Here is a 45,155-nt window from a genome sequence, read left to right as displayed (position 1 = left end):
GCACTTCCCCGGCGAGCGCCTGGTACTGCCCGCGGGAGCGCTCAAAGTGCGCAACAACGACTGCGACTACCGCTTCCGGCCTCACAGTGCCTTCGCCCACCTGGCAGGGACCGGTGCGGACTTCGAGCCCGACGCTGTCCTCGTCCTGGAGCCCCTGACCTCGCCCGGCCGGAACACGAACACTGCGCAGACGCCAGGCGCCCCGGATGATCCGGCCCATGCCGCCCCGACTCACGAGGCGGTCCTCTACTTCCGTCCCCGGGCCTCGCGTTCCAGCCGGGAGTTCTACGGCGATCCCCGCTACGGCGAGCTGTGGGTGGGGGTGCGCCCCTCCCTGGAGGAGGTCGAGGCGGCCACCGGTGTGCGCTGCGCCCACATCGACTCCCTGCCCGATGCCCTGGCCAAGGACGCCGGTCCCGGCGCGGTCCAGCTGCGCGTCGTCGCCGAGGCCGATGAGGCCATCACCGATCTGGTAACCACCACCCGTCAGAAGGCCGGGCTGGAGACCGGCCAGGTCGCTGCCGAGGTCGACGCCGGGCTGGCCGAAGCCGCCAGCGAGCTACGCCTGGTCAAGGACCCCTGGGAGATCGACCAGCTGCGCGCCGCCGTGGCCGCCACCAAGGCCGGCTTCGACGACCTCATCCGCTCCATCCCGAGGGCCCGCGGCCACTGGCGGGGCGAACGGGTCCTGGAGGGGGCCTTCGGGGCCAAGGCCCGCGAAGAGGGCAACGGCCTGGGCTACGACACGATCGCCGCAGCCGGCAACCACGCCAACACCCTGCACTGGATCAACAACGACGGCGCAGTCGAGCCCGGCCAGCTGGTCCTGGTGGACGCCGGGGTCGAAGTCGACTCCCTCTACACCGCCGACGTCACCCGCACGATCCCGGTCGACGGCCGCTTCACCGAGACCCAGCGCAAGATCTACCAGGCGGTCCTCGACGCAGCCGACGCCGCCTTCGCCCGTGCGGGCACTCCGGGCTGCCGTTTCAAGGATGTCCACGCCGCCGCCATGGAGGTGATCGCCGCCCGCCTGGAGGAGTGGGGGATGCTGCCCGAGGGGGTGAGCGCCGCCGACTCGCTGGCGCCCGAGGGCCAGTATCACCGGCGCTGGATGGTCCACGGGACCAGCCATCACCTGGGCCTGGACGTCCACGACTGCGCCCAGGCGCGCCGCGAGATGTATATGGACGCCGAACTCGAGCCAGGCATGTGCTTCACCATCGAACCGGGTCTGTACTTCCGCGACGATGACCTGCTGGTGCCCGCCGAGATGCGCGGCATCGGTGTGCGCATCGAGGACGACGTCGTCGTACGCGAGGACGTCGGCGTGGAACGTCTCACCCAGGATATTCCCCGCACCGTGGATGAGGTCGAGGCCTGGGTGAGCGGGCTCATCGCCTGACAGCTTTCTTCCACCCCTTCTATCACTTCCCTCTACCACGGGACGAGAACGGACCGGGCCCATCGTCACCGGGGCGATCGGCCCGGTCCGCAACGTACGGAGCATCGGCGGCAGAGCATCTTGCACATCATCGCCTAACGCGGATACCATCGTTACATGACGATGAAACATGGGTTGCTTCCCGAGGACCGATCCCAGGACCACGGCGCAGTGCACAAGGCCTCCACCGTGGCCTCCCTGCTCGACGTCCTGGGGGACGCCACCCGCCTGGCGATCCTGCGCCACCTCCACGGCGGCGAGCACCGGGTGGTGGAGCTGACCGAGCACCTGGGCCTGGCCCAGTCGACCGTCTCCCAGCACCTGGCAATCCTGCGCAGCGCGGGTCTCATCTCCAGCCACTCCCACGGGCGGGCCAATGTCAGCCGGATCGAGCACCCCGAGGACATCGAGAAGGTGCTGGCCGCAGCCGAGTCCCTGGCCGCCATCATCTCCGCAGCCCCTTCGGGCCAGGACCAGGAACCACTGTGAGCACTCCGGGCAGTCACGAGGACCACGACCACTCCCCCGCCGCCACTGAGCACGCCCACGGGCACTCCCACAACCACGGCGCGGGGGCCTCGCGCGGCCGGCTCCTGATCGCCCTGTGCCTGTCGGTCACCGTCCTGGTGGCTGAGATCATCACGGCGCTGCTGACCGGCTCACTGGCCCTCCTGGCCGACGCCGGGCACATGCTCACCGACGTCGTCGGCCTGGTCATGGCCCTGGTCGCCGCGCACCTGTCCACGCGGCCGGCGACGGACCGCTCCACCTGGGGCATGCGCCGGGCCGAGGTCATCGGGGCCGCGCTCCAGGCGGGCATGCTTGCCGTCGTCGGCGTCTTCGTGGCCTTCAAGGCGATTCACAACCTGCTGGTGGCACCGCAGGTCGAGGCCTCCGGGATGCTCGTCATGGGCGTCATCGGCCTGGTCGCCAACATCATCGCACTGGTGGTCCTCTCCGGCGGGCGCGGCGGCGACGGACACGGCGAGAACCTCAATATGAGGGCCGCCTTCCTGGAAGTCCTCAACGACGCCCTGGGATCAGTGGGAGTCATCATCGCCGCGGCAATCGTCGCCCGCACCGGCTGGACTCGGGCCGACGCCGTGGTCTCCCTCATCATCGCAGCCCTCATCCTGCCCCGGGCCGTGACGCTGCTGCGCTCGGCTCTGGCCGTCCTCATGGACTTCACGCCCAAGGAGCTGGACCTGGCACAGGTGCGCACCCATATGCTCGAGGTCGACCACGTCGAGGAGGTCCACGACCTGCACGCCTGGACGGTCGCCTCGGGAATGCCGGTACTGACCGCCCACGTCGTCGTCCGCGACGAGTGCCTGCGCGACGGTCATACCGAGGAGATCCTCGACCGGCTCCAGAGCTGTATGGCCGAGCACTTCCCGGTCAGGATCCAGCACGCGACCCTCCAGCTCGAGCCCGTCTCGCATCTGGAGCACGAGGCCGCCCACTGTTAGCGCAGGTAGCCAGTTCCAGTTGGCCCTGTTAACGCGCAGTTGGCGCAGCTGGCGCAGAGCTCAGCCGCGACGGTAACGCTTGCGGGTCGGCTCGGGGATGTGCGCGGGCTCTCCGCCCTCCAGGTGCTCCCGGGCGAAGGCGAGCGCGCTGGCCAGCCCCTCGAGGCGCTGGGCGGCCGTCATGGACCTGGTGGTCACTTCGACGACCACCTGTCCCCCGCCGGCCTCGAAGCCGGTGGCCATCAGGTGCCTGAGGACCCCGGCGCAGTCCTGGTTGCCCTGCCCGGGCAGCAGGTGGTCGTCCAAGGGGCCCGGCACGCCGTCGGTCAGGTGGAGATGACGCAGCGTGGGGCCGAGGGAGCGGGCCATGGCCAAGGCGTCGGAGCCGGAGGTGGCCGCATGGGAGATGTCCAGCGTCACCGACTTGTAGCCCTGCCCCACCGGGTCCCAGGTGGGCGAGTAGGCCTGGAAGTCGCGCGTGGAGTGGGCGTGGCGGGGCCTCCAGGTGAACATGTTCTCCACCGCCAGATGGATGCCCGTGGTGGACTCCCGCTGCGCGACCCCGGCGATGAAGGAGCGCGCGTAGCGGGTCTGCCAGAAGAAGGGCGGGTGAAGCACCACGGTGGGCGCCTCGAGATAGTGGGCCAGCTCGATGGAGCGGTCCACCTTGTCCCACGGATCCACCCCGAAGACCCCGCGGGTCACCAGCAGCGTGGGAGCGTGGATCGCCAGCACGGGCTGGTCGTGCTTCTCCGCCAGGGCCGCCAGACGGGTGGCGTCCTGGGATGCCTTCTCACTCCAGACCATGACCTCGACGCCGTCGTAGCCCAGTTCCTGAGCCATCGCGAAGGTGTCGGGAACGCTGCCGGGAACCACGCAGGCGGTCGACAGTCCCACCGGAATACTCATCGCTGAAATCCCTTGTCCCTCTCAGTCCTCATCACTGGAGTTGGCGCCGCCACCACCCTGCGACCTCCTCGAGTCGCCCCGGTCCCCCTCATCCTGCCGGCGCGAAGGCCGCCGGAACGGGTCGTAGTCCTCGGGGACAGCGGGCGTGCCGGGCTCAGGTCCCGAGACCGCGCCGGGAGTCATGTCGGGGGCGCTGCCGGCCTGCGGCAGACGCACCCCGAAGCGGGGCTGCTCATCAGGGCGGGAGCCGAAGGCCGTCGGACCGGGGGACTCCTCCCGAGCCCGACGACGCTCCTGGGTCCGGCGCAGTGCCTCTCCCCCGCGCGAGAGATTGCCCGGGACGTCGGCCAGGGCCTGAGTCGCCTCGTGGACTTCGCGGGCCGCGATGATCGAGTAGCGGGAGGCCACGACCTGACTGATCGAGGTGAAGTCTCGGCGCCCGCGCGTCAAGGCATAGCTAAAGAGCTGGAAGACGATGCCCCACAACACCCCCAGCAGGACGCAGGCCCAGAAGCTGAGCCGAGGACCGCTGCTGCCGGCGACCGACATGATGAGGCCGAAGAACACCCCGATCCACAGGCCGCTCATCGCGCCCGACATCGCCGCACGCCCCCAGCTCATGCGCCCGGTGATACGCTCCACCTGACGCAGGTCGGTGCCGATGATCGCCAGGTGCTGGACCGGGAAGCCCTGATCCGACAGGGCATCGACTGCCCTCTGCGCCTCGGGGTAGGTCGCGAAGGAGGCCACCTCCTCCCCCTTGGGCATGACACCACCACCGGGTGAGGTCAGGGAGGACAGCGGGCTCGGATTGGCACTCATAGGGGCTATCGTCGCATGCGCGGGCACGCGGCACAGACCCATCGACGGGCATTCACGCCCCAGACGCATAGGCTTGGCTTGTGGAGAACACCAGGACGCGCACGACCAGCAGGGTATTTGTGGCCCGCCTCATCGGTACCTCCGTCTTCGACCCCCTGGGCGACGCGGTGGGCAAGGTTCATGACGTCGTCGTCCTGCTGCAGATGCGCGGAGAGCCGCGGGCGGTCGGCTTCGTCATCGAGGTCTCCAGCCGGCGCCGTGTCTTCCTGCCGCTATCCCGAATCACCGCGATCGAGCCCGGCGCCGTCATCACCACGGGCCTGATGAACATCCGCCGCTTCACCCAGCGGCACGTGGAGACCCTCGTCGTCGGCGAGCTGCTGGACCGGGTGGTCACGATGCGCGACGGCTCTGGGACCGTCACCGTACGGGACGTGGCCATCGAGCGCGACCGCGGCATGGACTGGAAGGTAACCCGCCTATTCGTCCAGCGGGCCTCCACCGGGCCACTGGGCCTGCGCCGCGGAGAGACCTTCACGGTGCGTCCCGAGGAGGTCACGGGTCTGGCCGCCAGCGCGGACCAGCAAGGCGCCACCGCGCTACTGGCCACCCTGGAGGACCTCAAGGCCGCCGATCTGGCCGACGTCATGCGAGACCTGCCTCAGGACAGCCAGATGCGTGTGGCCGCCGAGCTCACCGACGAGCGCCTGGCCGACGTCCTCGAGGAGCTCGGCAATGAGGACGCCGTCGCTCTCCTGTCCCGCCTGGAGGCCGGGCGCGCCGCCGACGTCCTGGACGCCATGCAGCCCGACGACGCCGCCGACCTGGTCGCCGACCTCCCCCAGCTCAAGGCCACCGAGCTCCTGGGCCTCATGGAGCCCGAGGAGGCCGAGGACGTGCGTCGCCTCATGGCCTACGACGACTACACCGCTGGTGGCCTCATGACCACCGAGCCGATCATTCTGCCCCCCGAGGCGACGGTGGCGACCTTCCTGGCCCAGTCCCGCAAGGTCGAGATCCCCCCGGCCCTGGCCGCCATCGGCTTCGTGTGCCGACCTCCCCTGGAGTCGCCCACCGGCAAGTTCCTGGGCGTGGTCCACTTCCAGCGGACCCTGCGCGAGCGCCCCCAGCGACTGGTCGGATCGATCGTGGACACCGACGTCGACTCCGTGCGAGCCGAGGACTCCATCGGTACCGTCACGCGCCTGCTGGCCACCTACAACCTGACGGCCCTGCCGGTCCTCGACGACGCCGGGCGCCTGCTGGGCGCCGTCAGCGTCGACGACGTCCTGGACCACCTCATGCCCGATGACTGGCGCGTGGCCGATGAGGCCGTCACCGATGAGACGATCGAGAGGGGAGCTAATGCCTGACCAGCTCGACCAGCCGCTGCCCGACAGCCGCCTGCGGTGGTTGCGCAGGACCCACCCCGCCCGGGCCTCCCGCTCCGACGGATTCGGCCGCTTCGCCGAGGCGACCGCCCGCTTCATGGGCTCGCCCCAGTTCGTGCTCTACATGTCGATCTTCGTCATCGCCTGGATCGTGGCGAACCTCGTCCTGGCCAAGGTGCAGCAGGCATGGGATCCCTACCCGTTCATCCTGCTCAACCTGGCCTTCTCCACCCAGGCCTCCTACTCGGCCCCCCTCATCATGCTGGCCCAGAACCGGCAGGACGACCGCGACCGCGTCACCGCCGAGCAGGACCGCCAGCGCGCTCAGCGCAACCTGGAGGACACCGAGTTTCTCACCCGGGAGATCGCCGCCCTGCGCCTGGCCATGAACGACGTCGCCACCCGCGACTTCGTGCGCAGCGAACTTCGCGACATGCTCGGCGAGATCCTCGCCGAGGAGCGCCTCACCCGTGAGGAGATCACCGAGATCGCGGAGTTCCAAGAGGGGGTCGACGACGAGACCGACAGCCATCCCGGTCACCACCCCTCCCATTGAGGACGGCCGCCCCTTCTCACGTGGGACGCGCCACCTGTCGAGGCGCCGAGCACCGCCCCTAGGATGGGGCCATGCCACTACCGACTCATGACGCCGTCATGGAGGCGCTGAACCGGGTGATCGACCCCGAGCTGCGCCGCCCCATCACCGACCTGGGAATGGTCTCCTCCGTCGACATCGCCGAGGACGGCGTGGTCAGCGTCGAGGTGCTCCTGACCGTGGCCGGGTGCCCCCTGAAGGACACCATCACCGCCGACACCCAGCGCGAAGTCGGCTCCATCGAGGGCGTCACAGATGTGCGGGTGAGCCTGGGCGTCATGAACGACGAGCAGAAGGCCGAGCTGCGCCGTCGCCTGCGCGGGGGCGCGGCCGAGCCGGTGGTGCCCTTCACCCAGCCGGGCAACCTCACCCGAGTCTACGCCGTCACCTCCGGCAAGGGCGGGGTCGGCAAGTCCTCGGTGACCGCGAACTTGGCCGCCGCCATGGCCGCCCAGGGCCTGAGCGTGGGGGTCGTCGACGCCGACATCTACGGCTTCTCCATCCCTCGCATGCTGGGCGTGGACCGGGCTCCCACCCAGCTGGACGGCATGATCGTGCCGCCCGTGGCCCACGGGGTGAAGGTCATCTCGATCGGCATGTTCGTCGAGGACAAGCAGCCGGTCGTCTGGCGCGGCCCCATGCTGCACCGCGCCGTCCAGCAGTTCCTCTCCGACGTTTTCTGGGGAGATCTGGATGTCCTTCTGCTAGACCTGCCGCCCGGGACCGGGGACGTGACCATCTCGGTGGCCCAGCTGCTGCCGGGCGCCGAGATCCTCGTGGTCACCACCCCACAGACGGCCGCCGCCGAGGTGGCCGAGCGAACGGGCCTCATCGCCGCCCAGACGCACCAGAAGGTGGTGGGCGTCATCGAGAACATGTCCTACATGCCCCAGGCCGACGGCTCGCGCGTGGAGATCTTCGGCTCCGGAGGGGGCGCGATCGTCAGCGCCTCCCTGAGTGAGACCCTCGGCTACGAGGTCCCGCTCCTGGCCCAGCTGCCGTTGGACATCCGTCTGCGGGAGGGTTCCGACACCGGTCGTCCGGCCGCTGTGGCCGACAACGGCAATCCCGCCGCCGACGCTCCCGCCGCCCTGGAGCTGTCCGCCGTCGCCCAGCGCCTGACCCACCGCGCCCGAGGCCTGGCCGGCAAGAGCTTGGGGGTCACTCCGGCCTGAGCCGGCCTCGCCCAGGTCCCAGTTCTCACCGAGTCTCATCGAGACCGACACGTTTCGCGTAGCCCGACGGTTTTTCTGTCCGGCTACGCGAAATCGGCCCGGCTCGGTGAGGTCAGAAGTCGACGGCGACGCGCGCGGCCTCGGCGCGGGTGCGGGCGGCGGCGTTGGCGGCGCGCACGATGTCGCGCGGAGACAGAGGGCGCACCCGCTTGGCATGATCGCCGGATGCGCCGGAGGCATCTTTCGAGTGCTCGTCAGAGGAACGGGGGCCCGCTTCGACCAGGCTGGCCGGGACCTCCACAGGGACGGACTCGACGGGCTGCTCATCGGATTCCGGCTGCTCGGTCTGCTCGATCGGTTCCGACTCGGCCTCGGTCTCAGCGCTGTCCGCCTCCTGGAGTACGCCCTGCGGTGGGGCGGCGGACTCGGGGGTCCCAGAGGTCTCGGCGTTCTCCACCGCCTCGATCGCGTCGTCGGCCCGAGCGCCCTCCGCCACGTTCTGAGACTCGGCAGGGGCGTTGTCCCCGCTTGTCTCCGCCCGCACGGTATCCGTCTCGACGCTCTTCTCAGCGTCGTCGGCTGCGCTGTTCGTGGCATTCTTGTCGGCCAGCTGCTCGGCCCGCTTGGCCTCGATCTGCTTGCTCAGCGAGTTGGCCCGGTCCTTCCTGACGACGTCGTTGACGGCCTTGGCAGCGTCGTCGGAGATCTCCTTGGCGGCCGAGCCGACGGACCGGAAGGGGTGAGTGAGGTCTTCGCGAATGGCGTCGATATCCTCCCCCAGGGCGTCACGCACGATTTTGCGGGGGTCGTACTGGCGCGGATCGAGGCTGGACAGGTCCAGGTCGGCCATCTCGGGGCCGACCTCCTCGGCGATCTGGCTGCGCGCGTTATCCAGGAACACCCTGAGCTGACGCACCATCTGGGTGAGCTTACGGGTGTACTCGGGCAAGCGCTGCGGCCCCACGACGACCACCGCCACCAGGATGATGACGAGGAACTCAGAACCAGAGATGCCGAACACGCCGCTCAGTATAGGGACTCTTCCCAGACAGGTTCCGCATCGGTTCGCCTACCGGCGGACTCACCCGGGCTCGCTCCCTTCCCCCTATCTGGCCGAACACCTGGAACAATGAGGCTCGAGGGGCAGCGCCTGGCGCCCCGCAGCAGAAGAAAGGCTCACAGTGAGTGCGGACAAGACGCTGAGCTGGTCCTACACGGAGGACTTCACCGCGGAGGACGAGGCCACCGCGCAGGCCCGCATGCGCGGGCTCGAGCTCGGCATCACCCCGGTCTCCTCTGGAACCGGTGCGGCGCTGCAGATGTTGGCCGCCTCGGTGGGCGCCAAGTCCGTGGCCGAGGTGGGCACCGGCACCGGCGTCTCGGGTCTGTGGCTGCTGGGCGGCATGGGCTCGGACGGGGTCCTCACCACGATCGATGTCGAGCCCGAGCTCCAGCGCGAGGCACGCCGCGCCTTCGACGGCGCAGGCTATCCCTCCTCGCGCACCCGCATCATCCAGGGGCGGGCCTCCGACGTCATGCCCCGGATGGCGGCTCGCTCCTACGACATGGTGGTGCTCGACGTCGCACCGGAAGAGGCGATTCTGCTGGCCTCCAACGCGCTGCGGATGCTGCGCCGAGGCGGGGTCCTGGCGGTCACCCGGGCCCTGTGGAACGACCACGTGGCCGATCCCGCCCGCCGCGACGTCACCACGGTGGCCGCTCGCGAACTCGGCAAGGCGCTGCGCGCCTCCAGGGCACTGCTGACGACGCTGCTGCCCGTCGGAGACGGACTGCTCGTCTCGGTGCGCCAGACCTGATAGCGCACCTGTCGCGCCGCCGGGAAGGATGAGACAGAGAGGAGGGAGGGTTGGACCCGTATCGGATCCGTCCCTCCCTCCGTAGGCTGGATGGCCCGGCCTCCGGTTCCTCGACGCCGAGGACCGAGCGGGACCGGTCTGCGCCCAGACCGCCCGGTTCGATCAGATCTTGGCGTTGGCCAGGGCCTCTCCAAGCTCCTTGACCTCGTCGGCCGTGATCTCGAGGACCAGTCGGCCGCCGCCTTCAAGCGGAACCCGCATGATGATGGCGCGGCCTTCCTTGACGACTTCGAGAGGGCCGTCTCCGGTCCGGGGCTTCATGGCAGCCATGTGCTCACCTTTCGTCAGTGCTGCGCGGGTACATCGCCGCGCGACCTGTCATATTCTACGACATTCAAGGTGCGACGTTCGAGGATGCGCCTGCCATGACACGACTCACGCCCCGCCCTGCCCGTTGCGCAGTCTGCGAGCGGCGCCCACCACGTAGTCCACGGCTTCCTCGGCCCCGTCGACGACGTGGAGCAGGTCGGGGTCGGTCGAGGAGATCGTGCCCCGGTCGATCATGGTGGTGCGCACCCACTCCAGCAGACCGCCCCAGTAGCCGCTGTCCACCAGGGCAATGGGGAAGGAGGAGATCTTCTGGGTCTGGACCAGGGTGAGGGCCTCGAAGAGCTCGTCGAGGGTCCCCATGCCGCCGGGCATGACGACGAAGCCGTCGGAGTACTTGACGAACATGGTCTTGCGGGCGAAGAAGTAACGGAAATTGACCCCGAGGTCGACGTAGTCGTTCATGCCCTGCTCGTGGGGCAGCTCGATACCGAGCCCCACTGAGGTGCCGCCCGCCTCGTGACACCCTCGGTTGGCGGCCTCCATCATGCCCGGGCCACCGCCGGTGATGACGGCGTAACCGGCTCGAGCCAGCCCGGCCCCGACCTCCACCGCCGCCCGGTAGGCGGGATCCTCGGACTTGGTGCGGGCCGAGCCGAAAACGCTGACAGCCGGTCCCAGCTCCGCTAGGGCGCCGAAGCCCTCGATGAACTCGGCCTGGATCCGCATGACCCGCCACGGGTCGGAGTGCAGCCAGTCGGCGTCGGCGGCGCTGCTCAGCAGGCGTGCGTCGGTGGTCTGGGTGGGGATCTGGGTGCCACGCAGCACCACTGACCCCTTGCGGTAGGACTCGCGTGTACTCATGTGGTCATGATTCCTCAATCCGGCCGGGGCGGCGACGCTTCTGCCGCTCCATAAAGTGGCGGACAGCGAATGCGGGTGAGCGACCGCCGATTCAGGCCAGCCAGTCGTGCAGGATGGAGGTGACCTCGTCAACCTGCTCGGCCGGGCAGTGCTCGTCCTCTTTCACTCTCCTTTCACATTAACCTCTTGCTTCCCAAAATCATCAGACACCCCACACTCTCAGAATAGTATCGAATCGTATCCTTTTTTTAATTCAGAACAACTTATTTCACGCGAGATCTGACGCAGTCGTGACTGGATTCTCCTTGTGTTTGGGAACACCCGTGAGGAGAGTCATTGTGAGCGCTTCCAGTACTTTTGTCGCGGTACCGTCGCCGATATGACCCGAGCCCCTGTAGACGTGTACGACGACGCTGCCGTGAACGCCTGGATCCAGGACGATCCGGATCCCGTTACTCGCGCCGAGCTCACTGAGCTTCTGGCGACTGCCGCCAGTTCTCATGGCAAGCAGGCCGAGGAAGCGCGCGCAGCCATCAGCGACGCCTTCAGCAACACGCTCACCTTCGGTACCGCCGGTTTGCGCGGTCGCCTGGGCGGTGGTCCCAACCGGATGAATCGGGTCGTCGTCATTCGGGCCGCTGCGGGCCTTTCGGCTTATCTCAAGGACCGTCTTGGTGAGGGTTTCAGCGTCGTCATCGGCTACGACGCCCGTCATAACTCCGAGCAGTTCGCGCGCGACACAGCGGCGGTGGTCACGGGCGCGGGCGGGAGGGCCATTCTCTTCGAGTCGCATTGCCCCACCCCGGTGCTCGCCTTCGCGCTGCGGCGTCTGGAGGCCGACGCCGGCGTTATGGTGACCGCCTCGCACAACCCACCTCAGGACAACGGATACAAGGTCTACCTGGGTGGACGGGCCGTGACCGACTCGGGCCAGGGAGCCCAGATCGTTCCCCCCTATGACACACAGATCGCCGCGGCGATCGACGCCGTCGGACCGGTCGCCTCGGTGCCGCGCCCACAGTCGGGCTGGGAGACGATCGACCCGGCTATCCGCGAGGAGTACATCGAGCGGGCCGCTCAGGCAGCGCGGATGAAGTCCCCGGCCCCTGTGAGGATCGTGCTGACGGCGATGCACGGCGTGGGCGGGGCCATCTGCCGTGAGGTGCTTGCCCGGGTCGGTTTCACCGACGTCGTCGAGGTGGCTGAGCAGTTCGAGCCCGACCCGGACTTCCCGACAGTCGCCTTCCCCAACCCGGAGGAGCCCGGGGCCCTGGACCTGGCACTGGATAAGGCGAGAGAGGTCGAGGCGGACCTGGTGATCGCCAACGACCCCGATGCCGACCGCTGTTCCGCCGCAATCCCGGACGCGGATGCCCCCGGCGGCTGGCGTCAGCTGACCGGTGATGAGGTCGGTGCGCTTCTGGGCGAGCAGGCGGCCGAGCTGGCGGCTTTCGCCGGCAACGGGGTTCTGGCCTGCTCGGTGGTCTCCTCCCGGCTGCTGCGTCGGATCGCCCAGTCCCACGGGCTGGGGTTCCGTCGCACCTTGACGGGCTTCAAGTGGATCAGCCGGGAACCGGGTCTGGTCTTCGGCTATGAGGAGGCACTGGGGTACTGCGTGGATCCCGCTGCGGTGCGGGACAAGGACGGTATCTCGGCCTCGGTGAGGCTGGCGGTGCTGACCTCCGTGCTCAAGCAGCAGGGGCGGACGCTGCAGGATCTGCTCGACCGGCTGGCCCGTGAGCACGGCTTGCACGCCACGAGCCCGTTGAGCATGAGGGTCGAGGACCTCGGCATCATTACCGCGACCATGGAGCGCCTGCGCTCGGGCGGGGCTCCGGCCAAGCTCGCCGGCTCCCCGGTCTCCACGACGGTGGATCTGCTCGACGGCGTCTCCGACGGTAACGGCGGCACGCTGCCCCCCACGAACGGCCTGGTGTGGGTGACGGCCTCCGATGACCGTGTGGTCGTGCGCCCCTCCGGGACCGAGCCCAAGCTCAAGTGCTACTGCGAGGTGATCCTGCCAGTGGGCGATTCTCCGGCGACTGAGGTGCGCGAGGCGGCGGCTGAACGTCTGGAGGCCATCAAGGAGGACCTGCGCGGTATCTTGGGAATCGTCGCCTGAGCTGCTTCCCCGGAGGCTCTCTTCGACGTCCCGGTTCTCCAAGGGTGGGGTTTAATCGACGAGAGGGGCTTGTGGCGGGGCCGGACCGGCACCGATCACCACCCTGCCCCAGAAGAGCCCAACCTGACAGAGCAGAGCCGGCGATCCGGTGCCGAGGCGAGCCGATGACACACCAGCGCCCCCTACGGCGTTCTCACCACGGCCTTGCCGCCATGATCGTCGAAACTCCGTGCGCGAAGGGCTCAGCGCCGGAACGGGATCCGTGCTCGGACTCTGCTCATGGCGATCCAGTGGGCGATGGCGGATATGAGGTACACCAATCCTGAGGCCACGGCGATGACGCCGCCTGCGGACAGGCTCAGCCGCACCGCGGCCAGCAACCCCACCAGGGCAGTGGCGGCGCCGAGGATCGGGGCTGACACGAGCAGCCGGCGCATGGTGGAGGTCCACGGTGCCAGTGCTGCCGCCGGCGCGGCGATGAGCGCGATGGGCAGAATCGTTCCCACGGCGGGCACCAGCATGACGATGGTCAGGGTGATCATGACCATGACGGTGGCTTCAGCCCACGCGGGACGCAGGCCACTGGCCCGGTAGCCCAACGGATCGAAGCTGTAGAAGGTGAGGAACCGCCCGGCCACGAAAAGCACGAGCACCGTCAGCGCCAGGACGACGCCGACGGCGATGACGTCCACGCGACTGACGTTGAGTACGGATCCGGCTAGGAAGGAGTCCACCTTGAGGGGTAGCGGGGCGAACCACTTGGAGAGGAAGTAGCCCAGGGCGAAGCCGAAGGTGAGGACCACGCCTGCCGCCGACTGCGATGTCACTCCCGGCACTTGGGAGAGTCGGCGCATCAACCAGATCATCGGCAGGCACATGAGCCCGGCTCCCACGAGCACAAGGGCGGACAGGAGGGTGAAGTCGGCGCGCCGTCCGAGGAGCGCCTGTGAGAGCCAGGCGGCCACAACCACTCCGACGATCGCGCCGGGGAAGGTCGCGTGGGTGAGTGACTCGGTGAAGAAGATTCTGCGGTGGACGAGTGCGATCGCTCCCACGAGCCCGGCCAGCAGCCCCATGAGGACCACCTCGACGATGGGCAGGAGGAGGATGTCGAGGCCGATGCTCATGCCCGGCTCCCTTCGGCCATCGGGACCGCTGCGCCCTCCGTACTCGCGGACTCGTCCGGGGAGGCGGCGCACGAGTCGGCGCTGCGCGCCGTCGTCGTCGAAACCTGTGCGGACTGCGCCGAGCGAGCACGCCGAGCCGGTCTGCGGAGCCTCTCGCGCGCAGCGGTGACACCGACGGCGAGGAGGAGGATGGCGGTCATCACCAGGGCAACGGAGGCTTGCGGGGAGATGGGTTTGTCGAGGGTTGCGGGCAGGGCCATGAGCAGCATGCCGAGGTAGCCGCCGCCCACGCCGACTCCGATCGCAACGAGGACCATGGTGCGCACCCGGGAGACGAGGATGCGCGCCGTCGCTCCGGGGATGACGAGGTAGCCGATGACGAGGAGGGTTCCCACCGCCGTCGAGGCCGAGACGACAGCGGCCGCGATGGCGGTGTTGAGGGCCAGATCGAGCGCGAGGAGCCGCAGTCCGGAGGCACGGGCGCCGGTACGGTCGAAAGCGTAGGCGATCTGCTCCTTCCAGGTTGTCATGATGAGCACGAGCGCAACGGCGCACACGATGAGCGCCTGGGCCAGGCGTTCATCGGTGACCTCCAACAGCCGGCCGAACATGAGGGCCTCAAGCTGACCCGACATGTCGCCCTTGGCCAGGGACAGGATGAGCCCGATGGAGAAGAAGCTGGTCAGGACGACGGCGGTGCCCGCTTCGGAGGCCTCGCCCCGACGCGAGCGATGGGAGACGAGGGTCAGGACCAGGGCCGCGGCGACGGCGACGACGGAGGCGGCCGGGATGATCGCGTTGATCCCCCAGTAGACGGCGCCGGCGACGATCCCGGGGAAGATGGCGTGGACCATGGCCTCGGCGCTGAACTCGGCGCTGCGCAGGTTGATGATGACGCCGATGACGCCGGCGACGACGCCCAAGAGCACCACCATGACCAGGGGCCGGAAGAGGAAGGGGGCGTCGGCCAGGGGCGCGAGGCCCGGCACGTTGACGGCCGCCAGGCGCAGCTGCTCGATGGCCTGGCTGAAGAGCGTTATGAAGTCGTTCACTGCGATTCACCCGCCTCGGCCGCGGAGCGCAGGCCCAGTAGCCGGGTGGTGCCGTGGCCGCCGTAGGCCTCGTCAATGTAGCGGGCGACGAGGACCTCGTCGCGAGGCCCGAAGGCGATCTGGCGTCCGGCCAGGAGCGCGACCTGCTCGCAGGTCTCCTGGGCCAAGACCAGATCGTGGGTGGAGATGATCAGCGAGATGCCCTGCTCCTTGAGGTCGGTGATGATGGACAGCAGGGCCTCGCGGTTGGGCTGGTCCAGGCCGTTGAAGGGCTCGTCGAGGAGGATGAGGCGGGGCCGGGCAGCCACGCAGCGCGCCACGAGGACGCGCTGCTGCTGACCGCCGGACAGGGTGCCGAAACGGCGTTCGGCGCGATCGGCCAGGCCGACGCTCTCCAGGGCCTCCAGGGCCCGACGACGGGTCTGGGCTCCGGGGCGCCGCAGGATGCCGAGTTGGGAGTACATGCCCATCTGGACCACCTCCCGCACGGTAACGGGAAAGGTGGGATCAAGGTCGCTGACCTGGGGCACGTATCCGACAGACCCGCGCGGCGCGCGCCCCGGCGCCGCCCCGTTGACCCGCACCCTCCCGGCACTGATGGTCACCATGCCGAGCAGGGCCCGCATAAGCGTCGTCTTGCCCGAACCGTTGGGGCCGACGAGAGCGAGGGCCTGCCCGGCCGGGACCCGGCCGTTGACACCGGTGAGTACCGTCGAAGCGCCGTAGGAGAAGGAGGCGTCCTCCAGGGTGACGACCGGCTCGGCCGCGGCGAGTGCGGAATCGTGGGGGTCTGTCATGTGGTTCCTCACTTGACGTCGGATGCCTTGGGGGTCCACTGGACGAGGTCGGCGGGGATCTCGGCTACTGTGCCGCCCCAGGCCTTGGTGAGGTTGGAGACGTTGTGGAGGATGGAGCCGATGTAGGTTTCGCCGTCAGAGCCGGGGGTGCCCAGGGAATCGCCGTAGAGCGCTTCGTCACCGATGACGGCCTTGACCCCGGCGACCTCAGCGACCTTCTGGACGGACTTGGGGTTGTTGGAGTTCTCGGCGAAGATGGCCACGGCTCCGGAGGCCTTGACCTTGTTTGCGGTCTCCTGGATCTTGTCGGCGGTGGCGTCCTGCTGGGCGTTGAAGTCGGACAAAGCCGCGCCCTCGAACTTCACGCCGAACTCGGCGCTGAAGTAGCCGAAGGCGTCGTGGCTGGTGAACAGGACCCGTTGTTCCTGAGGCACCGAGTTCAGAGAGTCTGCGGCCCACCCGTCGAGGGTCTTGAGCTTGGCGACGTAGGCGTCCACGTGGCTGCGGAAGACACCGGCCTGGTCGGGGGCGGCCTTCTCCAGGGCGGCGCCGATGTTGGAGACCTGGACGATGGCGTTCTTCGGCGAGGTCCACACGTGCGGGTCGAAGCGGAACTCGGGCTGGCTCTCACCCTCCTCAGGCGGGAAGGGCCACTTGGCGACCTCGATCTTGGCGCTGCCCCGGTCGACCTTGTAGGGCTTGGCCTCCTCCTTCTTCTTCTGAGCGGCCAGGTCATCGATGTCGGCGGCCCCGGCGACGCCGGAGGTCACCACCATGGTGCCCTTGAAGCCGGTGGAGTCGACGGCGGAGTCCAGGAAGTGCTCCAGATCGACGCCGGAGATGAAGAAGAGATCCGCCTCGGACAGGGCCTTGGACTGCGCCGTGGTCATGTCGTGCTGGTGCGCCGAGGCGTTGGGGGCCAGCAGGCAGGTGAGCTTGAGGCGGGACTTGGCCTTGGCGGCGTCGGCGCCGAAGTGCTGGGTCTTGCCGTCGGCTCCGGTGCGGTCGAAGGAGAGCTCGCTGGAGGCGTCGCCGGTGGCGAGCTGGGTGATGTAGTCGCAGATCTGGGTGGTGGAGGCGACCGCTTTGACCGTGCCCGACGCGTCGGCGGAGGTGGAACTGCGACCGCAGGCCGCCAGGGTCGGAAAGGACAGGGCGAGACAGGCGAGGGCCGCAGCGCTGCGGCGGCTCATACTGGGGATGGTTCTCATAGTGCCGAGTATAGTTTCGGGTACCCGAAACTTTGCAAGTTGAGACGAGCCTTCCTAACGCGGCCTTGTGTGCACGATGACGGACCCGGCGATGATGCCAGGTCGTCGGTGGTACTCAGCCGGGCATGGGCGCCTCAGTCGTCCAGTCCCTCGAGGACGGCGGCGGAGGCGGACAGCCCCAGGCGGTTGGCTCCGGCTTCGACCATGGCGAGGGCGTCGGCGGCGGTGCGGATGCCGCCGGAGGCCTTAACGCCGAGGCGGTCTCCGACGGTGGTGCGCATGAGGGCGACGGCATGGGTGGAGGCTCCTCCGGCGGGATGGAAGCCGGTGGAGGTCTTGACGAAGTCGGCTCCGGCGGCCTCGGCGGCGCGGCAGGTGGAGACGATCTCCTCATCGGTGAGGGCCGCGGACTCGATGATGACCTTGAGGACGGCACCCCGGCAGGCCTCGCGCACACCGCGGATGTCGGCTTCGACGGCGTCGATGTCGCCCTCCTTGACGAGGCGGAGGTTGACGACCATGTCGATCTCCTCGGCGCCCTTGGCGATGGCGTCGGCGGCCTCAGCGGCCTTGACGGCAGTGGCGTGGGCGCCGGAGGGGAAGCCGCAGACGGTGGCCAGGTGCAGTCCGTCGGGCAGGTTCAGCGGGAGGAGGCTCGGGGAGACGCACACGCTGTAGGCGCCCAGGGCGGCGGCCTCGGCGATGAGCGCGTCGACCTGGGCGGCAGTGGCCTCAGGTTTGAGGAGGGTGTGGTCGATGAGGCGGGCGATCCGGGCGCGTGTGGTCATGGGGGTCCTTCCTGGCGGAGCGGGTCACGTCATCATGGCCCGATCAGTCTCATCCGGGCAAAGTCGACTCGGCCCGGCGGAGGACGCGAAGCCCCCACCCCTGCAGGGTGAGCGGGATGAGTAGAACTGCCGGGATCCATAATCCGCGCAGACCGTACAGGCCGATGGCGAAGGGGACCGACAGGATCGTCACCGCCCCGAGTACTCCGACGGCGAAGATCATGATCGCCAGGGCTCGCTGAGTACCCCGGAGATCCGCATCATGGCCGACAGGCGACATCAGGCGTCCCCCTCACCGGAACGTAGATCGGCGTATCTGGTTCTCAACCTCCCGGCCACGAGCGCCACCGCGACCACCGAACCCAGGATGGGAAGGGAGAAGGCACACAACAGCACCACAGCGCTACGAACCCCTCTTGCGCTGACAAAGATGTACAACGCTGAGACCATGCCTGCAACGTACAGCAGGATGAACGCCGCTTCCGGTGCCGACAAGGAGAACACGCGCCCGCCTTTCAGGATGACAGAACCTTTTCCCACCCCTTGAGTCAGGATAATACTCTTGGTGGTCAGTTTTCGGGCGCGATGATGGCGAGGATGCGGGGCCAGCCGCCGAGCTCGCGGGGGCCGGGGCGGTGCGGATCACGCACAGCGGTCAGGTCGAGGGGTCGCACGGATCCGCTGGAGGGCTCGTAGATGTGCGCGCTTCCCTCGCCGGGGTCCTCCTGCCCGATGGTCTGCCAAGGCAGGGCCAGGACGTAGTGGCGGGGCACGGCCGGGGTTCGCGCCAGGGATGTGCGCAGCCGCGACCCGACAGTGGGCTCGCCCTCGGCGACGTCATCGAGGACGAGAGGGCCGCCGGTGACCAGGATGACCGGGAGCCCGCCTGCCAGCACCTCACGGATCGAGGCGACTTCACGCCCCCAAGCGGGACCGTGGTCGCTCACCCACCTCACTGCGTAACGGCGGCGCGAGTCACCAAGAGCGCAGGCGCTCACGATCCCGGTCATCTGCCGGGCCACGGACCAGGGCGTGGACCCAAGCGCCTTCGGCCAGGGCAGGACCCCCAGACCGTGGACATTCATGGCCCGTTGGAGCCGCAGTTGCTGGCGGGACAGGACGGATAACAGCTGCTTGCCCTCCCGGCCGGGCTCCGACGCGGCCATCTCCTGGACGAGCTCCCCCGTCATGGCAGCGCGATCGCCGGGCGCCAGGAGCAGGCGGGCGGCCAGGAGGCAGGTGGGCCCGCAGGTGGTGCCGTCGGTCTGGGTGAGGGTGATGGCCTGGCCCGCCTGGGTGAGGCGCCCCACCCGTAGCCGGGAATTGACGGCCCGGACGACGATGGCTGGCTCTACCTGCCGGGGCGTGGTCATCCGATGCGCTCCAGGACGACGCCGCGCTCACGGCGGGCGACGGCGTCGGCCGCCTGCGGGGAACCGGCCTGGGAGATGACGATGCCGCCAGCGAGCGCCTCCCGGGCGCGGGTGAAGCGCTCGGGCGTGGCGGTGTGCAGGGTGAGCAGCTCCTGTCCGGCGCGCACCTCGTCGCCCGGCTTGGCGTGCATGGTGACGCCGGCGACGGCCTGGACCGGGTCCTCTTTGCGGGCGCGCCCGGCCCCGAGGCGCCAGGCGGCCACCCCGACGGCGAGGGCGTCCAAGGTGGTCAGAACGCCGTCGGCCGGGGCGGTAACGGTCTCGGTCTCGGGCGCCTGGGGCAGGGGCGCGTCCGGGTCCCCTCCCTGGCGGGCGACCATGTCGCGCCAGACGTCCATAGCACGCCCGTCGGCCAGCGCGGCGCGGGCCTGGTCCTTCTCCACGGGTCTGCCGGCGGCGGCGCACATCTCCAGGGCCAAGGCCACGGTGAGATCGACGACGTCGGCCGGTCCCCCGCCGGCGAGCACCTCGAGGGACTCGGCAACCTCGAGGGCGTTGCCGGCGGTGAGTCCGAGCGGGGTGGACATGTCGGTCAGCAGGGCTCGGGTGGTCACGCCGGCGTCGGTGCCCAGGGCCACCATGGTGGAGGCGAGCTCGCGGGCCTGGTCGAGCTCCTTCATGAAGGCCCCCGAGCCGACCTTGACGTCCAGGACGAGGGCGCCGGTTCCCTCGGCGATCTTCTTGGACATGATCGAGGAGGCGATGAGCGGGACGCAGGAGACGGTGGCGGTGGTGTCGCGCAGAGCGTAGAGGCGCTTGTCGGCGGGGGCCAGGCTCGCCCCGGCGGCGCAGATGACGGCGCCGGGGCCGCTGGGCCCGAGCATCGCCAGGATCTCCTCGCCAGTGAGATCGGCCCGCCAGCCGGGGATGGACTCCATCTTGTCCAGGGTCCCGCCGGTGTGCCCGAGCCCGCGTCCGGATAGCTGGGGGACGCTCACGCCGAAGACGGCCACGAGCGGCGCCAGCGGCAGGGTGATCTTGTCCCCCACTCCCCCGGTGGAGTGCTTGTCCGCCGTGGGCCGCCCGAGGCCGGAGAAGTCCATTCGCTCCCCAGAGGCGATCATGGCGCCGGTCCAGCGGGTGATCTCGGCCCGGCTCATGCCGCGCAGGTAGATGGCCATGGCCAGGGCGCTCATCTGCTCCTCGGCGACGGCGCCGCGGGTGTAGGCCTCCACGACCCAGTCGATCTGGGTGTCGGTCAGGGTGGCGCCGTCGCGCTTGGCGGCGATGACGTCGACGGCGTCGAAGGGCTCGACGACCGGCGGGGCGGCGGGGACGGTCACGGGGTTTCTCCTCCATCTGTGGCTGCTGGTCAGCCGGCCCTCAGCTCTGCTGGCCGACGACGCGCTCGACGTCATCAGCGGTGAAGCGGTCGGGCAGGACCTCGTCGATGCTCATCATCCCCGAGGGCATGGCCAGCACCATATCGTCGGCGGCGTGCTCGCTCAGGAGCTGGCGGCAGCGCCCGCACGGGGCGCAGGCGCGGCCGAGAGCGTCCACGCAGGCGAAGGCGACCAGGCGGCCGCCCCCGGTGCGGATGAGCTCGGAGACGAGCCCGCACTCGGCACACAGGGTGACGCCGTAGCCGGCGTTCTCGACATTGCACCCCGAGACGAGTCGGCCGTCGTCGACCAAGGCGGCGGCGCCGACCTTGAAGCGGGAATAGGGGGCGTAGGCGTGGGTCATGGCCTCCACGGCGAGCTCGTGCAGGTCCCGCCAGTGGGCGTCGGTCAGATCGGTGGGCGCGATGCTGCTCACGGGTAGGGCACCCCCTCGGCGGCGGGGGCGCGCACCTTGCCCACGAATCCGGCCACCGCCAGGATCGTGACGATGTAGGGGATCATGGAGATGATGTCAGGTGAGACAGAGCTGCCGATGATCGGCAGGGTCTGGGCCACCGAGGTGGCGAAACCGAAGAGCAGGGCCGCCCCCAGGGAGCCCAGGGGTCGCCAGGCACCCAGGATCATGGCGGCCAGGGCGATGTAGCCGTTGCCGGCGGTCATGTCGTTATCGAAGGACAGGCCCGAGCCGACGGTGAAGAACGCCCCGCCCAGTCCGGCCAGCGCCCCGGCCAGGGCGAGGTTGGCCACGCGGGTGCGCATCACCTTGATGCCGACGGTGTCGGCGGCCTTGGGGTGTTCGCCGCAGGCCCGCAGCCTCAGTCCCCAGCGGGAGCGGAAGAGCATGGCGGACAGGACCGCCACGGCGACGTACATGAGGTAGACGAGGATCGTCTGGCGGAAGAGGACCGGCCCGATGATCGGGATCCGGGACAGGATCGGCACCGCCAGGGTGGGCAGGCGCAGGGCACGGTTGAGGCTGGGGCTGGATGACAAGAAGGTGGAGAACAGGAAGCCGGTCAGCCCCGAGACCAGGACGTTGAGGACGACGCCGACGACGATCTGGTTGACCCGGTAGCGCAGTCCGAACAGGGCCAGCAGGAGCGCCACGAGGACTCCGGCCACGGGCGCGGCGAAGAGCCCCGCCCACGGGCTGGAGCAGGCCGAGGCGACGACGGCGCCCAGGAAGGCCCCGCCCAAAAGCTGGCCCTCGATGGCGATGTTGATGGTGCCCGAGCGCTCCCCGATAATCCCGGCCAGCGACCCGTAGACGAGCGGGACGCTCAGCCCCAGCGCAGAGGACAGGATGGTCACCAGGGGGATGACGCCGTTGCGTCCGGCGCCGGCCCAGGCCAGGAATGCGACAACGAATCCGACGCCCATGAGGACGCTCACCCAGGCAGTGTCCTCGCGGCGATGCATGGCCCGTACGAGGGCGACGGCGGTGACTGCGGCGACGATCCCCGCGGCGATGAGAATAATCAGCCGTGCGTTGAGTGTGGAGTCCTCGAACTGGAAGAAGTCGGAGGGGACGGTGAACCGGAAGGTGGTCGAACCGCGGGCGCTCAGCGCCATGAGTCCCTGCAGGAGGAACACGACGACGCCGGTGATCGGGATCTTGAGGTTCATGGGCTCCACGGCCGTGGAGGCGGAGGCGACTGAAGCGGTTGACCCGGTTGAGGTGGATGACGCCGTCATGGCTCAGGCCTCCTTCGCGGTGGGAGTGGCCGTAGCCGCGGCCGGCACTGAGGCGGGGGACGGATCGGCGCCGCCCGTGAGCGCCCGGCGCTCCGGCAGCCGGAAGATGGCTCGGACCAGAGGCGGAGCGGCGATGAACAGCACGATCGTGGACTGCAGGACCAGGACGATCTTGATGTGGGTGCCGGGCGCGGCCTGCATGGCGGTTCCGCCGGCGCGCAGGGCGCCGAAGAGCAGGCCTGCCAGGACGGTTCCCACGGGCCGGGAGCGGCCCAGCAGCGCCACGGTGATGGCGTCGAAGCCGATGGTTCCCGCAACGGACTCGTCCATGCTCTTCTGGGTTCCCAGGACCGGAGCACTGGCGGCGATCCCGCACAGGGCGCCGGATATCATCATGACCAGGCTCGTCACCCGGGGCACGCTCATGCCGGCGGTGCGGGCGGCGTCGGGGTTCAGGCCGGTGGCCCGCAGCTGGAAACCGAGGCGGGAGCGCTCCATGAGCCACCACACGGCCGCCGCGGCCAGCAGGGCCAGGAGGAAGCCGGCGTGGAGGCGGAAGGAGCTGCCGGCGAGCGAGGGGTACTGGGCGGAGTCGGCCACGGTCAGCGACTTGCGGTTACCGGTCTCCCCCTCCCCGTTGAAGGCCTTGAGACTGAGTACCTGGGACAGCAAGTGGGCGGCGATCGAGTTGAGCATGATCGTCACGATGACCTCATTGGCGCCGGTACGGGCCTTGAGGACTCCGGCGATACCGCCCCAGAGCAGTCCTCCCAGGGCCGCCCCGACGACGGCCAGGAGCAGGTGGACCACCGGCGGCAGGTTCCAGGCGATGCCCACGTAGCAGGCCGTGATCGCCCCGAGGATCATCTGCCCCTGGCCGCCGATGTTGAACAGTCCGGCGCGAAAGGCCACTGCCACGCCGAGCCCGGCGATGATGAGCGGGGTGGCGTTGGTGAGGGTATCGGTGATGGGGCGGATCATGCGCACGCCCGTGGTGGCCCGCCAGTCCAGGACCGAGCCGCGCAGCAGCGAGCTGTAGGCCTCGCTCAGGGTAGATCCGGCGGCGTGGAGGAAGTCGCCGGGGCGGTTGAGGAGGTAGCCGGCCGTGTAGCGCACCTGGGAGTCGGCCGCGAGGATGAGGATCGAGGACAGGACGAGGGCGGCCAGGATCGCGAGCAGCCCGACGACGGCCGGCGAGGAGGCGACCTGCCGCAACAGGGCGGACTGGCTGCTCGGGCTGGGCGCGGACCGCTCCTCGGACTGGACTGTCGGCGTCGGTGCAGTGCCGGAGCCGGTGGAGGGTGTGCTCATCGTTGCTGCTCCTGAGGGTCGAGGGCCTGCTCGGCGGGGGTGCCGGCCATCATGAGGCCCAGGGCGTCGCGGGCGGTGTCGGCGGGGACGATGCCGACGATCCGCCCGCGGTACATGACGGCGATCCGGTCGGCCAGGGCGTATATCTCGTCGAGCTCTGAGGAGATGATGAGGACGGCAGTGCCGGTGTCGCGCTCGGCGACGATGCGCTGGTGGACGAACTCGATGGAGCCAACGTCCAGGCCGCGGGTGGGTTGGGAGGCGACGAGGACCTTGAGGGGTCGGGAGAGCTCGCGGGCAAGGATGGCCTTCTGCTGGTTGCCACCCGAGAGGGTCGAGATGGCGTCGTCGACGTCGGTGACGCGCACGTCGAACTCCTCGCGCATCCGGTGGGCGGCCTGGCGCACGCGGAGCGGCGACAGCGACGGCCCCCGGCCCAGGACGGGGTCGTCGTAGCGGTCCAGGACCATGTTCTCGGCGACGGAGAGCTCGGCGACCATGCCGTCGGTGGAGCGATCCTCGGGAACGAAACCGAGTCCGGCCCGCAGCCGGCGGCGCACCCCGTGGCGGGTGACGTCGTGGCCGTCAAAGGCGATGGTGCCGGTGGTCGGCGAGCGCAGCCCGAGGATGACCTCGCTCAGCTCGGTCTGCCCGTTGCCCTGGACGCCCGCGATGGCGAGGATTTCGCCGGCGCGCACGTTCAGGTCGACGTCGTCGAGCAGGACGGCGCCGTCCTCGACGAGGCCGACGCCGCTCAAAGCGAGCGTTTCCCGTCCGGCTTCGGCCGGGGACTTGTCGATGGTGAGGGAGACGTCGCGGCCGACCATGAGACCGGCGAGCTCGGCGGCCGGAGCGGTGGGCTCGGCGGTGCCCACGACGCGGCCGCGGCGGATGACGGTGATGGTGTCGGCGACCTCGCGGATCTCTCGCAGCTTGTGGGTGATGAAGACGATCGAGGTTCCGGAGGCCTTGAGCTCGCGCATGATGGCGATGAGCTCATCGGTCTCCTGCGGGGTGAGCACGGCGGTGGGCTCGTCGAGGATGAGGACCTTGGCGTCGCGGGCGAGGGCCTTGATGATCTCCACGCGCTGCTGGACGCCCACGGGCAGGTCCTCGATGAGGGCGTTCGGGTCGACGTCGAAGCCGAAGCGGCGGGAGATCTCGGTGACCTTGGCCGCGGCGGCGTCGGCGTCGATGATTCCCAGCGGCCCGACCGGCTCGTATCCCAGGGCGACGGATTCGGCCACCGTGAAGACGGGCACGAGCATGAAGTGCTGGTGGACCATGCCAATGCCGGCGGCCACGGCGTCGCCCGGTCCGGAGAAGGTCACGGGCTCGTCGTCGATGAGGATCGCTCCGGCGTCGGGCCGGTAGAGGCCGTAGAGGACGTTCATGAGCGTGGACTTGCCGGCGCCGTTCTCTCCCAGGAGGGCGTGGATCTGGCCGGGCTCGATGATCAGGTCGATATGGTCGTTGGCCACGAGCGGCCCGAAGGCCTTCGTGATCCCGCGCAGCTCAAGCTTCACAACAGGCTCGCTTCCAGAGGACGAGGAGGGCGGTGGAGGCTCGGGGCGCTGGCCCCGGGCGGGCGTTCAGGAGGGGTCATAGGGGGTCGTGACGTCGAGGGTTCCGGCGATGATCTGGGCGCGTAGCTCCTCGATGCGCGCCTTGACCGGCGCAGGCACCTGGGAGTCGAAGTCGTGGAAGGGGGCGACGGCCACCCCCTTGTTCTTCAGGGTTCCGATGTAGGGCTCGGCGGAGTATCTGCCTTCGGAAGCGTTCTTGACGGTGTCGTAGACCGAGTTGCCGATCTCCTTGACCACAGAGGTCATGATGATGTTGCCGTCGCCGGTGGAGGTGTAGCCGTCGGAGTCGACCCAGATAACGGCGTTGGCACCGCCCGCATCGTTCTTCTGCTTGATGGCGGACAGCGTGCCCTGGCCGACGGGCCCGGCCACGGGCATGACGATGTCGGCGCCCTGGGAGACGAATTGCTCGGTGATGGCCCTGCCCTTGGCGGCGTCGGAGAAGTTGCCGACGAAGGATCCGCCCTTGCCGGTGGTGGTGTCCCAGCCCTTGACCTGGACGGCAGCACCGGTGTCCTCGTTGTACTTGGCCACGCCCTTGGCGAAGCCGTCCATGAAGATCTGGACGGTGGGCAGGGGCTTGCCGCCGTAGGTGCCCACCACCCCGGTCCGGGAGGTGCCGGCGGCGGCGTAGCCGGCCAGGTAGGCGGCCTCGGCCGTCTTGAACAGGAGGGGCTTGGCGTTGGGCAGGGTGGCGAGCTGTCCGTCAGCGCCGATGAAGGAGGCGTCGATGAGGGCGAATTGGATGTCGGGGTTGGTCTTGGCCGACTCGGTCAGGTCGGCGGCGATGTTGAAGCCGACGCCGATGACGAGCTTGCAGTTCTGCTGGATGAGCGCGTAGATGTTGGTGGCGTAGTCAGCCGAGCTCTCCGACTGCACCGCGATGGTCTTGACGCCGAGCTCCTTGCCGGCCCGGTCCAGGCCCTTCTTGCCGGACTCGTTGAAGGAGTGGTCGTCGAAGCCGCCCTCATCGGAGAGCATGCAGGCGGTGAAGTCCTTGGCACCCTCGAGGTTGCGCGTGGGCCGCTGCGCCGGTGGCGTCCCGCAGGCGGCCAGGGCCAGAGCCAGGGCCGCACCGAGCGTCATCGCGGAGCAGGCCTTCTTCATGGAAACCTCCCTGGTTCTCGCATGCGACAGTGGACACATCCGCATGTCCAGGATAGGCGAAAATCCCGCATTCTCACACCGTGCGATCCACCGGACTCGGCTCGTAATCGCCTAGGTTTCAGCGCAAGGGCCCGGCGCCGGAGAAGTCTCTTCTCCCGGCGCCGGGCCCCTCAGTGGTCTCTGCTGGAACCGCTAGAGCAGGTCCTGGCGTCCAGCGGCTCGCAGGGCGTCCACGACTCCCTTGACGTCCTGGGCGCGCTCGGGCGTGGTGACCAGGAGAGCGTCGGGGGTATCGACGACGACGGCACCCGGCACTCCCAGCAGCACCACTGTGCGTGTGGACGTGGAGGCGATGAGGGCGCCATCGGAGCCGATCGTCCGGACATCGGCCCCGGGGGCCTCGGCTGCTGAGCCGTCGACGCCGTCGAGCACGCAGGCACCGGCAGCAGGTCCCTGGTCTCGTGGAGCGACGAGTTCGGTCAGGGCGTCGAAGCCGCCGACGTCGTTCCACCCCATGGAGACCGGCACAGTGGCCACTCCTCCGGCGGCGGCCACCGGCTCGGCGATGGCGTGGTCGATGGCGATCTTCTCCAGGTCCGGCCAGCGCTCGGCCAGGATCTCCTCGCGCCCGGGGGTATCCCAGGCCGCGGCGATGGCCTCGATGCCGGCCGCCAACTGCGGCCTGAGGTCGGCCAGGTGGTCCAGGAGCACGCCCGCACGGACCACGAACATGCCGGCGTTCCAGCGGTAGTCGCCGGTGGCCAGGTAGGCGGCGGCGGTGTCGGCGTCGGGCTTCTCGGTGAAGCCCAGGACCTGGCGACCGTCGGGAGCGCCGGGCACATCAGTGGGGTCGCCGGCGTGGATGTAGCCGAAGGCGGTCGAGGGCCCGGTGGCCTCGATCCCGATGGTGACCACCCAGCCCTGCTCGGCCAGGATGGCGGCCTGGCGCACGGCGTCGGCGAAGGCGGGCCGATCGGCCACCGTATGGTCGGCGGCGAAGGAGCCGACGACGGCGTCTCGTCCGTGGCGGTGGGCGATGACGGCGGCGGCCAGGCCGATGGCCGCCATGGAGTCGCGCGGGGAGGGCTCGGCCAGGAGATTCTCGCGCGGGATGCCTGGGAGCTGGTCGGCCACGGCGGCGATGTGTGCGACGCCGGTGACGACCGTCGTCGTCGCGGTCACCGGGGCGAGGCGCTCGACGGTGTCCTCAAGGAGGCTGTGGCCGGCCCCGGTGAGGTCGAGGAGGAACTTGGGGCGGTGACGGCGGCTGAGCGGCCACAGCCGGGTACCCGCGCCTCCGGCGGGGATGATGGCATGGATGGCCGGGGCCGGGCCGGCGGTGGGACCGGAGCCGTTGAGCTGCACAGCGTGATCGGGCTTGTCAGGGTTACCAGGAGTGTCAGTCACCGCAACAGGCTAGCGCCCCTACCGGCGCCTGCTCGTCAGATCGGGCCCGAGCCCGCCCTCCTCGGGTTCAGGAGACCGGCACCGGGGGGACGTAATCGGGATGCGCCGTCGGGTCGGCCTCGAGGCTGCCGGTAATGGACTGGCGGGGCCAGGCCAAGGTCTCAGGCACGGAGAGGGTGACGTAGTTGGGGCGCTCGCGGGCGTGGACCTCATCGGGATGGCCGACGTCCCGGGGCAGGGGCGGGTTGGCCATCCAGGCGGCCATGAGCAGCACGATGCGGCTGGTCAAGTGCAGCCACAGGACCAGCACGGCGATGGCGGCGAAGGAGGCCAGGAGAGGATTGCGCGACACCGAACCGACCGCGCCAGTCCCCACCTGGCGCAGCACGCCGAGCGCGAAGGCGCCCAGCATGCAGCCCAGTGCCAGATCGCGTCGGGGAGGGCGGACACCGCAGATGGTGATGAGGAGCGCCAGGATGCCGGTATCGATGAGGAAGGAGATGAGAAGCGTCGCTAGCCACGCCCCGGTGCCGGTCAGCGACTCCGGCAGGCCCAGGGCCCGACCGACGTTGCCGGACAGCGTGGTCGTCACCACCGAGGCGACGGCGGTCACGAGCACCCCAGCCACCATGACGAGAAACCCGGTGATGTTCGCCAGTTGCCCGACCACCGGCCTCATCACGGGGTTGACCAGTCCGAACATGGCGCGCAGCGCGATCTTGAGAGTACCCATGAGGCTGATGACCGAGTAGATGAGCGCCCCTGCCGCCACCACCGATCCCAGATTGAAGGCCGAGCTGACAGACAGCTGGCTCACGGACACCAACCCCTGGCCGTTGCCGGTGTCGATGACGCCGGGCAGCAGGGAGTTGATCGAGTCGACGACGGCCGCTCGGAAGGTGGGGCGGTTGCCGAGCATCGCCATGAGCAGATTCATACCGATGACGAGCACCGCGAAGATCGAGAACATACCGGTGTAGGCAATCCCGCCAGCCATGAGCGCACCGCGCGCCGTGCCGTAGCGGATCAGGGCACGACCGATCCGAGTGCGCCGCGCGGCCGCCAACAGGGCCCTGGCACGCCCGATCACACCGAGACCACGGGAGTCGTCTCTGGCGCCGAGGCAGCGGGCACGCCCGTGACCTCGCCGACTTCAGCCGTCTCAGCGACGGACACGAGAGAGCCCCCGAAGGCAAAGGCGGCGGCCACTTCCCAGGCCCCCTCGACGTCGGTCCGACCGGGTTGGAGGGACCGCTCGAGGTGGCGGTAGAGGTGGAGCTTGGTGACGGTGAAGTCCATGACCAGCTCCGCCCCCTCCCTGGCCGCCAAGTCGAGGTCCTCATCGGCGACCTCGTGGGCCAGGGTCACGTGCGGGTGGAAGGGGAAGCTCAGCGAACGCGCCAGAGGCCCGCGGCGGTCACGGACCCGCATCTGGAGGCGGTCGCACTCCTGGGCGCCGCTGCGCAGGCCGAGGTAGACCACGGGGCTGACGGGGCGGAAGGTGCCGACCTGGTCAAGGCGCACGTCGAAGGGCTGCGTCCCGGCGGCCACGTTGCGCAGGTGCCGCATGACCTCATCGAGCGAGTCAACATCGACGGCCGTCGGCGGCAGCAGGGTGATGTGGGGCGGGACGACGTCGGCCATCGGGTCTCCCGCGGCCTCCCGCACCGCCCGCACCTGGGCGGCGTAGTGGGAGGGCAGGGCAATGGCCACACCGATGACGCACTGGTGCGCGTCTGGTGCGGGGATCTGCATGGCTCCTGAGCTCCTGCGGGACGGTTGACTGATAGGCGATCCTCATCGGGACGAGCGGACGCCCGAGGGTTACCTGGACACACTACCGCGCCGCACCGCCCACGTCCCAGCCGGGGGCGCCGCGCGAGCGGGGATAAGTCTGCCATGACCGACCGAATGGACGAAACGTGAACTACCACCACCCCTTCTGCGCGACTCTGCGCGACTCTGTGCGGGAACGTGCGGACATGGGTGTTTTCGACGACGAGGTCTGGCAGACTGGCCCCATGCAGCCCGGTCCCACAGCCTCCTCCGCCGTCGGCTCCTCCCGACCGGCCCCGATGCTCGCCCGCCAGCGCCAGGAACACATCCTGGAGCGGGTGGCGGCCACTGGGGGCGTTCGCGTGGCCGATATCGTCGAGGAGCTGGGAATCTCGGAGATGACCGTGCGCCGCGACATCACCGAGCTCGTCACCCAGGGGCTGGTCGAGCGCGTCCACGGCGGTGCGGTGGCGGCCGGCCCCACCACCCTCGAGCCGCGCTTCACCGCCAAGTCCACCCTCCATCCGGACGCCAAGCGCCGCATCGGTCAGGCCGCGGCCGCCATGGTGCGCCCCGGGGACTCCTTGGCGCTGTCGGCCGGAACCACCACCCTGGCGCTCGCCCACGCCCTGACCGAGCTGGAGCACTTCCCCACCCTGACGGTCATCACGAACTCGCTGCCCGCCGCGCAGGTGCTCTTCGACGCCGCCGACGCCGCCCGCGCTGAGAACCGCGACGCCCCCACGGTGGTGATCACCGGGGGTGAGCGCACGCCGTCGAACGCTCTGGTGGGGCTGGTGGCCGTCGACGCGCTGCGCACGATGCGCGTCGAGTGGGTCTTCCTGGGCGCCCATGGCTTCACCCCCGAAGCCGGGCTCATGACCCCCAACCTGTTGGAGGCCTCCGCCAACCAGGCGCTTGTCGCCGCCGGGCGCACGGTGGTGGCCACCTTGGACTCCTCCAAGTGGGGGGTCCTGGGGCTGCGGTCCTTCTGCGCCACCCGGGACATCGGTGTCCTGGTGACCGATGCCGAGCCCGACGCCGACACCGTGGCGGCCCTCCGGGAGGTCGGCACTCGGCTGACGATCGCCGCCTAACCCGCCCCCCGCCCTCGACAGTCCTCCATCCACCAACCCGACATATCAGAACAACCAGCAACAGGAGACCACGATGACCAACGATGTTCCCGTCTTCGCCCCCGCCATGAGCCCTCAGGAGGGCGCCCGGGCGGCAACCGCCCTGTTCCGCGAGGTCTTCGAGGCCGAGCCCGACGGCGTGTGGTACGCCCCCGGACGCGTCAACATCATCGGCGAGCACACCGATTACAACGGCGGCCTGGCCCTGCCCATCGCCCTGCCCCACCGGGCGCACCTGGCGCTGCGGCGCCGCGACGACCGGATCGTGCGCCTGGTCTCCCCCCAGACCCGGGAGAAGGTCGATGTCATGGACCTCGACACGATCGGCCCCAAGGGGACCCCCGGCGAGGTGGCGCATTGGGCGGCCTACATCGCCGGCGTCGCCTGGGCACTGGAGCGCGACGGGTTCGACAACCTGCCCGGTTTCGACGCCGCTCTCGTCTCCTGCGTGCCCCTGGGCGGCGGGTTGTCCTCATCCGCGGCCCTGGAGTGCTCGGCGGCCGTCGCCATCGACGAGGTCGCCGGCCTGGGACTGGCGGGCACGCCCGAGGAGCCCGATGACGCCGGGCGCGCCCGACTGGTGAACAACTGCGTGCGCACGGAGAACGAGATGGCCGGGGCCCCCACCGGGGGCGATGGACCAGTCGGCCTCTCTGCGCTGCCGCGAGGGCCACGCCCTGGAGCTGGACTGCCGCGACGGGTCGGTGGCCCACGTCCCCTTCGACCTGGCCGCTGAGGGCCTGGCCCTGCTAGTGATCGATACCAAGGCCAAGCACTCCCTGGACGATGGCCAGTACGGCGCCAGGCGGGCCGCCTGCGAGCGAGCCGCCCAGATCCTGGGCGTCGAGCTCCTGGCGGACATCTCAGCCGAGGAGCTGCCTGACGCCCTGGAGCGCCTGGCCGCCAGCGCCACCGGCCAGGGCGCCGCGGACGCCGAGGAGCTGGTCAAGCGCACCCGGCACGTCGTCACCGAGATCGACCGCACCCGCAAGCTGGTGGAGCTCCTCCAGGACGGGCGCCCCCTGCGCGGTGAGAAGCTCGCCGCGGCGGGCGAGCTCATGGACGCCTCCCACGAGTCGCTGCGCGTGGACTACGAGTGCACCTGCCCCGAGCTGGATGTGGCCGTGGAGGCGGCCCGCGCCGCCGGAGCCCATGGGGCGCGCATGACCGGCGGCGGCTTCGGAGGCTCGGCGATCGCCCTGGTGGATGGCGACGCCGTTCACGACGTGGCCGCTGCCGTAGCAGAGTCCTACAAGCGCGAGGGTTTCAATCCGCCGGCGTTCCTGGACGCGGTTCCCGCCGCCCCTGCCGGCCGGCTCGTCTGATCCGAGCGGTACCGCCGGCTCGCTTGCGCACCTGACGGTACTCGGCTGACGGTACTCAGCCCTCTCCAACCTCGGTTGGAGAGGGTTTTCAGCGATCCTCCTGAGGGATGAGGTTGGGCAAAGCGCCCTTGACGTAGCCTCTGAACGTATTAAACCGGAACCCGGGCCCCGGGCTCCGATTCCATTGCCATTATGGAGGACGCCGTGAAGCGCTTCGTCTGGCCCGCGCTCAAAACCCTCATCGCGGTGATCGCCGCCGTCGCCCTGGTGAAGATCGCCTTTTTCCCCTCGCAGAACAACAGCGCAACCGCTGATATCTCCCCCGGCTACGCCGCCAACGTCAAGACCGTCGCCGTCACCACTGGCAACATCTCCAACACGGTCGAGGTCAAGGGCCGCGTTGTCCAGGACGCCACGGTCGAAGTCCAGGCCGACCTGGCCGGCGTGGTGGACTCCGTCGCCGTGGAGAAGGACGCTCAGGTCAATGCCGGGGAGCCGCTGCTCTACATCAAGCACTCCGAGCCCCAGAGCCCGGTGACCAGAACCGATGAGGAGGGCAACGTCACCCAGACGCCGGTCGCCGACAAGGTCACCTGGTCCACGATCTACGCGCCCGTCAGCGGCACCGTCACCCCCAAGGTCATCAGGCAGCAGGAGACCGGCGTCGGCGTTGTCGTCGCCACGATCGCGCCCTCGACCTACTCGGCTACCGGCACCGTCAGCGCCGCCCAGCAGTACCGACTCACCAACACCCCCACCGCCGCGACCCTGACGCTGGAGGGCGGCCCGGCCCCCTTCCAGTGCAACAACTTGAAGGTCGGAACCAAAACCACCACCTCGACGACCACCGGCGAGGACGGCTCGAAGACGACCACCTCGGGGGACGGCACCAGTGTGGAGATGCGCTGCTCGGTGCCCGGCGACCAGAAGGTCTTCGCCGGTATGGCGGCCACCATGAGCGTCGACGCCGGTAGTGCCTCCGACGCCCTCCTGGTGCCGGTCACCGCCGTAGAGGGCAAGGTCGGCTCGGGCTTCGTCTGGCTGGTCCCCGAGTCGGGCGACGCCTCTAAAGCGGTTAAGACCGCGGTGACCTTGGGGATTACGGACGGCACGAACATCCAGGTGACCGCCGGGCTCAAGGCGGACCAGAAGATCCTTCAGTTCGTGCCCAACAAGGACACGCGGCGCACCGGCACACCGGACACCTGCGAACAGGACAAGTCCGCCTGCTACGACTCCAACGGCAAGGAAATCCTGTGAGTGGGCTGCTGGAGCTGCAGGGCATCACCCGCACCTTCGCCGTTCCCGACTCCGCGCCGCTGGAGATCCTCACCGGCGTCAACCTGAGCGTCTCGCCCGGCGAGCACGTGGCCATCGTGGGGCGATCGGGAACCGGTAAGTCCACACTGCTCAACATCCTGGGGCTCATCGACAAGCCGACGTCGGGCTCCTACACGCTGTCCGGCACCGACACCTCCCGTCTCGGGGAGAGCCGCCGCGCCCATCTGCGGGGGAGAACCTTCGGTTTCGTCTTCCAGTCCTTCAACCTCATCCCGGGACTGAGCACCACCGAGAACGTGGCCGCTCCGCTCCTGTACGACGCGGGCAAGGCCTTCTGGACCCGCAGCACGCGGGCCGCGGAGCTGCTGGAGGCCGTGGGCCTGGGGGACAAGGTGGGTTCGCCCATCGTGCGCCTCTCGGGCGGTGAGCAGCAGCGGGTGGCCATCGCCCGGGCCCTGTCCCGCCGCCCCAGCGTCATCCTGGCCGATGAGCCCACCGGCGCTCTCGACGTCGACACCGGCAACTCGGTGATGACGCTCTTGGAGCGCCAGTGCGCCGAGAACGGCGCCGCCCTCATCATCATCACCCACGACCTGGCCGTGGCCGGCCGCGCCCACACCCAGTACCGGCTCGATCACGGCGTCCTCACCCCGATCTCCGTCACGCGCCAGCAGGTCGGCAGCCTGGAGGAGTTCGGCGAGGTCGTCGTCCCTCCGGCATCCCCCTACCCGACCGCCCCCACCAGCCTTGAAGGAACCTCATGAACGGCATTCTCACCGGATTCTTCGGCGCCATCGTTGAGGCCTGGGCCCAACTGCGCATCGGCAAGCTGAGGGTCCTGCTGTCCCTCGTCGGCGTTGCGGCGGCGGTGGCCGCCATGACTTTCGTCATCGCCCTGGGGCAGGTAACCGTCAGCGCCATCAACCAGGTGGGTGAGAAGTACTCCGGCCGGCAGGGCACGGTGACGATCAGCGTCACCCCCACCGGCAAGGGCCTGAGTCAGGCCATCCAGGCCGACGATGCCCCCGAGGCGAGCGCGAATGCGAGCGCCGGCAGCGGTGCGGGCGGAGCCGGCGGTAACAGTGGGGGCTCCTCGGGTTCGGGCTCCTCCGGGGGCTCGGCGGGCGGATCGGGCGGATCGGGCGCGGACACCACGTCCAGCGCCGCCACCTCCGCAAGGATCTCAGGGGCCATGAACAGCTTCGTCGAGCGCTACGACATCACCTCCTGGGCGACGACCTACACCTCCAATGTTCGCTTCTCCTTCCCCGACGGCGCCCGGAACGTCTCCACCCAGACAGTGAGCCTGAGCTACGGGCTTCTGCACCACAAGACCGTGGCCCAGGGGCGCTGGTTCAGCGCCCAGGACGAGGACGACCTCTCCCCGAGCCTGGTCGTCACCCACGGGTTCCTCGAGCAGATGGGCATCAAGGAGTTCACCGGGCCGATCACCATCACCTCCTTCTCCCCTGTGCAGACCTCCTTCACGATCGTCGGCGTGCTGGAGCCGGAGAACCTCGAACTCATCGGCTGCTCCGGGGACCCTGAGCGGGACAAGGACCTGCCGTGCACGCAGCCCGTCAACGCCTTCGCCCTCAACACCTCTTACGAGAACTGGCTGCCCAAGGACGCCGATCGCCCCTCCCCCACCCTGGAGGTCTGGGCCGGCAAGGGCGGCGCCAAGGAGATGGCGAGCCTGGCCAAGAAGGACCTGGACGCCCGCTTCGGCCAGGGTTCGACCCAGACCTCGGACAACCTCCAGGGCAGCAACGTGAACTCCAGCGCGGACACCTTCACCAAAGTGGTCACGGCCGCCGGTGTGTTCGTCATGCTCCTGGGCGCCCTGAGCCTGGTCAACATCTCCCTGGTCACCGTGCGCCAACGCATCCACGAGATCGGGGTGCGACGATCATTCGGAGCGACGAGCCGGCGCATCTTCTTCTCCATCATGCTGGAGTCTGTGGTGGCCACAGTGGTTGCAGGCATCGTCGGCATCGGGATCGCGATCGTGGGAATGCGCGTCATTCCGCTGGGCGCCGTCCTGGGCATCCCAGTGACCACGACCCCGCCCTTCCCCATGCTGGCGGCCGTCATCGGCCTCATCGCAGCCACCGTCGTCGGCGCGCTGGCCGGCATCGTCCCGGCGATCGTGGCTACCCGCATCCGGCCGATCGACGCGATCCGCTACTGACGATCCGTCGGGGGTCGGGAGCCAGGCTCCCGGCCCCCGACCATTTGCGCTCAGCGGTACTCAGAGATATTCGATGACGAGAGGGGCGTGGTCGGACCAGCGCGAGGCGTAGTCGGGCGCCCGGTCCACGGCTACGCCGCGGGCCCGCTCGGCCAGCGCCGGGGTGAGGACCTGGTAGTCGATCCTCCAGCCGGTGTTGTTGTCGAAGGCCTTGCCGCGCTGGGACCACCACGTGTAGGGCCCCTGCTCCTCGTCCCCCACGAGGTGACGCGAGGCGTCCACCCAGCCGGAGGAGAACCAGCCCTCCAGGTGGGCGATCTCCTCGTCCATGACGCCGGCGATCTTGTTGTGGTTGGGCTTCCAGTTCTTGATGTCGCGCTCGGAGCGCACCACGTTGAGGTCCCCGGCCATGAGGACCTGGGGGCCGCCGTCGCGGGCGGCGGCCAGCAGGGAGGCCATGCGGGCGTCGACGAGCTTAAGGTGGGCGTACTTCTGGTCCATCTTCTCGGTGCCAAGCTGGCCGGAGTGGAGGTAAGCGGAAATGACGGTGAGCCGATCGACGCCCTCGAGCCCGGTGAGCTTCAGGTCGGCCTCGAGCCAGCGGCCGGAGTCGACGTCGGGCTCCTCGGTTCCGGGGGCGGCCACGCCGTAACGCAGCTCCCCGAGGGCGGCCGGTCCGCCGTCGCGCACGGCGACGCCCACACCGGCGCGCCCCTTGATGCGGCACGGCCAGATAGCGGCCTCGTAGCCGGGCAGGAGGTCGGCCGCGATCTGCTCATCGGCGCGGACCTCCTGAAGCAGGAGGATGTCGGGTGCGGAGGCGGTGAGCCAGTCCCCCATGCCTTTGCGGGCGGCGGCACGGATGCCGTTGACATTGACGGTGGCGATGCGCATGGCGGCAAGACTACGCGGTCGGGCCCGAACCGGTCCCGCAGCCGACCTGCCGGTTCCCGCTCGGCGCTGAGCCTGAGACCATAGAGCCATGAGCGACGCCTCCGCGAGCGTGAGAACCGTCCACGTCCTGGTCCACGGTACCGTCCAGGGGGTGGGCTTCCGCTACCACTGCGCCTACACCGCCCAGAAACTGGGTGTGGTGGGCCAGGTCCGCAACCTGCCCGACGGCGACGTCGAGGTCATGGCCCAGGGCGAGGCCGATGCCGTGGCCCGGCTGATCTCGTGGCTGAAACGCGGCCCGCGGTGGGCCTCGGTGCGCACCGTCACCGTCACCGACCTGCGCGCCGGATGCCTGGAGAGCCGCAGGTTCGAGATCACAGGATGACAGGAGCAGCCATGAACGCCGATAACGATTCCAAGTCGCACAGCGGGCGACGAGTCGCCTTCTGGATGATGTCCGTCATCCTCTCCGCCATCCTCCCCGTCCTGGCTCAGATACCCCTCCTGTCCCGCTTCGCCACCGTCCTGTGGCTGGCCTCGATGCCGTTGTGCGTCCTGGGCTGTGCCATGGCGGCCAAGGAGATCGCGGCGCACCGAGCCTCCGGCCAGGACCGGGACTGAGTTACTGACAGCCACCAACGGCCACCAACACTGGTGGGGCGGGTGAAGAGAGCTTCACCCGCCCCACCAGGCCTTTGGAGGAACTTGGACGTTATCCGAGGCGTCAGTCGGCTTCGGAACCGGCCAGTCGACGACGGCGCAGCATGAGCGCAACACCTCCGCCGGCCAGGAGCAGCAGGGCGACGACCCCCAGGAGGAGCGCCTGGGTCCCGGTCAGGGGAAGACCGGCAACGGTGTTCCTGGCTCCCGCGGTGGGCGAGGCGGCGCCGTAGTCGGTGACGCCCGGCTTGCCCTGACCGGGAGGAGTGGTCGAGCCGTTGCTGCTCGGCCCGTTCGTTCCGTTGTTGGCGCCGGGGATGTCGCAGGTGCCGGTCTTCGCGGTGCAGGGGTCGGTGATCTGCTTGTCGGTGAAGCCCAGGCCCTGGGTGCGCAGGAGGACGGTGGAGTCGAGCTGGCCGTCCTCGGCGTCGGCGACGGCCACGCGCACGTGCACCGTCTGCCCCGGGGTGACGGCGACCTGGCAGGGGAGGGCCGAGGTGTAGCCGTTGAACTCCACCGGGATCTGGCCCGGCTTGTGGCCCGAGAAGTTGGCGGTGTAGTAGGCCGCATTCGAGGACTCGTTGATAGTGGCCACGCTCACGGGCGTCTGGGTGCCGGGCACGTAGGCGCACTCGGTGCCGTTGATCTGGATGCTCAGCGGGTCCTGGTAGCCGCGGGACTGCCAGGAGGCAGGGGTGCCCTCGGTGGCACCGGCGTGTTCCTCGGAGCCGAGGCTGTAGTAGAGGACGGCATTGGTGCTGGTAGCGGTGACGTCGAACTCCAGGACGGCCTCGTCGTAGACGATAGTGGAGCCGGCCAGTTGCGCCAGACCCGCCGGGTCCTCGATCGCGCCGAAGTCACCGGTGGTATCGAGGGCGTCGTTGGGGCCCAGGACCGCGGAGCGGGTGAAGTCGGTGTCGGAGTCGGCGGTGGGGTCGGGGTCAATGAGGGACCCGGTGGACAGGGCGACGCCCTCGGTGATGGCGTTGCCGTCGCCCGGCAGTCCCTTGACGGTGCCGATTTGGACGTCCTTGCCGGAGACGGACGCGTTGGTCACGGTCGCGTTCGGACCGGCGACCATCTGGGCGAGGGACTGAGGGCTCACCGTGGAGGTGTCGCGCAGGGAGGTAGTGGACTGCCCCGCCGTGTTGGACATCGGAGCGGCCACCGCCGGGCCGGCCGCGCACAGGGCGAACGCAGCCAGGAAAGCGGTTGTTGGTGCGGTTAACCGTCGCAGACGGATGGGAAAAATACTCACAGGATCTCCGTTAGATACGGGGCCGCCCGACCTCGGGCGACCACCTGAACCGACAGGCATGGGAGACCGGACAGCTCACGGAGAACGTTCTCAAGACTAACCGGCCAGTAAACATCAAGTCATGTGAGGTATGTCATCAAAACTACCGAAAGTCTCAACAATCCCTGGAAGAACAGGACATGCGTCTTTGGTAGGAGGCGCGAACAATTTGCTACACGGCCCAAAGGCCCGCCCCCAACGTCCAGGTTCCCCTAAGGTATGCATCGGGAGATCGAACGACATCAGCTCACGGCGCACTGACATCCTCATTCCCTCATGAGTAAGGACAGTACGGACAATGACCGTGACACACACTTCGTTCCGCGCCCGTCGCAGACGACTGGCGGCGGCACTGGCGCTCGGGCTCCTGGCGGCCGGAACCGGAACCACGGCGATCGCCGATGAGGCCCCCTCCCCCGAACCCAGCGCTTCCGCTACCGCCGAGGCCTCCCCCGAGGCGGGCGCCGACCAGAAGGCGGGGCAGGCCCCGGCCGATCAGGGTCAGGCGGATCAAGCCGGCCAGGCCGACCAGAAGGCGGGGCAGGCCGACCAGCAGGCCGCTGGTGGTGCCGCCGCCCAGGACGCGAACGGCTTCAAGGCCGACAACCCCGGCTGGGCCAACGCTACCAAGCACACCGGTGCGGCCCACGGGGTCGAGGAGAACTACACGGCCAAGTGGACCCGCGCCGACGCTATGCAGATCCAACGGGTCTCCGACCCCAACGCGCCGTCGGGCACGAACTCGATGCCCGAGCAGTACACGATGCCGGAGATCTCTAACGGCTTCCCGGCCACGAGCGACGACGTGTGGGTGTGGGACACCTGGACCCTCACTGACGAGGCCGCCCACCAGATCTCCTACAACGGCTGGGAGATCGCCTTCTCCCTGGTGGCCGACCGGCATGCCGGCTACACCTTCGACGACCGCCACACCCACGCGCGTCTGGGCTTCTTCTACCGCAAGGCCGGCACGCAGACCTCCTCGGCCGACGGCGCGAACAGCTCCAACGGCGGCTGGATCTACGGCGGGCACGTCTTCCCCGACGGCGCCTCCGGCTCTATCTTCGAAGATCAGAGCTTCTCCGCCCAGACCGAGTGGTCCGGTTCGGCCCGCCTCATGGAGGGCAACAAGATCCGCATGTTCTACACCTCGGTGGCGTTCTACAACAGCACCACCGGCGGCAGCGGGAATAACGACGGCGGCCAGGACAACAACGGCTCCTCCAAGCCCTACGACCCGCGGATCGTGCAGTCCGAAGGACGCATCTACGCCGATGAGAACGGCGTGTGGCTCACCGGTTTCCGCACCCAGCACCAGCTGCTCGTCCCGGACGGCAAGTACTACCAGACCCGCGAGCAGAACCCGGGCGTGAACTTCCGCGACCCCTTCACCTTCCGCGACCAGAACAACCCCTCCGACCCCACCGAGTACATGGTCTTCGAGGGCAACTCGGCCTTCGTACGCGAGCAGCAGTACGTCGACGCCGCGGCCAAGGCCGGCCAGAACACCGCCCTGGCCACGTGCACCGAGGAGGATCTCGGCTATGAGAAGGGAGATCCCAAGGCGGAGACGGTCGAGTCGGTCAACCAGCGCGGCGGCCGCTACCAGCTGGCCAACGTGGGACTGGCCCGCGCCAAGAACAAGGCGATGACCCAGTGGGAGTACCTGCCGCCACTGCTGAGCGGCAACTGCGTCAACGACCAGACCGAACGGCCCCAGATCTACTTCCAGGACGGCAAGTACTACCTGTTCACGATCTCGCACCGGGAGACCTACGCCGATGGCCTCCAGGGCCCCGAGGGCGTCTACGGGTTCGTGGGCGACGGGCTGCGAAGCGACTACAAGCCGCTCAACCAGAACACCGGTATCGCGCTGGGCAACCCGATCAACCTCAACTTCAACCCGGGTAAGCCCTACACGCCGGACTTCAACCAGAGCCCTTACACCTTCCAGTCCTACTCGCACTACGTGATGCCCGGCGGCCTGGTGGAGTCCTTCATCGACTCCATCGGCGGCAATAAGGATGGCAACCCGGTGCGTGGAGGCTCGCTGGCACCGACGGTGAAGATCAATATCTCCGGGGACACCACCGCGGTGGACCGCACCTACGGCACCAACGGGTTGGGAGGCTTCGCGGACATTCCCGCGGACCGGGCCCGCACCAACGGCGGCGACTCCCGGCCGCAGCGCCTGAAGTAGGCGAGGCGGGCAGGGCACCGCTGCCCAACATCGCCCAAAGATGATGGCGGGGCCGTCGGAGCAGATGTTCCGGCGGCCCCGTCTTATCGTCGTCCGGTCTTGCCGCGGTGCTCCTACAGGACGGCCGACAGCGGGGTGAGGCTGCCCGAGGTGATGGTGGCCGTACCCGTGGCGCCCAGGACGATCTCCTGACAGCTGGGGTCGGTGAAGACCAGAAGGCTGCCGACCGTGGCGCCGTCGTCGACGAAGACCTCGAGACTAGAGCGGTCGAGGTAAAGGTGCAGGCGCACCGTGGAGCCGGTGGGGTGGTAGGCCACCTCACGGCGCAAGGCGAAGTCGGTCCTGATGCCCTCGTCCTTGCCGTCAACCTGCGTCAGCCCCCCGTCGGTGCGGTCCAGGTAGAGGGTTCCGGCCGAGACGTTGACGCCGACGCGCACCTCCTGAACCTTGCCGTCGATCTCTCCTCGGGCCAGGCCCAGCCAGGCCTCAGATGCCTTGGAGATGTCCAGGGTCAGGTCGATCTCGACCGTGCGGCCCTTGCCCAGTTCCGTCATCGCGCCACCGGCGGTGTCGATGGCCGTGAGGCCGCTGAGGTCGGTGGCCTTGCCGCGCAGCGCGTCGAGCTCAGGGACGGGCTTCTGGACGAGGGTGCGCTTACCGTTCAGGGTCGTTAGGGACAACTCGCGCGGGATGCTCATCTCGCCGCGCCAGTCGCCAGTGGGAAGCGAGTAGGGGTAGTTCCAGTTGCCCAACCAAGCCATCCACACGCGGCGGCCCTCGATGTGCTCGAAGCTCTGGGCGGCGTAGAAGTCCTGGCCGGCGTCGGTGAAACGGGTCTCGCGGTCCTCGGGGAAGAAGACGGAGCCGTCGAAGTCCCCGATGAAGTACTGGGCGGTGGAACCGGCCGTCTCCTCGTTGGCGCCCACCGAGAGGGTCATGACCCAGCGGGTGCGACCATCGCTGGTGTCGGTCAGGGGGAAGAGGTCGGGGCACTCCCACACAGCGGCGTGCGAGCCGATGTCCTGGCCGAAGTCGCTGGCGTGGGTCCAGGTCTTGAGGTCCGTGGAGCGGTATAAGGAGACGTGATCTCCGGCCGAGACGATCATGACCCATGCCTTGGAGTCCTCGTGCCAGAAGACCTTGGGGTCGCGGAAGTCCTTACGCCCATCGTTGGGGATGACGGGGTTGCCGGAGAAGCGCTGCCAGGTGCGGCCCCGATCGGTGGAGTAGGCCAGGGACTGGGCCTCGCCGCCCTCGGTAGAGGTGTAGACGGCCACCATGCCGCCGCCCTTGACCAGGCTGGAGGTGTCGGCGCCGTCGACGACGCAGCTGCCGGACATGGCCAGGCCCTGCGAGTCGTGCTCCAGGGCCGTGCCCAGGCGCTTCCAGTGCACCATGTCCATACTGACGGCGTGGCCCCACGTGCCGTCCTGCTGGTGGAAGAGGTGGTACTCGCCCTCGTGGAGGACTAGCCCGTTGGGGTCGGCGAGGTTCCCCTTGGCGGGGCTGTAGTGGTAGGCGGGGCGGTAGGCGGCCGAGGCCGGCGAGTCCTCAAAGTCTATGAAGGTGGGGATCGGGTCTTTGCAGCAGCGCGACTTTGAGAAGAGCGCCAGGAAGGTTACTCCTGCGATGAGGGCACCGTAGCCAGCCGCGCCAATGAGCAGGGTCCGACGCCGCAGGCCGGCCTTCTGCGGCTGCGGGTCCTGAGAGCCGGTCACGTCCGGCGCGTCCTGAGGTTCCGGCGGAACCGCATCCGGCTGAGTCGACTCGGATTCCCGGGAATTCGCGGAATCAGCCGACTCAGCCGGGTCGATGGAGTGGTGGGACTGGGAGGGATGGGCGCCGTGGGACTCGTCCGTCATGACCTCAAGGTTAATCGGCCGGTCAGGCGAGCGACGACGCTTCTAGAGCGAGCGCTCCGCGGTCTCGACCACGTTGGCCAGCAGCAGGGCGCGGGTCATGGGCCCCACGCCACCGGGGTTGGGCGAGAGCCAGGAGGCCACCTCATCGACACCGTCGGCGACGTCGCCGGCGATGCGGCCCTTGCCGGTGGCCGGGTCGACGACGCGCGAGACGCCCACGTCCAGGACGACGGCTCCGGGGGCCACCATTTCCGGGGTGATGATGCCGGGGCTGCCGGCCGCGGAGATGACGACGTCGGCCCGGCGCACGTGGTCGGCCAGGTCCGTAGTGCCGGTGTGGCAGATGTCGACGGTGGCGTTAACGTCCTTGCGCCCCAGGAGCAGGCCGATAGAGCGGCCCACCGTGACGCCGCGGCCGACGACGCACACGTTGCGGCCGGCCAGGTCGATGCCGTGGCGCTCCATGAGCTCGATGCAGCCGCGCGGCGTGCAGGGCAGGGGCGAGTCGATGGGCCCCGAGGCCCGCAGCACCAGGCGCCCCAGGTTGGTGGGGTGCAGGCCGTCGGCGTCCTTGTCCGGGTCCACGCGCTCCAGGATCGCGTTGGTGTCCACACCCGCCGGCAGCGGGAGCTGGACGATGTAGCCGGTGCAGGCGTCATCCGCATTGAGGCGGTCGACGGCGGCCTCCACCTCGGCCTGCGTGGCGGTGGCCGGCAGGTCCTCGCGGATGGAGAGGATACCGACCTCGGCGCAGTCGGCGTGCTTGCCGGCGACGTACTTGACGCTGCCGGGGTCCTCCCCCACCAGGACCGTGCCCAGGCCGGGGGTGACGCCGCGCTCGCGCAGCGCCGTCACGCGTTCCTTGAGCTCGGCCTTGAGGGCGGCGGCCGTGGCCTTGCCGTCCAGGACCCGGGCCGCTCCGTTCCAGGGAGCCCTCACTGGGCCAGCCCCGGGTAGAGGGGGAAGGCGTCGGTCAGGGCGCGCACGCGACCGCGCAGGGCGGCCAGGGTCTCGTCGTCGGCGGTGCCGGCGGCGCCGTGGATGAGGGTGGCGGCAATGATGTCGGCGACCTCGGTGAACTCGGCGTCACCGAAGCCGCGGGTGGCCAGGGCGGGGGTGCCGATGCGCAGACCGGAGGTCACGCGCGGGGGGCGCGGGTCGAAGGGGACGGCGTTGCGGTTGACCGTGATGCCGGCGGTGTGCAGGAGGTCCTCGGCCTGCTGGCCGTCCAGGGAGGAGTCGCGCAGGTCCACCAGCACCAGGTGCACGTCGGTGCCTCCGGTGACCAGGCTGACGCCGGCGGCGCGCACGTCGTCGGCCCCCAGGCGCTCGGCGATGATGGCGGCGCCGCGCACGGTGCGCTCCTGACGCTCGCGGAACTCCTCAGTACCGGCGATCTTCATGGCCACGGCCTTGGCGGCGATGACGTGCATGAGGGGGCCGCCCTGCTGGCCGGGGAAGACGGCCGAGTTGAGCTTCTTGCCCCACTGCTCGGCGCGGCTGGACAGGAGCATGCCGGAGCGGGGGCCGCCCAGGGTCTTGTGAACGGTGGTGGACACGACGTCGGCGTGCGGGACGGGGTTGGGGTGCAGGCCGGCGGCCACCAGCCCGGCGAAGTGGGCCATGTCCACCCACAGAGCGGCGCTGACCTCGTCGGCGATGGCGCGGAAGGCGGCGAAGTCGAGGTGGCGGGGGTAGGCCGACCATCCGGCGATGATGACCGTGGGGCGCTCGCGCAGGGCGGCTTCGCGCACCTGGTCCATCTCGATGCGCATAGTGGTCTCGTCGACGCCGTAAGCGGTGGCGTTGTAGTTCTTGCCGGAGAAGTTGATCTTCATGCCGTGGGTGAGGTGGCCGCCGTGGGCCAGAGACAGGCCCAGGAGAGTGTCGCCGGGGGTGGCCAGAGCATGGAGGACGGCGGCGTTGGCCTGGGCCCCGGAGTGGGGCTGGACGTTGGCCCACTCGGCGTCGAAGACGGCCTTGGCGCGCTCGATGGCCAGGGACTCGGCGACGTCAACGACCTCGCAGCCGCCGTAGTAGCGGCGCCCGGGGTAGCCCTCGGCGTACTTGTTGGTCAGGACCGAGCCCTGACACTCCAGGACGGCCCGGGGAACGAAGTTCTCCGAGGCGATCATCTCCAGGGTCTCGCGCTGACGGGCGAGCTCGCCGGTGAGGACCTCGGCGATGTCCGGGTCGAGCTCGGCCAGGGGCTGGTTCAGGGACGGGGTGACGGCTTGCGCGGTCATGTCTCTCCTCGGGTGTGGGGCGCACGCTGTGCCGTGGCAGGCGGCCATGCGCGCACTGGTAGGCGATCCGCGGCCCAGGCGGGCGACCCCGGAGTCGTGTTCGTGCCGCTCCCCGGTGGTGATCCACCCGGCGCCAGTCGCGACGGACATAGCCTAACGCGTCGGGTCCGCTGGGCACCTCGTGCGGCTGCGTACGTCTGCGCGTGTCCATGCGCGTCTGAGCACTCGGACGGCCTCACTCCTCCTGGCCGAACCAGTCGCCCAGGCCGTCGTCGGCGCCGATCCAGGCCAGGGCCTGGGCCATCTCCTCGGGTCGCAGGAGGATCCGGCCGAAGGCGCGGCGCACCTGCTCGCGCATGCGCTCATCGCCGATGCCGGTGACCACGAGGTGGCAGCGGGGCTCGCCGGAGGCGCGAGCAGCGGTGCCGTCGGCAGGGGCGACCGGCACATCGGCCCAGGTTCCGGCATCGCCGACGCTGAGGGCGCCTCCGGCGA

Annotated in this window: 42 protein-coding genes, 2 pseudogenes and 1 riboswitch; of the genes and pseudogenes, 16 read left to right on the top strand and 28 right to left on the bottom strand. The window is 69.3% G+C overall.

What is annotated here, in order from left to right; genetic code table 11:
- The 3 genes from HMPREF0975_RS07225 to HMPREF0975_RS07215 all read left to right on the top strand — a co-directional run.
- A partial coding sequence (locus tag HMPREF0975_RS07225; protein WP_009233487.1) for an aminopeptidase P family protein occupies positions 1–1,405 on the top strand: 1,405 nt, incomplete at its 5' end.
- 156 nt (positions 1,406–1,561) lie between these two features.
- Entirely contained in the window at positions 1,562–1,933 is a 372-nt protein-coding gene (locus HMPREF0975_RS07220; RefSeq protein ID WP_021607037.1) for an ArsR/SmtB family transcription factor, read from the top strand.
- Positions 1,930–2,913, top strand: a complete 984-nt coding sequence (locus HMPREF0975_RS07215; RefSeq protein WP_009233485.1) for a cation diffusion facilitator family transporter — start codon at positions 1,930–1,932, stop codon at positions 2,911–2,913. Before HMPREF0975_RS07220 ends, HMPREF0975_RS07215 begins: the two co-directional genes overlap by 4 nt.
- 60 nt (positions 2,914–2,973) lie before the next feature.
- Here the strand turns inward: HMPREF0975_RS07215 and HMPREF0975_RS07210 are convergent, their stop codons facing one another.
- Positions 2,974–3,822: a sugar phosphate isomerase/epimerase family protein gene (locus HMPREF0975_RS07210; protein ID WP_009233484.1), complete on the bottom strand. Its 849-nt coding sequence runs from the start codon at positions 3,820–3,822 to the stop codon at positions 2,974–2,976.
- Positions 3,823–3,843: 21 nt separating this feature from the next.
- Complete coding sequence (locus HMPREF0975_RS07205; RefSeq protein ID WP_009233483.1) at positions 3,844–4,644, bottom strand: general stress protein; 801 nt, start codon at positions 4,642–4,644, stop codon at positions 3,844–3,846.
- A gap of 80 nt (positions 4,645–4,724) precedes the next feature.
- Here HMPREF0975_RS07205 and HMPREF0975_RS07200 point away from each other — a divergent pair, with 80 nt between their 5' ends.
- The 3 genes from HMPREF0975_RS07200 to HMPREF0975_RS07190 all read left to right on the top strand — a co-directional run bounded on the left by HMPREF0975_RS07200 (position 4,725) and on the right by HMPREF0975_RS07190 (position 7,805).
- Positions 4,725–6,017 carry a magnesium transporter MgtE N-terminal domain-containing protein gene (locus HMPREF0975_RS07200; protein ID WP_009233482.1) on the top strand — a complete coding sequence of 431 codons (1,293 nt, stop codon included), beginning with the start codon at positions 4,725–4,727 and terminating at the stop codon, positions 6,015–6,017.
- Positions 6,010–6,591, top strand: coding sequence for a DUF1003 domain-containing protein (locus HMPREF0975_RS07195; RefSeq protein WP_009233481.1), 582 nt, complete (start codon positions 6,010–6,012; stop codon positions 6,589–6,591). Before HMPREF0975_RS07200 ends, HMPREF0975_RS07195 begins: the two co-directional genes overlap by 8 nt.
- Before the next feature lie 71 nt (positions 6,592–6,662).
- Positions 6,663–7,805: an Mrp/NBP35 family ATP-binding protein gene (locus tag HMPREF0975_RS07190; protein ID WP_009233480.1), complete on the top strand. Its 1,143-nt coding sequence runs from the start codon at positions 6,663–6,665 to the stop codon at positions 7,803–7,805.
- Positions 7,806–7,917: 112 nt separating this feature from the next.
- Here HMPREF0975_RS07190 and HMPREF0975_RS07185 read toward each other — a convergent pair whose 3' ends face one another.
- A complete protein-coding gene (locus tag HMPREF0975_RS07185) occupies positions 7,918–8,826 on the bottom strand; it encodes a twin-arginine translocase TatA/TatE family subunit (protein WP_009233479.1) in 909 nt (302 codons plus the stop codon).
- 160 nt (positions 8,827–8,986) lie between these two features.
- Between HMPREF0975_RS07185 and HMPREF0975_RS07180 the strand changes: the two genes are divergently transcribed.
- Positions 8,987–9,622 carry an O-methyltransferase gene (locus tag HMPREF0975_RS07180; protein ID WP_009233478.1) on the top strand — a complete coding sequence of 212 codons (636 nt, stop codon included), beginning with the start codon at positions 8,987–8,989 and terminating at the stop codon, positions 9,620–9,622.
- A 162-nt stretch (positions 9,623–9,784) separates the two neighbouring features.
- Here HMPREF0975_RS07180 and HMPREF0975_RS14820 read toward each other — a convergent pair whose 3' ends face one another.
- Together HMPREF0975_RS14820 and HMPREF0975_RS07175 are read right to left on the bottom strand one after the other, a co-directional pair.
- Positions 9,785–9,952 (bottom strand): DUF3117 domain-containing protein, encoded by a 168-nt coding sequence (locus tag HMPREF0975_RS14820; RefSeq protein ID WP_003782053.1) that lies wholly within the window; start codon positions 9,950–9,952, stop codon positions 9,785–9,787.
- Positions 9,953–10,057: 105 nt separating this feature from the next.
- Positions 10,058–10,813 (bottom strand): TIGR00730 family Rossman fold protein, encoded by a 756-nt coding sequence (locus HMPREF0975_RS07175; protein WP_009233477.1) that lies wholly within the window; start codon positions 10,811–10,813, stop codon positions 10,058–10,060.
- Positions 10,814–11,192: 379 nt separating this feature from the next.
- On the opposite strand from HMPREF0975_RS07175, the gene HMPREF0975_RS07170 reads away from it, so the two are divergent.
- Complete coding sequence (locus HMPREF0975_RS07170; protein ID WP_049939570.1) at positions 11,193–12,935, top strand: phospho-sugar mutase; 1,743 nt, start codon at positions 11,193–11,195, stop codon at positions 12,933–12,935.
- A 242-nt stretch (positions 12,936–13,177) separates the two neighbouring features.
- Here the strand turns inward: HMPREF0975_RS07170 and HMPREF0975_RS07165 are convergent, their stop codons facing one another.
- The 17 genes from HMPREF0975_RS07165 to HMPREF0975_RS07085 form a co-directional block, all read right to left on the bottom strand.
- On the bottom strand, positions 13,178–14,062 hold the full coding sequence (locus HMPREF0975_RS07165) for a metal ABC transporter permease (RefSeq protein ID WP_009233475.1): 885 nt from the start codon (positions 14,060–14,062) through the stop codon (positions 13,178–13,180).
- A complete protein-coding gene (locus HMPREF0975_RS07160; RefSeq protein WP_009233474.1) occupies positions 14,059–15,114 on the bottom strand; it encodes a metal ABC transporter permease in 1,056 nt (351 codons plus the stop codon). Before HMPREF0975_RS07160 ends, HMPREF0975_RS07165 begins: the two co-directional genes overlap by 4 nt.
- Positions 15,111–15,911, bottom strand: coding sequence for a metal ABC transporter ATP-binding protein (locus HMPREF0975_RS07155; RefSeq protein WP_009233473.1), 801 nt, complete (start codon positions 15,909–15,911; stop codon positions 15,111–15,113). Before HMPREF0975_RS07155 ends, HMPREF0975_RS07160 begins: the two co-directional genes overlap by 4 nt.
- An 8-nt stretch (positions 15,912–15,919) precedes the next feature.
- Positions 15,920–17,104, bottom strand: coding sequence for a metal ABC transporter substrate-binding protein (locus HMPREF0975_RS07150; RefSeq protein WP_049939569.1), 1,185 nt, complete (start codon positions 17,102–17,104; stop codon positions 15,920–15,922).
- Positions 17,105–17,256: 152 nt separating this feature from the next.
- Positions 17,257–17,910, bottom strand: coding sequence for a deoxyribose-phosphate aldolase (gene deoC / locus HMPREF0975_RS07145; protein ID WP_009233471.1), 654 nt, complete (start codon positions 17,908–17,910; stop codon positions 17,257–17,259).
- 49 nt (positions 17,911–17,959) lie between these two features.
- On the bottom strand, positions 17,960–18,190 hold the full coding sequence (locus tag HMPREF0975_RS07140; protein ID WP_009233470.1) for a hypothetical protein: 231 nt from the start codon (positions 18,188–18,190) through the stop codon (positions 17,960–17,962).
- The gene (locus HMPREF0975_RS07135) at positions 18,190–18,450 is read right to left on the bottom strand and encodes a hypothetical protein (RefSeq protein WP_156808212.1); all 261 of its coding nucleotides are present in this window, start codon (positions 18,448–18,450) and stop codon (positions 18,190–18,192) included. Before HMPREF0975_RS07135 ends, HMPREF0975_RS07140 begins: the two co-directional genes overlap by 1 nt.
- Before the next feature lie 29 nt (positions 18,451–18,479).
- Entirely contained in the window at positions 18,480–19,283 is an 804-nt protein-coding gene (locus HMPREF0975_RS07130) for a hypothetical protein (protein WP_009233468.1), read from the bottom strand.
- A complete protein-coding gene (locus tag HMPREF0975_RS07125; RefSeq protein WP_009233467.1) occupies positions 19,280–20,626 on the bottom strand; it encodes a thymidine phosphorylase in 1,347 nt (448 codons plus the stop codon). Before HMPREF0975_RS07125 ends, HMPREF0975_RS07130 begins: the two co-directional genes overlap by 4 nt.
- A gap of 40 nt (positions 20,627–20,666) precedes the next feature.
- Positions 20,667–21,101: a cytidine deaminase gene (locus HMPREF0975_RS07120; protein WP_009233466.1), complete on the bottom strand. Its 435-nt coding sequence runs from the start codon at positions 21,099–21,101 to the stop codon at positions 20,667–20,669.
- Entirely contained in the window at positions 21,098–22,381 is a 1,284-nt protein-coding gene (locus HMPREF0975_RS07115; protein WP_009233465.1) for an ABC transporter permease, read from the bottom strand. The genes HMPREF0975_RS07120 and HMPREF0975_RS07115 overlap by 4 nt, the downstream gene beginning before the upstream one ends.
- Positions 22,382–22,384: 3 nt before the next feature.
- Complete coding sequence (locus HMPREF0975_RS07110) at positions 22,385–23,692, bottom strand: ABC transporter permease (RefSeq protein ID WP_009233464.1); 1,308 nt, start codon at positions 23,690–23,692, stop codon at positions 22,385–22,387.
- Positions 23,689–25,218 carry an ABC transporter ATP-binding protein gene (locus tag HMPREF0975_RS07105; RefSeq protein ID WP_009233463.1) on the bottom strand — a complete coding sequence of 510 codons (1,530 nt, stop codon included), beginning with the start codon at positions 25,216–25,218 and terminating at the stop codon, positions 23,689–23,691. Before HMPREF0975_RS07105 ends, HMPREF0975_RS07110 begins: the two co-directional genes overlap by 4 nt.
- 66 nt (positions 25,219–25,284) lie before the next feature.
- Entirely contained in the window at positions 25,285–26,385 is a 1,101-nt protein-coding gene (locus HMPREF0975_RS07100) for a BMP family lipoprotein (protein ID WP_009233462.1), read from the bottom strand.
- A 192-nt stretch (positions 26,386–26,577) separates the two neighbouring features.
- Positions 26,578–27,750 (bottom strand): mannose-1-phosphate guanylyltransferase, encoded by a 1,173-nt coding sequence (locus HMPREF0975_RS07095; RefSeq protein ID WP_009233461.1) that lies wholly within the window; start codon positions 27,748–27,750, stop codon positions 26,578–26,580.
- Between the two features lie 109 nt (positions 27,751–27,859).
- Positions 27,860–28,882, bottom strand: coding sequence for a YihY/virulence factor BrkB family protein (locus HMPREF0975_RS07090; RefSeq protein ID WP_009233460.1), 1,023 nt, complete (start codon positions 28,880–28,882; stop codon positions 27,860–27,862).
- On the bottom strand, positions 28,879–29,547 hold the full coding sequence (locus HMPREF0975_RS07085; protein WP_009233459.1) for a 2'-5' RNA ligase family protein: 669 nt from the start codon (positions 29,545–29,547) through the stop codon (positions 28,879–28,881). The genes HMPREF0975_RS07090 and HMPREF0975_RS07085 overlap by 4 nt, the downstream gene beginning before the upstream one ends.
- Before the next feature lie 320 nt (positions 29,548–29,867).
- Here HMPREF0975_RS07085 and HMPREF0975_RS07080 point away from each other — a divergent pair, with 320 nt between their 5' ends.
- The 5 genes and pseudogenes from HMPREF0975_RS07080 to HMPREF0975_RS07060 all read left to right on the top strand — a co-directional run bounded on the left by HMPREF0975_RS07080 (position 29,868) and on the right by HMPREF0975_RS07060 (position 35,501).
- The gene (locus HMPREF0975_RS07080; RefSeq protein ID WP_034474370.1) at positions 29,868–30,665 is read left to right on the top strand and encodes a DeoR/GlpR family DNA-binding transcription regulator; all 798 of its coding nucleotides are present in this window, start codon (positions 29,868–29,870) and stop codon (positions 30,663–30,665) included.
- A gap of 73 nt (positions 30,666–30,738) precedes the next feature.
- A pseudogene (gene galK, locus HMPREF0975_RS07075) lies at positions 30,739–32,029 on the top strand (galactokinase).
- 192 nt (positions 32,030–32,221) lie between these two features.
- Entirely contained in the window at positions 32,222–33,289 is a 1,068-nt protein-coding gene (locus HMPREF0975_RS07070) for an efflux RND transporter periplasmic adaptor subunit (protein WP_021610318.1), read from the top strand.
- Entirely contained in the window at positions 33,286–34,074 is a 789-nt protein-coding gene (locus HMPREF0975_RS07065; protein ID WP_009233454.1) for an ABC transporter ATP-binding protein, read from the top strand. Before HMPREF0975_RS07070 ends, HMPREF0975_RS07065 begins: the two co-directional genes overlap by 4 nt.
- Positions 34,071–35,501 carry an ABC transporter permease gene (locus tag HMPREF0975_RS07060; protein WP_009233453.1) on the top strand — a complete coding sequence of 477 codons (1,431 nt, stop codon included), beginning with the start codon at positions 34,071–34,073 and terminating at the stop codon, positions 35,499–35,501. Before HMPREF0975_RS07065 ends, HMPREF0975_RS07060 begins: the two co-directional genes overlap by 4 nt.
- Before the next feature lie 60 nt (positions 35,502–35,561).
- Here HMPREF0975_RS07060 and HMPREF0975_RS07055 read toward each other — a convergent pair whose 3' ends face one another.
- Positions 35,562–36,395, bottom strand: coding sequence for an exodeoxyribonuclease III (locus HMPREF0975_RS07055; protein WP_009233452.1), 834 nt, complete (start codon positions 36,393–36,395; stop codon positions 35,562–35,564).
- A gap of 88 nt (positions 36,396–36,483) precedes the next feature.
- On the opposite strand from HMPREF0975_RS07055, the gene yccX reads away from it, so the two are divergent.
- Positions 36,484–36,780: an acylphosphatase gene (gene yccX / locus HMPREF0975_RS07050; protein WP_009233451.1), complete on the top strand. Its 297-nt coding sequence runs from the start codon at positions 36,484–36,486 to the stop codon at positions 36,778–36,780.
- An 11-nt stretch (positions 36,781–36,791) separates the two neighbouring features.
- Complete coding sequence (locus HMPREF0975_RS07045) at positions 36,792–37,016, top strand: hypothetical protein (protein WP_009233450.1); 225 nt, start codon at positions 36,792–36,794, stop codon at positions 37,014–37,016.
- 103 nt (positions 37,017–37,119) lie between these two features.
- On the opposite strand, the gene HMPREF0975_RS07040 is transcribed toward HMPREF0975_RS07045, so the two are convergent.
- On the bottom strand, positions 37,120–38,313 hold the full coding sequence (locus HMPREF0975_RS07040) for a choice-of-anchor L domain-containing protein (protein WP_009233449.1): 1,194 nt from the start codon (positions 38,311–38,313) through the stop codon (positions 37,120–37,122).
- 337 nt (positions 38,314–38,650) lie between these two features.
- Between HMPREF0975_RS07040 and HMPREF0975_RS07035 the strand changes: the two genes are divergently transcribed.
- Positions 38,651–40,552: a glycoside hydrolase family 68 protein gene (locus HMPREF0975_RS07035; RefSeq protein ID WP_009233448.1), complete on the top strand. Its 1,902-nt coding sequence runs from the start codon at positions 38,651–38,653 to the stop codon at positions 40,550–40,552.
- Between the two features lie 113 nt (positions 40,553–40,665).
- Here the strand turns inward: HMPREF0975_RS07035 and HMPREF0975_RS07030 are convergent, their stop codons facing one another.
- From HMPREF0975_RS07030 to HMPREF0975_RS07015, 4 genes and pseudogenes are all read right to left on the bottom strand, one after another.
- The gene (locus HMPREF0975_RS07030; protein WP_009233447.1) at positions 40,666–42,414 is read right to left on the bottom strand and encodes a glycoside hydrolase family 32 protein; all 1,749 of its coding nucleotides are present in this window, start codon (positions 42,412–42,414) and stop codon (positions 40,666–40,668) included.
- A 42-nt stretch (positions 42,415–42,456) separates the two neighbouring features.
- Positions 42,457–43,353: a bifunctional methylenetetrahydrofolate dehydrogenase/methenyltetrahydrofolate cyclohydrolase gene (locus HMPREF0975_RS07025; protein WP_009233446.1), complete on the bottom strand. Its 897-nt coding sequence runs from the start codon at positions 43,351–43,353 to the stop codon at positions 42,457–42,459.
- Positions 43,350–44,660, bottom strand: coding sequence for a serine hydroxymethyltransferase (gene glyA / locus HMPREF0975_RS07020; protein WP_009233445.1), 1,311 nt, complete (start codon positions 44,658–44,660; stop codon positions 43,350–43,352). Before glyA ends, HMPREF0975_RS07025 begins: the two co-directional genes overlap by 4 nt.
- A gap of 65 nt (positions 44,661–44,725) precedes the next feature.
- Positions 44,726–44,811, bottom strand: a riboswitch (ZMP/ZTP riboswitch).
- Between the two features lie 84 nt (positions 44,812–44,895).
- Positions 44,896–45,155: pseudogene (locus HMPREF0975_RS07015) on the bottom strand (GTP-binding protein); the annotation flags it as partial.

It is taken from the genome of Actinomyces sp. oral taxon 849 str. F0330, assembly GCF_000239715.1.
Classification (GTDB): Bacteria; Actinomycetota; Actinomycetes; order Actinomycetales; family Actinomycetaceae; genus Actinomyces; species Actinomyces johnsonii.
Note: the sequence above shows the minus strand (reverse complement) of the source record. Positions and strands in the feature narration are given on the sequence as shown.

Bases quoted from the DNA above. Each gene is read 5' to 3' on its own strand.
- HMPREF0975_RS07220 (WP_021607037.1), top strand. From the start codon at position 1,562: ATGACGATGAAACATGGGTTGCTTCCCGAGGACCGATCCCAGGACCAC.
- HMPREF0975_RS07210 (WP_009233484.1), bottom strand. From the start codon at position 3,822: ATGAGTATTCCGGTGGGACTGTCGACCGCCTGCGTGGTTCCCGGCAGC.
- HMPREF0975_RS07205 (WP_009233483.1), bottom strand. From the start codon at position 4,644: ATGAGTGCCAATCCGAGCCCGCTGTCCTCCCTGACCTCACCCGGTGGT.
- HMPREF0975_RS07195 (WP_009233481.1), top strand. From the start codon at position 6,010: ATGCCTGACCAGCTCGACCAGCCGCTGCCCGACAGCCGCCTGCGGTGG.
- HMPREF0975_RS07190 (WP_009233480.1), top strand. From the start codon at position 6,663: ATGCCACTACCGACTCATGACGCCGTCATGGAGGCGCTGAACCGGGTG.
- HMPREF0975_RS14820 (WP_003782053.1), bottom strand. From the start codon at position 9,952: ATGGCTGCCATGAAGCCCCGGACCGGAGACGGCCCTCTCGAAGTCGTC.
- HMPREF0975_RS07175 (WP_009233477.1), bottom strand. From the start codon at position 10,813: ATGAGTACACGCGAGTCCTACCGCAAGGGGTCAGTGGTGCTGCGTGGC.
- HMPREF0975_RS07170 (WP_049939570.1), top strand. From the start codon at position 11,193: ATGACCCGAGCCCCTGTAGACGTGTACGACGACGCTGCCGTGAACGCC.
- HMPREF0975_RS07165 (WP_009233475.1), bottom strand. From the start codon at position 14,062: ATGAGCATCGGCCTCGACATCCTCCTCCTGCCCATCGTCGAGGTGGTC.
- HMPREF0975_RS07155 (WP_009233473.1), bottom strand. From the start codon at position 15,911: ATGACAGACCCCCACGATTCCGCACTCGCCGCGGCCGAGCCGGTCGTC.
- HMPREF0975_RS07150 (WP_049939569.1), bottom strand. From the start codon at position 17,104: ATGAGCCGCCGCAGCGCTGCGGCCCTCGCCTGTCTCGCCCTGTCCTTT.
- deoC (WP_009233471.1), bottom strand. From the start codon at position 17,910: ATGACCACACGCGCCCGGATCGCCCGCCTCATCGACCACACCCTCCTC.
- HMPREF0975_RS07140 (WP_009233470.1), bottom strand. From the start codon at position 18,190: ATGTCGCCTGTCGGCCATGATGCGGATCTCCGGGGTACTCAGCGAGCC.
- HMPREF0975_RS07130 (WP_009233468.1), bottom strand. From the start codon at position 19,283: ATGACCACGCCCCGGCAGGTAGAGCCAGCCATCGTCGTCCGGGCCGTC.
- HMPREF0975_RS07115 (WP_009233465.1), bottom strand. From the start codon at position 22,381: ATGACGGCGTCATCCACCTCAACCGGGTCAACCGCTTCAGTCGCCTCC.
- HMPREF0975_RS07110 (WP_009233464.1), bottom strand. From the start codon at position 23,692: ATGAGCACACCCTCCACCGGCTCCGGCACTGCACCGACGCCGACAGTC.
- HMPREF0975_RS07100 (WP_009233462.1), bottom strand. From the start codon at position 26,385: ATGAAGAAGGCCTGCTCCGCGATGACGCTCGGTGCGGCCCTGGCTCTG.
- HMPREF0975_RS07085 (WP_009233459.1), bottom strand. From the start codon at position 29,547: ATGCAGATCCCCGCACCAGACGCGCACCAGTGCGTCATCGGTGTGGCC.
- HMPREF0975_RS07080 (WP_034474370.1), top strand. From the start codon at position 29,868: ATGCTCGCCCGCCAGCGCCAGGAACACATCCTGGAGCGGGTGGCGGCC.
- HMPREF0975_RS07070 (WP_021610318.1), top strand. From the start codon at position 32,222: ATGGAGGACGCCGTGAAGCGCTTCGTCTGGCCCGCGCTCAAAACCCTC.
- HMPREF0975_RS07060 (WP_009233453.1), top strand. From the start codon at position 34,071: ATGAACGGCATTCTCACCGGATTCTTCGGCGCCATCGTTGAGGCCTGG.
- HMPREF0975_RS07055 (WP_009233452.1), bottom strand. From the start codon at position 36,395: ATGCGCATCGCCACCGTCAATGTCAACGGCATCCGTGCCGCCGCCCGC.
- yccX (WP_009233451.1), top strand. From the start codon at position 36,484: ATGAGCGACGCCTCCGCGAGCGTGAGAACCGTCCACGTCCTGGTCCAC.
- HMPREF0975_RS07045 (WP_009233450.1), top strand. From the start codon at position 36,792: ATGAACGCCGATAACGATTCCAAGTCGCACAGCGGGCGACGAGTCGCC.
- HMPREF0975_RS07035 (WP_009233448.1), top strand. From the start codon at position 38,651: ATGACCGTGACACACACTTCGTTCCGCGCCCGTCGCAGACGACTGGCG.
- HMPREF0975_RS07030 (WP_009233447.1), bottom strand. From the start codon at position 42,414: ATGACGGACGAGTCCCACGGCGCCCATCCCTCCCAGTCCCACCACTCC.
- glyA (WP_009233445.1), bottom strand. From the start codon at position 44,660: ATGACCGCGCAAGCCGTCACCCCGTCCCTGAACCAGCCCCTGGCCGAG.